Source organism: Bradyrhizobium erythrophlei (assembly GCF_900129425.1).
Taxonomy (GTDB): domain Bacteria; phylum Pseudomonadota; class Alphaproteobacteria; order Rhizobiales; family Xanthobacteraceae; genus Bradyrhizobium; species Bradyrhizobium erythrophlei_C.
In genome coordinates, this window is sequence record NZ_LT670817.1 from 8,311,766 (window position 1) to 8,369,436 (window position 57,671).

Annotated in this window: 48 protein-coding genes (2 of these 48 running past the window's edge); 18 read left to right on the forward strand and 30 right to left on the reverse strand. The window is 63.1% G+C overall.

What is annotated here, in order from left to right; all coding sequences use genetic code 11:
* The 3 genes from B5527_RS39530 to B5527_RS39540 all read left to right on the forward strand — a co-directional run.
* On the forward strand, positions 1–376 hold the 3' end of the coding sequence (locus B5527_RS39530) for a zinc-dependent alcohol dehydrogenase family protein (protein WP_079607859.1). The gene continues 674 nt to the left of window position 1, outside the view; 376 of the gene's 1,050 nt are visible here — the last part of the coding sequence; the start codon falls outside the window, past its left edge; it ends in the stop codon at positions 374–376.
* Between the two features lie 127 nt (positions 377–503).
* Positions 504–878 carry a nuclear transport factor 2 family protein gene (locus tag B5527_RS39535; RefSeq protein WP_079606318.1) on the forward strand — a complete coding sequence of 125 codons (375 nt, stop codon included), beginning with the start codon at positions 504–506 and terminating at the stop codon, positions 876–878.
* Positions 879–949: 71 nt separating this feature from the next.
* Positions 950–2,557, forward strand: coding sequence for a Na+/H+ antiporter (locus B5527_RS39540; protein WP_079606319.1), 1,608 nt, complete (start codon positions 950–952; stop codon positions 2,555–2,557).
* A 172-nt stretch (positions 2,558–2,729) separates the two neighbouring features.
* On the opposite strand, the gene B5527_RS39545 is transcribed toward B5527_RS39540, so the two are convergent.
* The 3 genes from B5527_RS39545 to ispG all read right to left on the reverse strand — a co-directional run bounded on the left by B5527_RS39545 (position 2,730) and on the right by ispG (position 6,711).
* On the reverse strand, positions 2,730–4,067 hold the full coding sequence (locus B5527_RS39545; RefSeq protein WP_079606320.1) for a Rieske 2Fe-2S domain-containing protein: 1,338 nt from the start codon (positions 4,065–4,067) through the stop codon (positions 2,730–2,732).
* Between the two features lie 163 nt (positions 4,068–4,230).
* A complete protein-coding gene (locus B5527_RS39550) occupies positions 4,231–5,127 on the reverse strand; it encodes a TauD/TfdA dioxygenase family protein (protein WP_079606321.1) in 897 nt (298 codons plus the stop codon).
* A 291-nt stretch (positions 5,128–5,418) separates the two neighbouring features.
* Positions 5,419–6,711: a flavodoxin-dependent (E)-4-hydroxy-3-methylbut-2-enyl-diphosphate synthase gene (gene ispG / locus B5527_RS39555; RefSeq protein ID WP_079606322.1), complete on the reverse strand. Its 1,293-nt coding sequence runs from the start codon at positions 6,709–6,711 to the stop codon at positions 5,419–5,421.
* Positions 6,712–7,018: 307 nt separating this feature from the next.
* On the opposite strand from ispG, the gene B5527_RS39560 reads away from it, so the two are divergent.
* Both B5527_RS39560 and B5527_RS39565 read left to right on the forward strand, forming a co-directional pair.
* The gene (locus tag B5527_RS39560; RefSeq protein ID WP_079607860.1) at positions 7,019–7,276 is read left to right on the forward strand and encodes a hypothetical protein; all 258 of its coding nucleotides are present in this window, start codon (positions 7,019–7,021) and stop codon (positions 7,274–7,276) included.
* Positions 7,273–7,935, forward strand: a complete 663-nt coding sequence (locus B5527_RS39565; protein WP_079606323.1) for a nucleotidyl transferase AbiEii/AbiGii toxin family protein — start codon at positions 7,273–7,275, stop codon at positions 7,933–7,935. The genes B5527_RS39560 and B5527_RS39565 overlap by 4 nt, the downstream gene beginning before the upstream one ends.
* Positions 7,936–7,958: 23 nt before the next feature.
* Here B5527_RS39565 and B5527_RS39570 read toward each other — a convergent pair whose 3' ends face one another.
* Entirely contained in the window at positions 7,959–8,909 is a 951-nt protein-coding gene (locus tag B5527_RS39570) for a DMT family transporter (protein WP_079606324.1), read from the reverse strand.
* A 31-nt stretch (positions 8,910–8,940) separates the two neighbouring features.
* Positions 8,941–9,426, reverse strand: coding sequence for a Fur family transcriptional regulator (locus B5527_RS39575; protein ID WP_079606325.1), 486 nt, complete (start codon positions 9,424–9,426; stop codon positions 8,941–8,943).
* A 154-nt stretch (positions 9,427–9,580) separates the two neighbouring features.
* On the opposite strand from B5527_RS39575, the gene B5527_RS39580 reads away from it, so the two are divergent.
* The 3 genes from B5527_RS39580 to B5527_RS39590 are packed head-to-tail and all read left to right on the forward strand — an operon-like array spanning position 9,581 to position 12,797.
* Positions 9,581–10,075 (forward strand): MarR family winged helix-turn-helix transcriptional regulator, encoded by a 495-nt coding sequence (locus B5527_RS39580; protein WP_079606326.1) that lies wholly within the window; start codon positions 9,581–9,583, stop codon positions 10,073–10,075.
* A complete protein-coding gene (locus B5527_RS39585; RefSeq protein ID WP_079606327.1) occupies positions 10,068–11,231 on the forward strand; it encodes an HlyD family secretion protein in 1,164 nt (387 codons plus the stop codon). Before B5527_RS39580 ends, B5527_RS39585 begins: the two co-directional genes overlap by 8 nt.
* A 6-nt stretch (positions 11,232–11,237) precedes the next feature.
* Positions 11,238–12,797, forward strand: coding sequence for an MDR family MFS transporter (locus B5527_RS39590; RefSeq protein ID WP_079606328.1), 1,560 nt, complete (start codon positions 11,238–11,240; stop codon positions 12,795–12,797).
* 136 nt (positions 12,798–12,933) lie between these two features.
* Here the strand turns inward: B5527_RS39590 and B5527_RS39595 are convergent, their stop codons facing one another.
* The 4 genes from B5527_RS39595 to pcaF form a co-directional block, all read right to left on the reverse strand.
* Entirely contained in the window at positions 12,934–13,995 is a 1,062-nt protein-coding gene (locus B5527_RS39595) for an aminoglycoside phosphotransferase (protein WP_079606329.1), read from the reverse strand.
* A gap of 151 nt (positions 13,996–14,146) precedes the next feature.
* On the reverse strand, positions 14,147–14,752 hold the full coding sequence (gene pcaG / locus B5527_RS39600; RefSeq protein WP_245332429.1) for a protocatechuate 3,4-dioxygenase subunit alpha: 606 nt from the start codon (positions 14,750–14,752) through the stop codon (positions 14,147–14,149).
* Positions 14,752–15,453, reverse strand: coding sequence for a protocatechuate 3,4-dioxygenase subunit beta (gene pcaH, locus B5527_RS39605; protein ID WP_079606331.1), 702 nt, complete (start codon positions 15,451–15,453; stop codon positions 14,752–14,754). Before pcaH ends, pcaG begins: the two co-directional genes overlap by 1 nt.
* 130 nt (positions 15,454–15,583) lie before the next feature.
* Positions 15,584–16,792 (reverse strand): 3-oxoadipyl-CoA thiolase, encoded by a 1,209-nt coding sequence (gene pcaF / locus B5527_RS39610; RefSeq protein ID WP_079606332.1) that lies wholly within the window; start codon positions 16,790–16,792, stop codon positions 15,584–15,586.
* 213 nt (positions 16,793–17,005) lie between these two features.
* Here pcaF and mutS point away from each other — a divergent pair, with 213 nt between their 5' ends.
* Positions 17,006–19,768, forward strand: a complete 2,763-nt coding sequence (gene mutS, locus B5527_RS39615; RefSeq protein ID WP_079606333.1) for a DNA mismatch repair protein MutS — start codon at positions 17,006–17,008, stop codon at positions 19,766–19,768.
* A 140-nt stretch (positions 19,769–19,908) separates the two neighbouring features.
* Here the strand turns inward: mutS and B5527_RS39620 are convergent, their stop codons facing one another.
* The 5 genes from B5527_RS39620 to B5527_RS39640 all read right to left on the reverse strand — a co-directional run bounded on the left by B5527_RS39620 (position 19,909) and on the right by B5527_RS39640 (position 24,286).
* Positions 19,909–20,706, reverse strand: coding sequence for a hypothetical protein (locus B5527_RS39620; RefSeq protein ID WP_079607861.1), 798 nt, complete (start codon positions 20,704–20,706; stop codon positions 19,909–19,911).
* Between the two features lie 144 nt (positions 20,707–20,850).
* Positions 20,851–21,360: an OsmC family protein gene (locus tag B5527_RS39625; protein ID WP_079606334.1), complete on the reverse strand. Its 510-nt coding sequence runs from the start codon at positions 21,358–21,360 to the stop codon at positions 20,851–20,853.
* A gap of 56 nt (positions 21,361–21,416) precedes the next feature.
* Positions 21,417–22,202, reverse strand: a complete 786-nt coding sequence (locus tag B5527_RS39630; protein ID WP_079606335.1) for an ABC transporter ATP-binding protein — start codon at positions 22,200–22,202, stop codon at positions 21,417–21,419.
* Complete coding sequence (locus B5527_RS39635) at positions 22,202–23,053, reverse strand: ABC transporter permease (RefSeq protein WP_079606336.1); 852 nt, start codon at positions 23,051–23,053, stop codon at positions 22,202–22,204. The genes B5527_RS39630 and B5527_RS39635 overlap by 1 nt, the downstream gene beginning before the upstream one ends.
* Before the next feature lie 258 nt (positions 23,054–23,311).
* The gene (locus B5527_RS39640; protein WP_079606337.1) at positions 23,312–24,286 is read right to left on the reverse strand and encodes an aliphatic sulfonate ABC transporter substrate-binding protein; all 975 of its coding nucleotides are present in this window, start codon (positions 24,284–24,286) and stop codon (positions 23,312–23,314) included.
* A gap of 277 nt (positions 24,287–24,563) precedes the next feature.
* Here B5527_RS39640 and B5527_RS39645 point away from each other — a divergent pair, with 277 nt between their 5' ends.
* Complete coding sequence (locus B5527_RS39645) at positions 24,564–27,359, forward strand: [protein-PII] uridylyltransferase (RefSeq protein ID WP_079606338.1); 2,796 nt, start codon at positions 24,564–24,566, stop codon at positions 27,357–27,359.
* A 23-nt stretch (positions 27,360–27,382) separates the two neighbouring features.
* On the opposite strand, the gene B5527_RS39650 is transcribed toward B5527_RS39645, so the two are convergent.
* From B5527_RS39650 to B5527_RS39665, 4 genes are all read right to left on the reverse strand, one after another.
* A complete protein-coding gene (locus B5527_RS39650; RefSeq protein WP_079606339.1) occupies positions 27,383–27,787 on the reverse strand; it encodes a nuclear transport factor 2 family protein in 405 nt (134 codons plus the stop codon).
* A 95-nt stretch (positions 27,788–27,882) separates the two neighbouring features.
* Positions 27,883–28,437, reverse strand: a complete 555-nt coding sequence (locus B5527_RS39655) for a methylated-DNA--[protein]-cysteine S-methyltransferase (protein ID WP_079606340.1) — start codon at positions 28,435–28,437, stop codon at positions 27,883–27,885.
* Positions 28,418–29,932 (reverse strand): AlkA N-terminal domain-containing protein, encoded by a 1,515-nt coding sequence (locus tag B5527_RS47470; protein WP_338065072.1) that lies wholly within the window; start codon positions 29,930–29,932, stop codon positions 28,418–28,420. Before B5527_RS47470 ends, B5527_RS39655 begins: the two co-directional genes overlap by 20 nt.
* A gap of 113 nt (positions 29,933–30,045) precedes the next feature.
* Positions 30,046–30,522: a PaaI family thioesterase gene (locus tag B5527_RS39665; protein WP_079606341.1), complete on the reverse strand. Its 477-nt coding sequence runs from the start codon at positions 30,520–30,522 to the stop codon at positions 30,046–30,048.
* Between the two features lie 334 nt (positions 30,523–30,856).
* Between B5527_RS39665 and B5527_RS39670 the strand changes: the two genes are divergently transcribed.
* Both B5527_RS39670 and B5527_RS39680 read left to right on the forward strand, forming a co-directional pair.
* Entirely contained in the window at positions 30,857–32,083 is a 1,227-nt protein-coding gene (locus B5527_RS39670; RefSeq protein ID WP_079606342.1) for an ABC transporter substrate-binding protein, read from the forward strand.
* A gap of 298 nt (positions 32,084–32,381) precedes the next feature.
* Positions 32,382–34,568 carry a transglycosylase domain-containing protein gene (locus B5527_RS39680; protein WP_079606344.1) on the forward strand — a complete coding sequence of 729 codons (2,187 nt, stop codon included), beginning with the start codon at positions 32,382–32,384 and terminating at the stop codon, positions 34,566–34,568.
* Between the two features lie 29 nt (positions 34,569–34,597).
* On the opposite strand, the gene B5527_RS39685 is transcribed toward B5527_RS39680, so the two are convergent.
* The 6 genes from B5527_RS39685 to B5527_RS39710 all read right to left on the reverse strand — a co-directional run bounded on the left by B5527_RS39685 (position 34,598) and on the right by B5527_RS39710 (position 42,307).
* Positions 34,598–35,758, reverse strand: coding sequence for a 2OG-Fe(II) oxygenase (locus tag B5527_RS39685; RefSeq protein ID WP_079606345.1), 1,161 nt, complete (start codon positions 35,756–35,758; stop codon positions 34,598–34,600).
* Between the two features lie 98 nt (positions 35,759–35,856).
* Positions 35,857–38,010, reverse strand: coding sequence for an HAD-IIIC family phosphatase (locus tag B5527_RS39690; protein WP_210199308.1), 2,154 nt, complete (start codon positions 38,008–38,010; stop codon positions 35,857–35,859).
* A 148-nt stretch (positions 38,011–38,158) separates the two neighbouring features.
* A complete protein-coding gene (locus B5527_RS39695; protein WP_079606347.1) occupies positions 38,159–38,998 on the reverse strand; it encodes a M48 family metallopeptidase in 840 nt (279 codons plus the stop codon).
* 240 nt (positions 38,999–39,238) lie between these two features.
* Positions 39,239–40,567 (reverse strand): polyhydroxyalkanoate depolymerase, encoded by a 1,329-nt coding sequence (locus tag B5527_RS39700; RefSeq protein WP_079606348.1) that lies wholly within the window; start codon positions 40,565–40,567, stop codon positions 39,239–39,241.
* 127 nt (positions 40,568–40,694) lie between these two features.
* Complete coding sequence (locus tag B5527_RS39705; protein ID WP_079607863.1) at positions 40,695–41,462, reverse strand: ABC transporter permease; 768 nt, start codon at positions 41,460–41,462, stop codon at positions 40,695–40,697.
* A gap of 50 nt (positions 41,463–41,512) precedes the next feature.
* Positions 41,513–42,307, reverse strand: coding sequence for an ABC transporter ATP-binding protein (locus tag B5527_RS39710; RefSeq protein ID WP_079606349.1), 795 nt, complete (start codon positions 42,305–42,307; stop codon positions 41,513–41,515).
* 113 nt (positions 42,308–42,420) lie between these two features.
* On the opposite strand from B5527_RS39710, the gene B5527_RS39715 reads away from it, so the two are divergent.
* Positions 42,421–43,749 carry an ActS/PrrB/RegB family redox-sensitive histidine kinase gene (locus B5527_RS39715; RefSeq protein ID WP_079606350.1) on the forward strand — a complete coding sequence of 443 codons (1,329 nt, stop codon included), beginning with the start codon at positions 42,421–42,423 and terminating at the stop codon, positions 43,747–43,749.
* Positions 43,750–43,909: 160 nt separating this feature from the next.
* Complete coding sequence (locus B5527_RS39720; RefSeq protein ID WP_079607864.1) at positions 43,910–44,464, forward strand: ActR/PrrA/RegA family redox response regulator transcription factor; 555 nt, start codon at positions 43,910–43,912, stop codon at positions 44,462–44,464.
* Positions 44,465–45,347: 883 nt separating this feature from the next.
* Here the strand turns inward: B5527_RS39720 and B5527_RS39730 are convergent.
* On the reverse strand, positions 45,348–45,833 hold the full coding sequence (locus tag B5527_RS39730; protein ID WP_079606352.1) for an MmcB family DNA repair protein: 486 nt from the start codon (positions 45,831–45,833) through the stop codon (positions 45,348–45,350).
* A 139-nt stretch (positions 45,834–45,972) separates the two neighbouring features.
* Between B5527_RS39730 and B5527_RS39735 the strand changes: the two genes are divergently transcribed.
* Entirely contained in the window at positions 45,973–47,673 is a 1,701-nt protein-coding gene (locus tag B5527_RS39735; protein ID WP_079606353.1) for an alpha-amylase family protein, read from the forward strand.
* Positions 47,674–47,808: 135 nt separating this feature from the next.
* On the opposite strand, the gene B5527_RS39740 is transcribed toward B5527_RS39735, so the two are convergent.
* The gene (locus B5527_RS39740; RefSeq protein WP_079606354.1) at positions 47,809–49,404 is read right to left on the reverse strand and encodes an alpha-amylase family glycosyl hydrolase; all 1,596 of its coding nucleotides are present in this window, start codon (positions 49,402–49,404) and stop codon (positions 47,809–47,811) included.
* Between the two features lie 228 nt (positions 49,405–49,632).
* Here B5527_RS39740 and lpxD point away from each other — a divergent pair, with 228 nt between their 5' ends.
* Both lpxD and B5527_RS39750 read left to right on the forward strand, forming a co-directional pair.
* Positions 49,633–50,700 (forward strand): UDP-3-O-(3-hydroxymyristoyl)glucosamine N-acyltransferase, encoded by a 1,068-nt coding sequence (gene lpxD, locus B5527_RS39745; protein ID WP_079606355.1) that lies wholly within the window; start codon positions 49,633–49,635, stop codon positions 50,698–50,700.
* 70 nt (positions 50,701–50,770) lie between these two features.
* On the forward strand, positions 50,771–51,439 hold the full coding sequence (locus B5527_RS39750; protein ID WP_079606356.1) for an MBL fold metallo-hydrolase: 669 nt from the start codon (positions 50,771–50,773) through the stop codon (positions 51,437–51,439).
* 261 nt (positions 51,440–51,700) lie between these two features.
* On the opposite strand, the gene B5527_RS39755 is transcribed toward B5527_RS39750, so the two are convergent.
* Positions 51,701–52,078, reverse strand: a complete 378-nt coding sequence (locus B5527_RS39755) for a winged helix-turn-helix transcriptional regulator (protein WP_079606357.1) — start codon at positions 52,076–52,078, stop codon at positions 51,701–51,703.
* 153 nt (positions 52,079–52,231) lie between these two features.
* On the opposite strand from B5527_RS39755, the gene B5527_RS39760 reads away from it, so the two are divergent.
* Positions 52,232–52,543, forward strand: a complete 312-nt coding sequence (locus tag B5527_RS39760) for a hypothetical protein (RefSeq protein ID WP_079606358.1) — start codon at positions 52,232–52,234, stop codon at positions 52,541–52,543.
* Between the two features lie 9 nt (positions 52,544–52,552).
* Here B5527_RS39760 and B5527_RS39765 read toward each other — a convergent pair whose 3' ends face one another.
* The 3 genes from B5527_RS39765 to B5527_RS39780 all read right to left on the reverse strand — a co-directional run.
* Entirely contained in the window at positions 52,553–55,042 is a 2,490-nt protein-coding gene (locus tag B5527_RS39765) for a PAS domain-containing hybrid sensor histidine kinase/response regulator (RefSeq protein WP_079606359.1), read from the reverse strand.
* Positions 55,043–55,219: 177 nt separating this feature from the next.
* Positions 55,220–56,443: an extracellular catalytic domain type 1 short-chain-length polyhydroxyalkanoate depolymerase gene (locus B5527_RS39770; RefSeq protein ID WP_079607865.1), complete on the reverse strand. Its 1,224-nt coding sequence runs from the start codon at positions 56,441–56,443 to the stop codon at positions 55,220–55,222.
* 558 nt (positions 56,444–57,001) lie between these two features.
* A protein-coding gene (locus B5527_RS39780) for a bifunctional class I SAM-dependent methyltransferase/glycosyltransferase family 2 protein (protein WP_079606361.1) crosses the window boundary here: on the reverse strand, positions 57,002–57,671 show its 3' end. It continues 800 nt past the right edge of the window; 670 of the gene's 1,470 nt are visible here — the last part of the coding sequence; its start codon lies off the right edge, out of view; the stop codon is at positions 57,002–57,004.

Consider the following 57,671-nt stretch of genomic DNA (forward strand, 5'->3'; position numbering starts at 1 on the left):
CTCGAACGATCCGGTCGCCGCGATTAGGGATATCACCCACGGGCGTTATGCGGACCTGACGCTGGACACCTCGAGCAATCCGGATGCGCGGCTGAATGCGATCCGCTCCACCAAGGTGTGGGGCACGATGTGCTTCGTCGGCGAGGGCGGCGACGTCCATATCGACGTCAGCCCGCATTTGCTGCGCCGGCAATTGACGCTGGTGGCGTCGTGGACGTTCTCCAACATCATCCAGGCCGACTGCGCCCGATTCTCGGTCGAGCGCGGGATCGACGTCGACAAGCTCTTTACCCATCGCTGGAGCATCGATCAGGCGGAGGAAGCCTACAAACTGTTCGACAGGCAGGTCGACGGCAAGGGCGTGTTTTTGATGTGACGACGCCAGTCGTCATTCCGGGGCGCGAGTAAAACGAGCGAACCCGGAATCCAGAAGTCACTAGCGCGAGATTCCGGGTTCGCGCTTCGCGCGCCCCGGAATGACAGGAAACAGGGAGCACCAACCAATGAGTCATGACCGATCGACCGTCGAAGCCGTGGTCCAGCATTATTTCGACGGGCTCTACGAGGGCGATGCCGACAAATTGGGCGCCATTTTCCATCCCTCTGCCGACCTGCGGTGGGTGGAAAAGGGCGAGCTGAAGGTCCTCACGGTACCGAACTGGATGGGCTGGGTCAGAAAACGGCCCTCCGCCAAATCCGAGGGCAAGCCGCGCGAGGACTTCATCGTCACCATCGACCGCTCCGACGAATCCACCGCCTTCATCAAGGTGCGCTGCCAGTTGCCGCCGCGCTACTTCACCGACTATCTGGTGGCGATGAAACTCAAAGACGGCTGGCAAATCGTCTCGAAGTCATACCGCTACGATCTTAGGGAATAGCCACGGCAATTCCGCGGCATTGACGTTGCCGCCGGTCCGGGCAAATTGGCCCGGCACAGGAATTCGACATCGTGGAAGCCACGTTCCAGATCTTTCTGATTTTGCTGGCGGTGCTGGCGGGAACCGCCCTGCTGGCGCGGCGGATCAGCGTCGCCCCGGCGATCCTGTTGCTGCTGACCGGCATCGTCCTCGCCTTCGTGCCGGGAATGCCGTCGCTGGAATTGCCGCCGGAACTGGTGCTGCTGCTGGTTTTGCCGCCGCTGATCTATTCGGCCAGCGTCGCCATGAGCTGGCGCGAATTCAAAAAGAACCTGCGCCCGATCATCCTGCTGGCGGTCGGCTGCGTGATTTTTACGGCGTTCGCGGTCGCCGCCGCGACACATTACCTGATCGGGCTGCCGTGGACCGTCGGCTTTTTGCTCGGCGCCATTGTCGCGCCTCCGGACGTGGTGGCGCCGCTGGCGATTGCGCGCAAGCTCGGCCTGCCGCGTCGTATCCTCGTCGTGCTCGAGGGCGAGGGACTGGCGAACGACGCCACCGCGCTGATTCTTTATCGCTTCGCGTTGGTGGCGATTTCGACCGGCATGCTCTCGCTGCCGAAGGCGGCGGGCACGTTCGTCGCCATCGTCGCCGGCGAGATGCTGTTCGGCGCGGCCGTCGGCTGGCTCAGCTTGCGGGCGCGCCACCGCGCGCGGGATCCGCAGATCGAGATCACGCTGTCGCTGATTACGCCCTACATCGCCTACTGGATCCCCCAGCATTTCGGCGGCTCCGGGGTGATCGCGACCGTCGCCTGCGGGCTCTATATGAGTTGGAACGGGCCGCTGCTGATTTCTTCGGCGACGCGGCTGCAGGGCATCTTCTTCTGGGACCTCGTGATCTTTCTGATCGAGGGCCTGCTGTTCCTGCTGACCGGCTTCCAGATTCGCTCGCTATTCGAGGCATCGAAGGCGTTTCCGCTGCACAACATCCTGTTCGCGATCGCGCTGGTCACCGTGATCATCATCGTGGCGCGCTTCGCCTGGGCGTTTCCCGCCACCTACCTGCCGCGGCTGTTGAGCAAGCGGCTGCGCGAACGCGATCCGGCGCCGCCGTGGCAGTGGACCTTCGTGCTCGCCTTCACCGGCGTGCGCGGCGCGGTTTCGCTGGCCGCGGCGCTGGCGCTGCCGTTCGCGCTGCCGGACGGCGAGGCCTTTCCATACCGCGACCTGATTCTGTTCGTCAGCTTCGGCGTCATTTTCATCACCCTGGTCGGACTCGGGCTCGGTCTGCCGTCGGTGGTCCGCGCGCTCGGCATGGCGCAAGCCGGCCGCGCCGAACATCTGGCGGAACACGAGTCGGAAATCGCGGCGCGGCGCGAGGCGCTCGGCGTGGCGCTGAAGTCGCTCGATGCCATCACCAGCGACCGCGAATTGTCCGACGAAGTGGTCAGGCTGCTGCGGGCGCGGCATGAGACCCGGATCAACCAGCTACCGGATTCGCTTAATCCGTATGCGGACGATGTCTCCGCGGCGGGCATTGACCTGACGCGGGAACTGATCGCGTCGGAGCGGAAATTCATTCACATGCTGCTGCGCGACGGCAAGATCACCGACGAGGTCAGGCGGCGGATCGAACGCGACCTCGATCTGGAGGAAGCAAGCCTCGCCAACCGCGAATATCGCAAGGTGCCGCTGTAAAGAAAGACTTGCGAGCGCGAATGCACCCACACGGGTCGTCCCGGCGAACGCCGGGACCCATATGCCGTGCCCTCTCGATCAAGCATGGAGGCAGACGCCTTCGGTAACAACTCACGCCGGTGGTTATGGGTTCCTGCGTTCGCAGGGACGACCCGCGATAAAAATAAGGCCCCTACTCCGCCGCCGCATTCCGCCGCCGCCCGACGAACCCCGTCGCGTCGCCGAACCGCTCCACCATGACCGCCGGTAAATCCTTTTCCCGGTGCGTCACGCAGGCGCCGGAGCGCACGGTGTAGCGGTCCTGATGTGCCAAGTGCGAAGGCGCGTGGCCCTGCTGCAGCGCGCGGGCGCAGTCCATCACCAGTTTGCGGAAGTGCATGATGCCGAGATCGGTCGGCCCGAGATGTTCGCGGCTGCGGTCGGCGATCGGCCCCTGGCTGTCCTGCACCGCGGCGTCCTGTTCGGACACGCCCTTGATGCCGGTATAGCTTTTGGTCTTCTGCAGCTTTCGGTCGATCAGATAGTCGTTGGCCTTGTTTCGCAGCGGTACGTAATTTTCGTCGACCTCCGAGATCACGCCGTTGCCGCGGTCGTACGCATCGCGCTCGGCTTGCGTCAGCGGCCGCTCCGGATTCCAGGCATAGGTGTAGATCCAGCATTTGGTATCCGTGACCGGAATGAAACTCTGGCCGAAAATGCTCTCGCCCGGCATCGCGCTCGGCGCATAGGCATGCACCGGCATCAGGTATTGGGCGATGCGCCAATAGATGTTGTCGCTGTCGGTGAGCCGGCCGCCCGCGATGGTCAGGCCAGCGTCATGCGGATTGATTTTGATCACCGGACGCGGGTCCTCGGCGATCCAGCGCATGTGATCGACGTTCATGCGCGCGATCGGATTGACGAAGTGCTTTTTGATATCGAGCACCTCGTCCTCGTCCTTGTCGAAGCTCAGGTGCGCGAAGGTGAAATGCGCGGTGTCGATGGAGCCTTCCAGCGCCTGCACCCAGTTGCAGTCCTGCCACTTCTTGGAGACGTAGCGGTGCGAGGCCGGCACCAGCGCCATCTCCAGGTCAGGCAATTCCGGTACTGCTTCAGCGGGACCCATATAGGCCCAGATCATGTCGCCCCATTCGCGCACCGGATAGGATTTGATCCGGATCAGGTCCTTGGCATTGAGGTCGGGATAGGAGGTCGGCATGTCGACGCAAGCGCCGTCGGTGTCGAATTTCCAGCCGTGATAGACGCAGCGGATGCCGCATTCCTCAACGCGGCCGAGCCAGAGATTGGCGCCGCGGTGCGGACAATATTGATCGATCACGCCGACCACGCCGCGCGAATCGCGGAACGCCAGCAACTCCTCGCCCATCACGACGATCTTCTTCGGCGGCCCGTCGGCATCCGGCAGTTCCTCTGACAGCAAGACCGGCAGCCAGAACCGGCGCAGCAGTTCGCCCATCGGCGTGCCCGAACCGCTTTCGGTCAGGAACTTGTTGTCCTCGGCGCGGAGCATGGGTTTCCTCCGGGATTCGTTATTGCTTTGGCCCAAGCTTGGCGCAGGCGGAGAGGGCCGTCAACGCGGGCTGTAGGGTGGGTTAGGCGAAGCCCTAACCCGCCGATTTCACGGGGCGCGGTGGGTTACGCCTTCGGCTAACCCACCCTACACTTTACGCCCTTCACACCGGCCGCTCGCCCTTTACCGTCACGCGGGTGCCGGCGCGGGTGTGCGGCCAGTAATCCCACAGCGCGCGGTGCTGGGCGCAGCGATTGTCCCAGAACGCAATCGCGTTCTCGCTCCAGCGGAAGCGGCACTGGAACAGTGGATTTTCCATGTGCTGGTAAAGATATTTCAGGATCGCGGCGCTCTCGTCCTGGGGTACGCCGACGATGTGGCGGGTGAAGCCGCTATTGACATAGAGCGCCTTTTTGCCGGTCACGGGGTGCGTGCGCACCACGGGATGTTCGGCGCGCGGATAGGCCGGCCGGTCGGCCACGCCATAATTGGCGTAGAGCCCGCGGTAGATCGGCTCGCCATCATGCAGCGCGGTGAGCCCGTCGAGATAGGCCTTCATCCGCTCCGACAGCGATTCGTAAGCCGCATACATGTTGGCAAACAGCGTATCGCCGCCGCTCGGCGGGCACTGCTTGATGTGGAGAATCGAGCCCATCGGCGGCTCGACGTCGCAGGAGACGTCGGTATGCCAGCCCTCGCCGTTGACGCGCGGTGAATCCTTGTCGGCATAGATCTTCATCAGCGCCGGATCGTCGCCCTCGTGGGGCGCGGCGGGATGGATGTGCAGTTCGCCGAACTTGCGCCCGAAGGCGAGATGCTGCTGCGGCGTGATGTGCTGGTCGCGGAAGAAGATCACGAGATTTTCGGCGAGCGCGCGATGGATCTCGTCGATCTGACGGTTCGAGCGCGCCTCGTCCGAAACCAGCCTGCCGATATCGACGCCCGAGATCTCCGCGCCGATGATCGGGGTCAGCTTCTCGACGCCGATGGTTTCATAAGGCTCGGTGCTGTCGGCGGTGTGCCGATAGCGGGGGCCTTGCTTGCTGGCGAGCGAAGACATGCGCGTTCTCCCGATCATTCTTGATTGGGATCATCGTAGCCCGGATGGAGCGAAGCGCAATCCGGGAAAGATCGTTCGACGAGAGGGAAAGCCCGGATTTCGCTTGCGCTCCATCCGGACTACGACGGTGCCAGACCCTCATGGTGAGGAGCGCGTCGGAGTTTATCATCGGGCCGCGCTTCGCGCGGACCCGTTGGCGCGCTCTCGAACCATGAGAGCGCCGATGCATCCATCCTTCGAGGCGCGCGCGGGAGCGCGCTCCTCAGGATGAGGACCTGCGATTGCAGCGCCCTACTCCGCCGCCGTCACCGCTTCAGCAGGAACCGCCGCGCCCGCGCCGTAGCGCTGGTCGATATAGTCGATCACCATCGCCTTGAATTCGGTGGCGATGTTGGGGCCGCGCAAGGTGCGGAATTTCTTGCCGTCGACGAACACCGGCGCCGCCGGGGTTTCGCCGGTGCCGGGCAGGGAGATGCCGATATCGGCATGCTTGGATTCGCCGGGACCGTTGACGATGCAGCCCATGATCGCGACGTTGAGCTCCTCGACGCCGGGATAGCGCGTCTTCCACGCCGGCATCTCGTCGCGGATGAAATCCTGGATCGAGCGCGCCAGTTCCTGGAAGGTGGTCGAGGTGGTGCGGCCGCAGCCCGGACAGGCCGCGACCAGCGGCACGAAGGTGCGGAAGCCCATGGTCTGCAGCAGTTCCTGCGCGACCTGCACCTCCAGGGTGCGATCGCCGCCCGGCTCCGGCGTCAGTGAAATCCGGATGGTGTCGCCGATGCCGTCCTGCAGCAAAATGCCGAGCGCGGCGGATGAAGCGACGATGCCCTTCGATCCCATGCCGGCTTCGGTGAGGCCGAGATGGATGGCGTAATCCGAACGTTCGGCGAGGGTCTGGTAAACCGCGATCAGGTCCTGCACCGCAGAAACCTTGGCGGACAGGATCATCCTGTTCTTGGGCATGCCGAGTTCCTGGGCCCGCGCCGCCGACAGTAGCGCCGACTGCACCATCGCCTCGCGGGTCACCGCCCGTACATCCTTCGGTTCTGCAAGCTTCGCGTTTTCGTCCATCAGCCTGGTCAGCAGTTCCTGATCCAGCGAACCCCAATTGGCGCCGATCCGCACCGGCTTGTTGTTCTTGTTCGCGATCTCGATGATGTCGGCGAATTGCGTGTCGCGCTTGTTCTTGAAACCGACATTGCCGGGATTGATGCGATATTTGTCGAGCGCCTCGGCGCATGCCGGATACTCCGCCAGCAGCTTGTGGCCGATATAATGGAAATCGCCAATCAAGGGCGTGGTGATGCCGCGCTTGCGCAATTCGTCGCGGATATGCGGCACGGCGGCCGCCGCTTCGTCACGGTCGACCGTGATCCGCACCAACTCGGAGCCGGCGCGCGCCAAAGCTGCGACCTGCGCCACGGTTCCCGCGACATCGGCTGTGTCGGTGTTGGTCATCGACTGCACCACGATCGGCGCGCCCCCGCCGACGGCGACATTGCCGACCATGACCTGGGTGGTTTGATGCCGGGCCTTGGGACCGGCGACGTCGTTCTGGGGTGGTTTGACTGGCTTGTTCATGGGTCTCAAGTATCAGGTTTTTGTGACGTTCAGCAATGGATCAATCGGAACACGGAGCCGTGGTGCTGCGGCGTCCATGCATGATCAAATAGCTAGCCACCACGCCAAACAAAGGGTTGATAAGGATAAAAGCCGACAATTTGCTGGCGGAAACCGGCCATTGCCGAACGTTTCCGTTCTTTGTTAAGATACTGAGAAATAGACGATTTTTTCATTTGCCCGCAGGACTTCGAACATTCCGTTGACAGAGGGTCAAATGAACCCGATCTAAAAGAAACGAAGAGATCATCCGACGGTAGTGACGCAGATGAGTCCCGCACTTGTTTTAACAACGGTAAATGCGCCGTATAGCAAAAAGCTAACCGCGCCGGAGCTTGCTCATTGTTTGCTGGACGCGGCTGCCGCGAAGGCCGTGCCAGGCCATATGTCGTCGTTCTTCGGTGAGGTCAAACCGGCCCTGCAGGTCGGTTTTGCCGCCATGTTCAATATCACCGAACCCCAGCTTTCAGCCGCCGCGAAGGCCTTCGCGATGTATTCGGGGGAAAGCTACCCGCTCGCCGCTTGAGTTCCCCCGGCGGACAGGCGGATTGGGCGCGGCTATTCCGGATCGCGCGCGCACTCATTCGACAAGTTAATTCAGATCAACCCATTATTGATTATTGGACGCTTGGCGGGGGCACGGCGATGATGCTCCAGATCGATCATCGCGAGAGTCACGACGTCGACATTTTTCTGTCCGATCCACAGTTGCTTGCATTCCTTGATCCTCAAAAACGCGATTTCAAATTTGAGATTTGGCCGACCGCTTATGATGGCGACGGCGCAAGCTTTCAGAAATTGGCGTTCAAGGACGTCGGAGAGATCGATTTTATTGTCGGACACGCAATGACCTCATCTCCGCCGATACAGACCGTCATTGAAGGCGAAGCAACCCTGCTGGAAACCATTCCAGAGATCATTGCCAAAAAGATTTATTATCGGGGATCCAGCATAAAGCCGCGGGATATTTTCGATATCGCCGCGGCGGCCGAAAAGCACACAGACTCGGTCATCGCCGCGCTTCGATCCTATCGCGCCGAAGTTCAAACCACGCTTGACGTGATCGATAAACTTAATCCAGCGTTCGTGAACAGCGCGATTGCCCAATTGTCCATCAAGGACCAATTCCGTTCCTTGGCCAGAACAGCACTGCAGCAAGCCAAAGATCTTCTTCGAGCTGTCTGATTGTATGACAGGACGACCTGGGTCTAAAGGTTCGTTGGATTTGCAACGACCTTGAGTTCGGACACCACTGGACCAGGTCGGTTCACCAGATAAAGCCCCGCAATCACCAGCACGGCCGCGGCGCCGAACGCCAGCGTCAGGGTGTCATGCATGATCAAATAGCTAGCCACCACGCCAAACAAAGGGGTGATGAAGGTAAAAGCCGACAATTTGCTGGCGGAATAGGTCCTGACCAACATGAACCAGATCAAAAACGTCAATCCGACCACCCAGATCGCCTGATAGACCATCAGCGACAGCGCCAGCGGTCCGGGAACCCGGGTAATGGTTTCGCCGGAAAGCCACGCCGCCAGCCCGAGAATCGGGATCGACAACGCCACCTGGTAGCCCAGCGCCTTTTCGGGCGGGGCCCGCAGCAGCGGGGTCGCCTTCACGATCAGCGTGGTCGCGGCCCACATCGCGCCGCCGCCGACGATCAGGAGGTCGCCGAACAGCACATTGGCATCGACATTGGGCTGGGGGACGCCGATCGCCAGCGCCACGCCGGCGAAACTCAGGGCCAGCCCGCCCCATTGCGACGCACGCAGCCGTTCCCCGAGAAACTGGTAGGAGCCCAGCGCCACGAAAAACGGCGCGGTATAGAGAAACACCACCGCGCGCGACGCCGAGGTCAGCAACAACCCGCGAAAGATCAGCACGAATTCGATGCCGAACAGAAGGCCGGCGAACAGGCCGGCGCCGAGCGTGCCGTCGCGCTCAAAGATCTTCACGCCGCGAAACCGGGCAATCAACAGCAGCACCGGCAACGCGCCGACGGACCGGATCATCGCCTGCAGCATCGGCGGAATGTCGGGGAGAGCGAGCTTGACCGCGATCTGGTTGAAGCCCCAGCTCACGCACAGCATCAGCATCAGGGCGACGGCGCCCGGGCTGAGCGGACGCTCGGCCGATGGGTTCACTCGATTTGACGACATGTATCCTCGCGGCCGGCCTGGCGCCGTGTTGTTATTTTTGGCAGTGCGCGCAGGTTCCGGTGATTTCGACGACGGACAATTTCGGCGCGAAGCCGGTGGCCCGCGCGGCGGCGTTGAGGCTTTGCGCCACCGGGAGGGCTGGAATCTCGCCGACCGAACCGCAGCGCTCGCAGATCAAAAACGCCACCATCGCCGCCGCATCATGGTCATGCGCGCAGGCCAGGAAGGCGTTGCGGCTTTCGATGCGGTGGACCAGGCCGTTTTCCATCAGGAATTCGAGCGCGCGGTACACCGTGATCGGCGCCGGCCGCGGCATCGATTTCGCCAGTTCATCGATCACTTCATAGGCGCCGAGCGGACGGTGGCTGGACAGTAGCGCCAGCAACACCTGACGGCGGATCGGCGTGAATTTCTGCGCCCGCTGCTCGCAGACCCGCTCGGCATGATCGATCGCGTCCGCCGCGCAGCGGTTATGGTCGTGATCGGGCGCCGGAAATGTCGGTCTGGTCAGGGTCATCTACGGCGATCTGTAGCATTTTGGCGGACGTTCCCCAATCCCGTCCGGCAGGTTTCTCCAAAATTGCGATTCGAGCCATGTGCTCTCCGCGGGGCAGCCCTCCCATTAAGCTGCCATAATTAATTCATGAGCTAGCTTATTATATCGCAAGCTTATGGAGACGATCCGGATGCGCGGTTCTGTGGATATAAACTTTCTGTTTACGCTCGGCGAATTACAGCGGCTGGTGCGCGCTTATGCGGACAAGCAGGCCGCGCGCTACGGTATTACCCGCGCTCAATGGGCGGTTCTGGCCAAGGTGGAACGCACCGAGGGTCTCAAGCAGTCGGAACTCGCCGAACAGATGGAAATGCAGCCGATCACGGCGACGCGGCTGATCGATCGTCTCTGCGACAACGGCTGGATCGAACGCCGCGGCGACGAGAGCGACCGCCGCGTCAACCGACTTTATCTGCGCAAGGCCGCGCGCCCGTTGCTGGGCAAGCTGAGCGGGCTGCGTTCCGAACTCACGGCGACCGCGCTCGAGGGCATCAATCCCGCCGACGCCCACCGCCTGCTCACCCAACTCGAAGCCATCAAGGAAAACGTACGCAATGCGATTCAGAACCCGGCCGGAGAGCCTCCCAAGAAAGAGCAGCGCTATGGCTGAACCGGTCCTCAAATTTCCGCCCGAGCAGAAGGGCAATCCGGCAGCCACGCCGAGGACGAAAGTCGCCGCGGAGCCGCGCCGCCGGCTGCTGGCCGGCATGCGGCGTTACCGTCGTGTGCTGTTGCTCGTGGTGTTGCCGCTGGTCGCTGTGATCGCCGGGCTGATCTTCTATCTCAACGGCGGTCGTTACGTGACCACCGACGACGCCTATGTCGGCGCCCAGAAAGTGCTGATCACGCCCGATATTTCCGGCAAGATCGAAAAGGTCGTGGTGCGGGAAGGGCAGCGGGTCAACAAAGGCGACGTGCTGTTCGAGATTGACCCGATACCGTTCCGCCTCGCCGAGCAGCAGGCCAGGGCCACGCTCGACCAGGCCCGCACCACCTATGACAATCTGCGGGCCAACATCAAGATTTACGACCAGATGGCCGACCTCATGAAGCAGGGCGTCGACCTGAAACAGCGCGATGTCGATCGCAAATCAACGCTGGCCAAGAGCAGTTTCGGCTCGCAACTCGACCTCGACAACGCCTCCACGGCCCTGGTTACCGCGAATGCAGAGCTCGCATTCGTCAAGCAGCAGACTTCCAGTGCCAAAACCCAGTTGCTCGGCAATGTTGACCTGCCGCTTGAGCAATTTCCACCCTACGTGCTGGCCAAGGCTGCACTGGGCCAGGCCGAACGCAATCTCGATCACACCGAGATGCGCGCGCCAATCGATGGCATCGCGACCCAGGTCGACCAGATACAACTCGGCCGCTTCGTCGTTGCCGGCACGCCGGTGTTCAGCGTCATCGACACCGCAAAGCCCTGGGTCGATGCCAACCTGAAGGAATCGGATTTCACCTATGTCACGGTGGGACAACAGGTCGACATCGACGTCGATGCCTTTCCCAATCATGACTTCAAGGGCACCATCGGTTCGCTGAGCCCCGGCACCGGAGCGCAATTCGCGATCCTGCCGCCGCAGAACGCTACCGGCAACTTCGTCAAGGTGGTGCAGCGGGTGCCGGTGCGAATCTATTTCGACAGCAATGACAAATATGTCCAGAAGCTGAAGGCCGGGATGAGCGCCTACACCACGATCGACACCGGCCATCGCCGTTCGCTCGCAGCCCTGCTCGGCCTGTCGCCGGCGGTGGCGGACCAGGACTAGCCGAGCATGACCACGACGGCCGCCGCGCCCATCGCCGTTCCCGGCCTGCGCCGGAACATGGTGACGATCTGCGCCATGACCGCGACCATCATGCAGGCGCTGGACACCACCATCGCCAATGTCGCGCTGCCCTATATGCAGGGCAGCCTCTCGGCGTCGCAGGACCAGATCAACTGGGTGCTGACCTCCTATATCGTCGCCGCCGCGATCATGACCGCGCCGGTGGGATGGATCGCCAACCGTTTCGGGCGCAAGCGGATCTTCGTGATCTGCTCGGCGGGCTTCACGATCGCATCCGTGATGTGCGGGGTGGCGCAGAACATCAACCAGATGGTGCTGTTCCGGCTGCTGCAAGGCGTGTTCGGCGCGGCGCTGGTGCCGCTGTCGCAGGCGGTGATGCTGGACTCCTACGCACTGCATGAGCGTGCCAAGGCGATGTCGATCTGGGGCATGGGCGTGATGATGGGCCCGATCATGGGGCCGTCGCTCGGCGCCTGGCTGACCGAGACCTATTCCTGGCACTGGGTGTTCTTCGTCAACATCCCGTTCGGCATCGTCACGGTGGCCGGGCTGCTCGTTTTCATGGACGAGACCAAGACCAATCGCGAGCTACGCTTCGACTGGTTCGGATTTGCCGCGCTCGCGGTCGCTATCGGTTCCATGCAGATCGCGCTCGACCGTGGCGAACAGCTCGGCTGGCTGGAATCCAATGAAATCATCGGCGAGTTCATCGTCTCGATCGCCGCCTTCTACTATTTCTTTGCGCATTCGTTCACGACCGACAAGCCGTTCATTCAGTTTGCGATTTTCAAAGATAGAAATTTCGTCAGCGGCTGCGTGTTCATGGCAGTCATGGGCCTCGTCCTGTTCTCGACCATGGCGCTGTCGTCGCCCTATCTGCAGAACGTGATCGGCTATCCGATCATCGCCGCGGGCCTGCTGCTGGCGAGCCGCGGCTGCGGCACCTTTGTGGCGATGATGCTGGTCGGCCGGATGATGCGATTTATCGAGGCGCGCACCCTGATCATCAGCGGCCTCAGCCTGACCTGCCTTTCGCTGTTCTACATGACCGCCTGGACCGACCAGACCGGCGTGTCCGAAATCGTAACCCTGAGCATCGTACAGGGGTTCGGATTCGGGCTGGTGTTCGTGCCGCTGAGCACGGTGGCATTCCTAACACTGCCCAACCATCTGCGCACCGACGGCACTTCAATGCTGACCCTGATGCGCAACGTCGCCAGTTCGATCGGCATTTCGGTGGTCATCGCACAACTGACGGAAGGCGGCCGCCGCGTCTACGCGGTATTGAACGAGCACGTCACCCCGTTCAACCATGCCATGCAGATGCCCAATGTACGCGGCATGATCAACATGGGCACCGATGCGGGGCGCGCCATGGCCGACGTCATGATCGGCCTGCAGGCGCAGATCATCGCCTTCTCGCAGGATTATCAGATGGTGATGCTGTTCACGCTGTGCGCCATTCCGCTGGCGATCATGATCGGCTCGACCAAGGCCGCCCTGCGCAGTCAGTCGGCGGCGCCGGAACATGCTGTGATCGAGTAGCTGCGGCCGCTGTTCCGCCGCACAGGCGACATCATGCCCAGACTTGATCCGGGCATCCATCGATCTTCGCGAGATGTCTTTTCCAAAGTGGAGGGATCGCCGGGTCAAGTCCGGCGATGACGGAAGCAACGTAATTTCAGGAAAGCAGTTCGCGGCAGTCGAGATCGTCGACCGCCATGAAAATCCGCTCCAGATTATTCCACCAGATCACCGGCGGGATGCCGTTGGCCTCCTGCCACACCGGCGTCGCGATGTTCCACAGCACCGACAAACGATAGTCGTCTTCCAGTTCGCGGCGGGTATAATCTTTGACGCCGCAGGCCTGAAGCGCCGCATGGTAGCAGTCCAGCAGCGGCCGTTCGACCAGTCGTCTGCGCTCCGGATACCAGTGGATCGCCATCATGTAGGCGAGATCGTCGGAAGCGGTGTCGACGTGCCAACTATCCCAGTCGAACAGCAGCACATCGTCCTTCGCGCCGTCGCGCGGCAGGAAGCAATTCCAGACATGCGAATCGCCCTGGACGATCGTCATGTTGCGATGGGAACGGTACCGCATCTGCAGCCGCGGCTCGCAGTCAATCAGCCGCGCATAGAGATCGCGGCGCCCCGGCGAAAGACGGTCGCCGTAGCGTTCGGTGAACCCTGCCAGATTTTCGGTAAACTGTTGCAGTTGCTGAGCCTGCGTTGTGACATCCTGCCATGAACCGATGGTGACGCCGAGACGCGGATCGTCCCACCACGCGGCATGAAAGCGCGCCCGCGCCCGCACGATGCTTTCGCATTGCTGCAGTGTCGGCGGCAACGGCCAGCGCGTGGCCGCGAGGTGCGAATCAGTAAGATCTTCCAGCAGCAGATGCCACGCGCTGGTTTCGGCGTCCCAATGGGCGTCGAAGCAGCGCGGGACCAGATGATCCGACATCGCGGCAGCAACCTGGCTATAGAACGCCACTTCCTGGCATCCCCCTTTCCACGGACCGCCCGGACGATCCGCCAGCCCCGCTTTGAGAATGAGGAATTCCGGCCCGCCGACCGGGCCCTCGTAACGGAGCTGAAGCCGGAAAATATGCGACAGCAGGGTATCGAACGAGCGCTCCACGACGACGTCGCGCACGCAGCCCTCGCCGAGCACGCCGGCCTTGGGAAGCGCAGCCGTGAGGTAGTCGGCATTCACTGTCGGCGGCAACGGGGCTGTTATCACCGATCCCCCATGAAGCGAGGCCGCGCGCTACGGCCAGATGGTGTCATACGCGGGCTTGACCCGCGTATCCATCAATCTTCGTACGAAATTTCTTCAAAAAAAGATCGATGGCCGGGTCAAGCCCGGCCATGACATTGATAGACGGCGAGCCTCACACGTCGAAAAACACCGTCTCGTTGTCGCCCTGCAGGTGAATGTCGAAACGATAGACCGCGTTGCCGTTGCCCGACTGTCGCGCGGCGATCAGCGTGGCGCGGCGATCGGCGGGTACCAGCGCCATCACGGGGTCGGCGGCGTTGGCCGCTTCGCCGTCGAGATAGATCCGGGTGTAGAGATGCAGCAGCATGCCGCGCGCGAAAACCGCCAGCAGGATATGCGGCGCCTGCGGCTTGCCGTCGGGGTCGGGCACCGAGCCCGGCTTGATGGTGTCGAAGGCGTAACCGCCGTTCGGGTCGGTGCCGCAGCGGCCGAAACCTCGGAACGTCGCATTCGGCAGCGCGCGTTTATCCTGCGGATCGGCGAAGCGGCCCTGTGCATCGGCCTGCCAGATCTCCAGCATGCAATCCGGAACCGGCTGGCCGTCGCCGTCGAACACCCTCCCCTCGATCCTGATGCGGTCACCCGACGCATCGGGGGTGACGAGATTATTGGTGAAGGCGTCGTTCCAGTCGTACTGGCCGTCCGGCGTCAGCCCATACTTGAAAAACGGACCGACGGTCTGCGACGGCGTAATCCCCTGCTTCGAAACTCCCTGCACTATTTCGTCTCCATTGGCGTGGCATTGCGCCCGCGCAGCACGATGTTGAAGCGGTAGCTCAGCGCCCATTCCGGCTGGGTGTTTTCCAGGTCGAAGGAGGAAACCATCCGCAACCGCGCCTTCTCATCCGGCACCGAGTTGAAGATCGGATCGAATTCGAACAGGGGATCGCCGGGAAAATACATCTGCGTCACCAGCCGCGAGATGAAGGCGTGGCCGAACACCGAGAAATGGATGTGGGCCGGCCGCCAGGCATTGTGATGGTTGCCCCACGGATAGGCGCCGGGTTTCACCGTGACGAATTTGTAGTAGCCGTCGGCATCGGACTTGACGCGACCGGCGCCGGTAAAATTTGGATCGAGCGGCGCGGGATGCTGATCGACTACATGGATATAGCGGCCGCAGGCATTGGCCTGCCAGATCTCGACCAGCGCGTTGGGCACGCCGCGGCCATCTTCATCCAGCACATGGCCGTGGACGATGATGCGCTCGCCGAGCGGCTCGCCTGCGTGCTGGGTGGTGAGATCGCCGTCGTTCTCGCGCACCGTCTCATGGCCGTAGACCGGCCCGGTCAGTTCCGACAGCGTATGGCGCATGATGATCAGCGGCTTTTGCGGCGAGCGTTTGATCGTGCTGCGGTAACCCGGGAACAGCCGCGGCGGATGCGCCGCGTTGCTTTCGGTGGGATAAGCTAGTGTCATAAGTAGCTCCTGCCTTCTCCCTCATGGTGAGGAGGCGCTTCTTCAGCGCCGTCTCGAACCATGAGGTTCACAACTTATCCTTCGAGACGCGGCCAAGGGGGCCGCTCCTCAGGATGAGGGGTCCGCAAATCTAGTTCAGCTTCTCGATCGCCATCGCGACGCCCTGCCCGACTCCGACGCACATCGTCGCCAGCGCGCGCTTGCCGCCGCGTTTTTCCATGCCATGCACCGCGGTCATCGCCAAGCGTGCACCGCTCATCCCCAGGGGATGACCGAGCGCGATGGCGCCGCCGTGCGGATTGACGAAATCGGCATCGTCCTTGACGCCGAGCTGGCGCAGGCAGGCGATGCCCTGGCTGGCGAAGGCTTCATTGAGCTCGATCAAATCGAAATCGCTGATCTTCAGTCCAAGCCGCTCCATCAGCTTGCGCGTCGCCGGCACCGGACCGATGCCCATGATGCGCGGCGGCACCGCGGCCGAAGCGAGGCCGAGAATCCGCGCCCGGGGGGTGAGGCCGTGCCTCTTTACCACGGCTTCCGAGGCCAGAATCATCGCTGCCGCGCCGTCATTGACACCAGAGGCGTTGCCGGCCGTCACGGTGCCGGGATTGCGCACGATCGGCTTCAATTTGGTCAGGCCTTCGAGCGTGGTTTCGGGGCGCGGATGTTCGTCCTTGTCGACCGTGACAGGTCCGGCCTTGCCGCCGGGTACCAAAACCGGCGTGATCTCCTCGGCGAAATAGCCCGATGCAATGGCCTGGCCGGCGCGCTGCTGCGAGCGGATCGCAAACGCGTCCTGGTCGGCGCGCGACACCTGGAATTCCTCGGCGACGTTCTCGCCGGTCTCGGGCATCGCATCGACGCCGTATTGCGCCTTCATCAGCGGATTGATGAAGCGCCAGCCGATGGTGGTATCGAAAATATCGGCGGAACGGGAAAAAGCTTCCGCCGCCTTGCCCATCACGAACGGCGCCCGCGTCATCGATTCGACGCCGCCGGCGATGGCGAAATCGATCTCGCCGGCGCGGATCGCGCGGCCCGCGGCGCCGACCGCATCCAGCCCCGAGGCGCAGAGCCGATTGAGCGTGAGGCCGGGAACCGTTTCCGGCAGGCCCGCCAGCAACAGCGCCATCCGCGCCACGTTGCGATTGTCCTCGCCGGCCTGGTTGGCGCAGCCGAAATAGACCTCATCGACTTGGGCCCAGTCGAGCTTGGGATGCCGCGCCATCAGGGCCTTGATCGGGGCGGCCGCCAGATCGTCGGCGCGGACCTTGGCCAGCGCCCCGCCGAAGCGGCCGATCGGGGTCCTCACGGCGTCGCAAACAAATACATCGCGCATTGAATCTCTCCCTGAATGCCGCGTTTTAGGCGCTGAACGGCTGGAATTGATGGCGAGTTTTAGGAGCGCCTTCGCGGAAGGTCAATTGATCGCTGCACGCCAGCGGTGCTTTCGCGCGAGGGCGGATATGCCGGTGCGGAGGAGGTGGAAAACGCACATTACAGCGGCAAACCGATAGGACCGGGCGATAAAATTTTGTAGTTTGCGCAGCCAATGACGATCCAGCAATCCATTCCCCTGCCATCGGATGACGCGCCGGCCGCCGAGGCCGCGGCGCGCGTCACGCCAATGATGGAACAATACCTCGAGATCAAGGCCGCCAATCCCGGGCTGTTGCTGTTCTACCGGATGGGCGATTTCTACGAGCTATTCTTCGAGGACGCCGAAATCGCCTCGCGCGCGCTCGGCATCATGCTCACCAAACGCGGCAAGCATCAGGGCATGGATATCCCGATGTGCGGCGTGCCGGTGGAGCGTTCCGACGATTATCTGCACCGCCTGATTGCCGCAGGCCACAGGGTCGCGGTCTGCGAGCAGATGGAGGATCCCGCCGCAGCCCGGGCGCGCGGCAACAAGAGCGTGGTCCGTCGCGACGTGGTGCGGCTGGTGACGCCGGGTACACTCACCGAAGACACGCTGCTGGACGCGCGGACCAATAATTATCTGGTGGCGATCGCGCGCGCGCGTGGATCGGCAGGTACCGACCGCATCGGGCTGGCCTGGATCGATATTTCCACGTCCGAATTCATCGTCACCGAATGCGCGACCGGCGAACTCGCGGCGACATTGGCCCGCATCAACCCGAACGAGGCCATCGTCACCGACGCGCTCTATGGCGATGCCGATCTGGGTCCCTTGCTGCGCGAATTGCCGGCGGTGACGCCGCTGACCCGCGATGTCTTCGACAGCGCCACCGCGGAACGGCGGCTGTGCGATTATTTCGCGGTCGCCACCATGGATGGCCTGAGCGCGATGTCGCGGCTGGAAGCGACCGCCGCCGCGGCGGCCGTCACCTATATCGACCGCACCCAGGTGGGCAAACGCCCGCCGCTGTCGCCGCCGTCGCGCGAAGCCGCCGGCACCACCATGGCGATCGACCCGGCGACCCGCGCCAATCTCGAGCTGACGCGGACGCTGGCGGGCGAGCGGCGCGGATCGTTGCTCGACGCCATCGATTGCACCGTGACATCAGCCGGATCGCGGCTGCTCGCGCAAAGGCTGGCAGCGCCGCTGACCGACAGCGCTGCCATTGCGCGGCGGCTCGACGCAATCGCGGCGTTCGTCGCGGATACCTCGGCGCGCGACGATATCCGCACCACGCTGCGCGCCGCACCCGACATGTCCCGCGCGCTGGCGCGATTATCGGTGGGACGCGGCGGTCCGCGCGACCTTGCCGGATTACGCGACGGCATCATTGCCGCCGACCAGGCGCTGGAGCGCCTCTCCACGCTTGACGATCCGCCGGCTGAGATCGCGGCTATCATGGAGGCCCTGCGCCGCCCGTCGCGCGAACTGGGGCGCGAATTCGCGCGCGCGCTCGCCGAACAACTACCCTTGATCAAACGCGACGGCGGTTTTGTCCGCGAGGGCTACGAGGCCGCGCTGGACGAGACCCGCAATCTGCGCGACGCCTCCCGCCTCGTCGTCGCCGCGATGCAGGCGCGCTACGCCGACGACACCGGCGTCAAGGGCCTCAAGATCCGCCACAACAACGTGCTCGGCTATTTCGTCGAGGTCACGGCGCAGCACGGCGACAAACTGATGACGCCGCCGTTGAAAGCGACCTTCATCCATCGGCAGACGCTGGCCGGGCAGACCCGCTTTACCACGGCGGAGCTCGGCCAGATCGAAGCCAAGATCGCCAATGCCGGCGACCGCGCCCTTGGGCTGGAACTGGAAATCTTCGAGCGGCTGTGCGCGCTGGTCATGGCCGCCAGCGAGGACCTGCGCGCCGCCGCGCACGCCTTCGCGCTGCTTGATGTGGCAACCGCACTGGCAAAGCTCGCGATCGATGACAATTACGTGCGGCCTGAAGTCGACACCTCGCTCGGTTTTGCGATCGAGGGCGGCCGCCATCCCGTGGTCGAGCAAGCCTTGAAGCGCGACGGCCAGCCGTTCATTGCCAACGCCTGCGATCTGTCGCCGGTACCCACACCTTACCCTTCCCCGCAAGCGGGGGAGCGTAGGGAGGGGGCCGGCCAGATCTGGCTGATCACCGGCCCGAACATGGCGGGCAAATCGACCTTCCTGCGCCAGAACGCGCTGATCGCGCTGATGGCGCAGATCGGCAGCTTCGTGCCGGCGACGCGGGCGCGAATAGGAATCGTCGACCGGCTGTTCTCGCGGGTCGGTGCCGCCGACGATCTGGCGCGCGGGCGCTCTACCTTCATGGTGGAGATGGTGGAGACCGCGGTCATTCTCAATCAGGCCAGCGAGCGCTCGCTGGTCATTCTCGACGAAATCGGCAGGGGCACCGCAACTTTCGACGGGCTGTCGATCGCCTGGGCGGCGATCGAACATCTGCATGAGAGCAACCGCTGCCGCGCGCTGTTCGCCACGCACTATCACGAACTCACCGCGCTCTCCGCCAAACTGCCGCGGATGTTCAACGCCACCGTGCGGGTCAAGGAATGGCAGGGCGACGTGGTGTTCCTGCACGAAGTGCTGCCGGGTTCGGCCGACCGCTCTTATGGCATCCAGGTGGCAAAACTCGCAGGATTACCTCCAGCGGTGATCGCCCGCGCCAAATCGGTATTGGCAAAGCTGGAGGCGCAGGACCGTGGCCAAACCACGCGCGCGCTGGCCGACGACCTGCCGCTGTTCGCGGTCCCCTCGCGCGCCGCCGCCGAGCCGGCGCCGCCGAGCGAGGCGGAAAGGCTGATTGAGGCCGTGAAGGCGCTACACCCGGACGAGATGTCGCCGCGCGAGGCGCTGGAGGCGCTGTATGCGCTGAAGGCGAAATTGCCGAAGCAGTGAGTGGTCCTCATCCTGAGGAGCCGCGAAGCGGCGTCTCGAAGGATGGATGCATCGCGGCTCTCATGGTTCGAGACGCGCCAACGGGTCCGCGCGAAGCGCGGCCCGATGATAAACTCCGACGCGCTCCTCACCATGAGGGCTTACAAGCGCTTGAGCTTTCTCCGCCCGTTCCACCACAGCGCGAGATTCCAGCTGAGGCAAGTTGCCAGCGCGAGGCTGAGCGCAATCACTGAGCCAAACCGCGACGCCGCAACATGCAGCACCGCAATCGCGACGCCGAGCCCCATCATTCCCCAGCCGCTGTTGGCGATCACCGCCGCGGTCGGCGGCCCACCGATGCGCGGGTGCAGGATCAGTATCATGCTGCTGAACACCACCGGAAAAAGCGCGATGACGCCGCTCAGGTCAGGGCCGACCCAGCCCGACAACGTCGTAACCGTTGCAGCCAACGTTGAGACCAATAGCGCGCGCAGCGGAACATCGTACCAGCGCCGCGTGATCAGCGGCATCCTGACATGGCGGAAGCGCCGCATCAGCGGCAGGCAGATCGCGAAGGTTATGACATTCGCCATGATACCGCCGGCGAGCGACCAGTGGATGGTGCGCGACAGTATTGCAAGCGCAATCCAGACCGCCGCCGCGCCGGCAAAACTCACCAACGCACTCCGGCGCTGCGCCAGCACGACATAGGTCAGCCCCAGAAACGTCGTCGCGGCATTGATCGGCAGGCTCGCCAGCGCACCCTCGGCGATGAACGCGGCACCGTGATCGAGCGCGAGAAACACATAGGATGGGCCGGCCGAAATCGGCAAGGTCGCGACCAGCGCGCCGATCACCGGACCCGAACGCTCGGTGATGAAAGACGCCGATACCACGAACGCAGCGGTGATCGCCATGCGCAGAACGAGCGTCAAGATGAAGGCGAGATCGGGGGACATTTTAAGGATGTCGTCCCGGCGAACGCCGGGACCCATAACCACAGCTGTTCGTGTTGCGCGAGAGCCGTCGAACAGCGATTTCTGGAACGAGAGGACACGGCGCATGGGTCCCGGCGTTCGCCGGAACGACAATGAGTTGTGCACTCACACCCGTTGCATCGTTACCGACACCTTGGGCCCGTTCTTGATGGTCTGGTAGACCACGCAATAGCGCTCGGTGAGTTTGAGCAACAGATCGAGCTTGTCCTGCGGCGCCGCCGTGTCGACGTCGAAGCGCAGGCGAATTTCCGCAAAACCAACCGGCGCCTCCTTGTCGACGCCGAGCGTACCGCGGAAATCGAGATCACCCTCGGCGGTAACCAGACCGGTCTTCAACGGCACTTCGATCGCGGTCGCCACCGATTTCAGGGTCACGCCGGCGCAGGCGACCAGCGCTTCCAGCAGCATGTCGCCGGAACACAATTCGAGGCCGGAACCGCCAGTGGCGGGATGCAGGCCCGCCACCGCCAGCGCCCGGCCGGTCTCGACCTTGCAGGCGATGCCTTCGTTATCGATCGACCCCTTGGCCTTCAGCGTGATGAAAGCGGCTTTCGGGTCCGATTTGTAGCGGTCCTTGATCGGGGCCTGCGTGGCGCGGAGTTCGGCGGCGTCCATTTCTTCTCTCCCGAATTTCAACTGAGTGTCGGATTTAATCGCTCGGGGCGCCGATGTCACCACCACATCGCTTCGCCGGCGTTCGATTTCGGCTCGGCATCGGGCACGTTGCGGTCGAGCGAGCGGTCCAGCGCGGTCAGCACGCGGCGCTTGAAGTTGTCGAAGTGCGGCGATTGGCGGTCGCGCGGCCGTGCCAGATTGATCCTGATTTCCTCGAACAAGCGGCCCGGACGCGGCCGCATCACCAGAACGCGGTCGGCCAGCACCACGGCCTCGTCGACATCATGGGTCACCAGCACCAGAGTCGGCCGGGTATCGGCCCAGAGGTCGAGCAGATGGTCCTGCAAATCCCGCCGGGTAAAGGCATCCAGCGCGGAGAAAGGCTCGTCCAGCAGCAGCACTTCCGGTTGCGGCACCAGCGCACGCGCGATCGCGACCCGCTGCGCCTGTCCACCGGACAATTCACGCGGCCACGCACCGGCCTTGTCGGCGAGGCCGACCCGCGCCAGCGCGCGGGCGACTTTCTCACGGCGGGTATCGGCGGGCAGTTCCGAGAGGCCGAAACCGATATTTTCGGCCACGCTGAGCCACGGAAGCAGCCGCGGCTCCTGAAAGATGATGCCGATTTTCGCATGCGGCGCCGAGATAGCGATATCATCGAGCGTCACAGTGCCTGACGTGGCGCGGTCGAGGCCGGCGATGGCGCGCAGCAGCGTCGACTTTCCGCAGCCGGAGCCGCCGATGATGGCGACGATCTCGCCGAGTTCGATTTCCGCGGAAAACCGCTCCAGCGCGTGGACGCCGTTGGGATAGGTTTTGCCGACGCGATCCAGCACCAGCATCAGGCCGCTCCACTCTGGCGGCCAAAGGCATCCTGCCAGCGCAGCAGCGGCGCCGAGCCGATCTCGATCAGCCAGTCGGTGGTCTTGCCGAGAATGGCGAAGATCACGATCGCGGCCAGGATCTGCGCCGGCTTGCCGAGCTGCTGGCCGTCAATCAGGAGATAGCCGAGCCCCTCGGACGCGCCCATGAACTCGGCGGCGACCACGAACATCCAGCCCAGCCCGAGGCCGACCCGCAGCGCGACCACATAGGCCGGCAACACCGCTGGCAACAAAATGCGCCGGATCATCGCCGGCCCGGAAAGGCGGAAGGTGCGGCCGACCTCGACGATCTTGCGATCGACCGACAGGATCGCGCCCATCACGCCGAGATAAACCGGGAAAAACACCCCGACCGCGATCAGCACGATTTTCGAGGTTTCGAAAATGCCGAGCCAGAGGATGAACAGCGGCACCCAGGCGATCGACGGAATCGCGCGGAGCGCCTGCACCGTAGGATCGAGCAGCCGGCGCGCCAGGCCCCAGTAGCCCGAGACAGCGCCGAGCACCGTGCCCGCGATCACGCCGAGGCCGAAGCCCAGGACCACGCGGGTCAGCGTCGCCACGATATGACGCGCAAGTTCGCCGCTGCGCGCCAGTTCGACAATGGCGGCGAAAATCCTGGTCGGCGGCGGCACCAGCCGTCCGTTGGACAGGCCGAGCCAGACCACGATCTCCCAGACCAGCGCGAGGCCAACCGGCAGCAACAGCCCCAGCGCCGGCCGCGCCCAGCGCCGCAGCCGGCCGGTGGGTGCGGGCGTCGCGATCGGATCGGTTCGTTCGGGCGCGGAAAGTTCAACCGTCATGGCCATAGCAAGAACGCGTCTGGTGAGGGAATGCAAGGCGGCGAACGGGGCGATGCTGCGTCCAATGTTCGCCACGAGCGAGGCCTTCTTCCCCTTCTCCCCCTGTGGGAGAAGGTGGCGCGCTTTGGAGCGCACTTGCGCTCCTGAGCGCGCCGGATGAGGGGTCTCTATCCGCGGAAACAGACCCCTCACCCGTCTCGCATCTGACGATGCGAGCCACCCTCTCCCACAAGGGGAGAGGGGAAAGAAGCGTCCGTGCCAGTCTCAATTCGTCGGCAGCGGGACCTGATCGTCGATCAGCGCGTCGAGCGTTGCCTTGACGTCGACCTTGGCATCGATGACGCCGGCCTGCTGCAGCGCCAGGCCCGCGGCCAGAATCGAGTCGCGCTGCGGCGCGCCGATCCGGCTGTGGGTCAGTTCGGTGCGCTCCTTGAGCTGCTTGTCGACCACCGCTTCCGGCAGTTTTGTCACCGCGATGAATGTCTTCTTCAGATCGTCGTAGTTGGCCAGCGAATATTTGCGCGCCTCTTCATAGACCGCGAGCACGCGGCGAACGACGTCAGGGTGATCCTGCAGAAACTGTTCGCGCACATTGAGTATGCCCCAGGTGTTGGCGGCCGGATTGCGGAAGAACAGCCTGGCGCCGTCTTCGATTTCCGCCTGCGCCATCATCGGATCGAGACCCGCCCAGGCATCGACGTCGCCGCGGATCAGCGCGGTCTTGCCGTCGGCATGCTGCAGCAGCACCGGAGTGATGTCCTTTTCGCTCAGGCCGGCATCGAGCAGCGCCCGCACCAGGAAGATGTGCGGATCGGTGCCGCGCGTCACCGCGACGCGTTTGCCTTTGAGGTCGGCGACCGTCGTGATCTTGGAGTCCTTGGCCGTGACCAGCGCGGTCCATTCCGGGCGCGAAAAGACGTAGATCGACTTGATCGGATTGCCGTTGATCCTGGCCACCAGCGCCGCGGAGCCCGCGGTCGAGCCGAAATCGATCGACCCGGCGTTGAGGAACTCGAGCGCCTTGTTGGAGCCGGCCGACTGCACCCAGACGATGCTGATGCCGTCCTTGGCGAATTCCTTTTCCAGCAACCCCTTTTGCTTCAGGATCATCGACACCGGATTGTAGGTCGCCCAATCGATATGAATTTCCTTGAGCGCCTCGGCCGCGGTGGCCCCGCCGGGCATCAGCGTCGCGACGGCGATCATCGCAGCCAGGGCGCGCCGTGAAATCTTGAGCATCGTCGATTTCTCCTCGGAGTGGGAAGGATTGAAACGGATTGCGGGCAAGCGCCACCGCGACCGCCGCGTGCGCCCGCGCCGCACTGCGCGCCTCCAAAAAACACCGTTTTATTTCAATTAGTTAAGCGGGCACGTCAACGAGAAAATACATTCGCTCCAGGCAGCCGCAACGAGAACAGCCTTTCTCAAAGCCGCAAGAATTCAGCATGGACCTGCTGTCGTCCCCTTGCGGAATGTCCCGTGACAGCGTCGGCGCCGTCCGATATCGGGTTAGGCCATGGATAGTATCGTGACAGAAGGCCGCCCCGAGGCCGACGAACGCTTCGATACCGCGCGGGTCACCGCCGCGGTGGATGAACTCGCCGCAAAACACGCCGGGCGAGAGGATGTTTTTCGCGCCGCCACCGCGCAACTGTTGAAGGCTGAACTGATCGCGGCGCGCGCCACCGCGCAGGCGGTGCTGCTGAAGGATCGTCACGGACGGCGCTGCGCCGAACGGCTGTGTTACGTCCAGGACGAAATCATCCGCATCCTGTTCGCCGCCGCCACCCGCCATCTCTATCACTCGCCGATCCCCTCCGGCGCCGAGCGCATGGCCGTTGTCGCCACCGGCGGCTATGGCCGCGGCCTGATGGCGCCGGAATCCGATATCGATCTGTTGTTCATCCTGCCCTACAAACAGACCGCCTGGGGCGAGCAAGTCGCCGAGGCCATCCTGTATTGCCTGTGGGACATGGGCCTGAAGGTCGGCCACGCCACCCGATCGGTTGACGAGTCGATCCGGCAGGCGCGGGGCGACATGACGATCCGCACCGCGATCCTCGAGACCCGGTTCCTGACCGGGGACCGGCCGCTCTACGATGAACTGGTCGCGCGGTTCGACAAGGAGGTGGTGCAGGGCACCGCCGCCGAATTCGTGACCGCCAAGCTGGCCGAGCGCGAAGAGCGCCACCGCCGCGCCGGGCAATCGCGCTACCTGGTCGAACCCAACGTCAAGGACGGCAAAGGCGGGTTGCGCGACTTGCATACGCTGTTCTGGATCGCGAAATATGTCTACCGCGTACGCGAGACCGACGAACTGCTCGAACGCGGCGTGTTCGACGCGCAGGAATACCGCACCTTCCGCCGCTGCGCCGATTTCCTGTGGTCGGTCCGTTGCAACATCCATTTCTTCACCGGCCGCGCCGAAGAACGGCTGTCTTTCGACATCCAGCGCGAGATCGCGATCCGGCTCGGCTATACCTCGCATCCCGGCATGCAGGATGTCGAACGCTTCATGAAGCACTATTTCCTGGTCGCCAAGGACGTCGGCGATCTCACCGCGTTCCTGTGCGCCAAGCTGGAAGACCAGCAGGCCAAGCCCGCGCCAGTGTTGAGCCGCATGATGGCGCGGCTGCGGCCGAGCACCAATCGGCGGCGGTTAGCCGACAGCGACGATTTCATCGTCGACAACAACCGCATCAATCTCGCGGCGCCCGATGTCTTCCGGCATGACCCGGTCAACCTGATCCGGATTTTCCGGCTGGCGCAGAAAAACAATCTCGCGTTTCACCCCGACGCCATGCGCACCGTGACGCGGTCGCTCAAGCTCATCAACACGCAACTGCGCGACGATCCGGAAGCCAACCGGCTGTTCATGGAAATCCTGACATCGAACGATGCGGAAATCGTGCTGCGGCGCATGAACGAGACCGGTGTGCTCGGCCATTTCATTCGCGCCTTCGGCAAGATCGTGTCGATGATGCAGTTCAACATGTACCATCACTACACGGTCGACGAGCATCTGTTGCGCTGCGTCGGCTTCCTGCAGGAGATCGAACGCGGCGGCAACGACGAATTCACCGTCGCCAGCGACCTGATGCGCAAAATTCGCCCCGAGCACCGCGCGGTGATCTACATCACCACGCTGCTGCACGATATCGCCAAGGGCCGGCCGGAGGATCACTCGATCGCCGGGGCGAAGGTGGCGCGGCGGCTGTGCCCGCGGCTCGGCTTCAACGCCGCCGACACCGAGCTGATCGTATGGCTGATCGAACAACATCTGACCATGTCCACGGTGGCGCAGTCGCGCGACCTCTCCGACCGCAAGACCATCGAGAATTTCGCGGCGGTGGTGCAATCGGTCGAACAGATGAAGCTTTTGACGATCCTGACCACCGCCGATATCAGGGGCGTCGGTCCCGGCGTCTGGAACGGCTGGAAGGCGCAACTGCTGCGCACGCTGTATTACGAAACCGAGCCGGTGCTCACGGGGGGGTTTTCCGAAGTCAACCGCGCGCAGCGCATCGCGGTGGCGCAGTCGGAATTCCGCGCCGCTTTCACCGAGTGGCCGGAGCCGGAACTCGACGCCTATGTCGCGCGGCACTATCCCGCCTACTGGCTCAAGGTCGAACTGCCGCGCAAGATCCGCCATGCCCGCTTCCTGCGCGCCAGCGAACAGGCCGGCCACAAGCTGGCGATCAATGTCGGCTTCGACGAGGCGCGCGCCGTCACCGAATTGACCATCTTCGCAACCGATCATCCCTGGCTGCTGTCGATCATCGCCGGTGCCTGCGCTTCGGCGGGCGCCAACATCGTCGACGCGCAGATTTACACCACCACCGACGGGCGCGCGCTCGACACCATCGCGATATCGAGGGAATACGACCGCGACGAGGACGAGGGACGGCGCGCGACGCGGATCGGCGAAATGATCGAGGACGTGCTCGAGGGTAAATTGCGCCTGCCCGAAGTGGTGGCGCGCCGCGCGGCGGCCCGCGGCAAGGCCCGTCCGTTCGTGGTCGAGCCGGAAGTCATCATCAACAATCAGTGGTCGGACCGCTACACGGTGATCGAGGTATCCGGCCTCGACCGGCCGGGTCTGTTGTATCAGCTGACCACCGCGATATCGAAGCTCAACCTCAATATCGCCTCCGCCCATGTCGCGACCTTCGGCGAGCGCGCCCGCGACGTGTTTTACGTCACCGACCTGCTCGGCGCGCAGATCACGGCGCCGACGCGGCAGGCCGCGATCAAGAGCGCGCTGATCCATCTGCTCGCCAGCGACGAGGCCGCGGTGCAGCCGGCGGCGTGACCGACGTCGATCGTCCCCGGCCTTCAGAATTTGGTGATCGGCTCCAGCGCCTCGCCGGTGCGGAGCGCGCGCAAAGGCGCGGTGTCGCAGTAGACCCGTTCCTCGATGATCTTGCCGTTCCTGATGCGGAACTTGTCGACGCCGCGCCAGTCGAACCTGGTACCGTTGACGATGCGGGTGGTCTGCCATTCGATGATCACCACCTCGCCGCGCGAGGTCCAGTCCAGCAATTGCCAGACGAAGTCCGGCGCAGCTGAGGTCTGCACCTGCATCAGACGATCGAGTTCGCTTCCCTTGATCGTTCGGTTCACCATCGGGGTGTGCAGCAACCCTTCCGCATGCCAGAAATCGAGAAAGGCATTGCCGTCGCGCGCCGCCCACGCCGCCGCAAACCGCGTTACAAATTCCTGAACCTCTGCGTCCGTCATCAATCCCTCTCATTGCTGAATGAGACGATGACGCTAGCGGCGTTGCCCGCTCCGGTCTGGCGGTTTACGGACCTGACAGTTTCGCTGACCGAAAATCAGGCCGCGATCGCGCGGCCTCTCGGCGCCGGTTTCAGCACCGCGCCTTCATGCGCCAGCAGCCATCGCTTGCGTGGTAGCCCGCCGCCATAGCCGGTCAGCGAACCGCTGGCGCCGATGACGCGATGGCAGGGGATCACGACGCTGATCGGGTTCGAGCCATTGGCGAAGCCGACGGCACGCACCGCTTTCGGCATATCGAGCTGGGCGGCCAGTGCGCCATAGTTGATGGTGGTGCCGGCGGGAATCGTGCGCAGCGCGGTCCAGACCTTGCGCTGGAACACGGTGCCGGCGACGCGCCACCTGATCGCGTTCAGGGAAGCGAGGTCGCCGGCGAAATATTCTGTCAGCGCCGCCGTAATATCCCTGGGAGCCTGCGCGTCTTTCAGAGCCGCCGCGCCATATTGCAGCCGCAGCAGCTGGCGCAGTCGCGGCTCATGGTCCTCCCAATCCAGCGCGCGCAGCGCGCCGTCGGCGTCGGTGACCAGCAACGCAGTGCCGATCGGCGTTGCCATACGATCGAGCGCAAATGTTTCAGGCGGCCTCGCGTTCATGGATTTTCCCGGATGCTATTGGCTGGATGGAGGCGGCCCACAGATGCAAGGCCGCGTAGGCGCGCCAAGGCCGCCATCGCTCGGCGCGCGACAGCAATTGCGAGGGCGAAGGCCGCCGGCCATCGGCCGCTGCCATCGCGCGCATCAATCCGATTTCGGCGGCGGGGAATGCATCGGGTTCGCGCAGCTCGCGCATCGCGATGTATTGCGCGGTCCATTCACCGATCCCGGGCAACGACCGCAACTTCGCGATCGCATCCTCGAGGCTTGCCCCGCGGCTGAAGATCGCCGGATCGGCGGCAATGGCCTGCGCCAGCGACGTCACTGCCATAGCGCGCGCGTTGGGCATGCCAAGAGCGAGGATATCGGCGCTGGCGAGGCGCGCGGGCGATGGAAACAGGTGGCCGAGACCCTCGACGTCCCTGACCGCCGCGGGAATCGGCGCGCCATGGGCCTGCACCAGTTTGCCGAGCAGTTTGGTCGCGGCGGGAACGGTGATCTGTTGACCGAAGATCGCGCGCACCGCGAGTTCGAAGCCGTCCCAGGCGCCGGGCACGCGCAGGCCCGGCCGCGCCGCAACCAGCGGCGCCAGCACCGGGTCGAGGGAAAGATGCTCGCCGATCATGTCGGGGTCGGCGGCGAGATCGAATACCCGCCGCACCCGCGCGATGATCTGTGGCAGCGCCGCCATGTCAGGAAATCGCACGGAGACGTCGACCCGGTTCCTGTCGGCCGGCGCGACGCTGATCATGCCGCAAGCGCCGCCGATCGCAATCGTGCGCCGGTAGATGCTTCCCGAAACCGCTTCGACGCCGGGAATGGCGCGCGCGGCGAGAAATGACACCATTGCGTCCCAGTCATAGGGCGGCCGATAGGCGAGGCGGACCGACAGCGCGCCGGCCTCGCGCCGGGTCTTGTCGCGGATCCGCCGCAGCGTCGCCGGCGCGCGTCCGAACAGATCCAGGAAGGTTTCATTGAACCGCCGCACGCTGTTGAAGCCCGCGGCAAGCGCAACCTCGGCCATCGGCAGCGAGGTCTCGTGGATCAATTGCTTGGCCAGCAGCACCCGCCGGGTCTGCGCCACCGCGATCGGCGAGGCCCCGACATGCTGGGAAAACAGCCGCCGCAGCTGGCGGGCGCCGACGCCGAGCCGGTTGGCGAGGCCTTCGACATCGGCCTCGTCGAGGCCGCCTGATTCGATCAAGGCGAGCGCGCGCGATACGGTATTGGTGGTGCCGCGCCAGAATGCCAGATCGGGCGAGGTTTCCGGGCGGCAGCGCAGGCACGGACGAAAGCCGGCCTGCTGGGCCGCCGCCGCGGAGGGATAGAACGAGACGTTCTCGAATTTCGGCGTCCGCGCCGGGCAGATCGGCCGGCAGTAGATGCCGGTGGTCTTGACGCCCACGAACAGCCGGCCGTCGAAACGGGCGTCGCGGGTCGAGATCGCGCGGTAGCAGGCGATGCGGTCCATATCCATCACGAAATCATCGTCCATCGCGGCAGGCTTGTCTCGCGGTTTTCGGACATCATCATTCCAGGCTGAAGGCGGCATACACCGGCGCGACCTGGATAATGCATCCTCGGGAACGGAGCCCCGATGCGCGACCTTCAGTTCGGAAAAATCATGCACGTCGTCGTGCCATGCGCCAGCAAGCGCCCCTTGCCGTCGGTGAGCCGTCCTTCGGCCGTGCCGATCCGCCGGCCCCGGCTCAACACGATACCCTCCGCCTCGATCAACCCCGTCTCGGGGGTGATAGGCCGCAGCAGTGAAATCTTGAATTCCAGCGTGGTCTGTCCGGCGCCCTTCTCCAGCGTGGTCTGGAGCGCCAGTCCCATACAGCTGTCGAGCAGCGTGGCCGCGAGACCGCCGTGCACCGTGCCAGCGGGATTGAGGTGGATGCCACCCGGTTCTGCGGTCACGACGACGCGCCCGCTCACCGCCTCGGTTACATCATAACCCAGGGTCTGGGCCATCGTGTTGAGGGGCACCGTCCCGTCGACGAGGCCCTGGACAAATTCAAGGCCGTTCATCTCGGTTCGCCTGATGGCGCTGAGGGTCCCGTAGGTCTTGCCGGTAGCGTTCATGACGGGATCATGCTCGATCGCGTCAAGCCTGTCTCGCGATTTCCGGACCTCATCATTTCCCGCGTAACACTTCCAGCTCAAGGCAAGGCTGGAACATCGCGTTGCGTATCCGGAGCGTGCTAGCCCGACGGCGAAGACGCCCTGTCGGGGGGGCTCGCCGCATCGCGCTGATCCTGCTCTGGTTGGCGTAAGGTCGTTCAGCTTTCCGCTCCTCGTCGTCTTGCATTGCCACTTTCGTTCCTCCAGTATCTTGCCAACGATGGCGCCCGCCATGGCCTGAACAGGACCGCGGGACAAGACCGTCGGCAATCACACAGATGAGGGAACGAGCGACATGAGGAACGGTATTTTTTATCTGGCCACTGCGACCGCGGTTGCCGTCGCGCTGTCGGCATCGCCGGCATCAGCGCAAAAGAAATACGACACCGGCGCGACCGATACCGAGATCAAGATCGGCCAGACGGTGCCGTTCAGCGGACCGGCTTCCGCCTATGCGACCATCGGCAAGGCCCAGGCGGCCTACATCAAGATGGTCAATGACGAGGGCGGCGTAAACGGCCGCAAGATCAATTTCATCCAATATGACGACGCCTACAGCCCGCCGAAAACGGTCGAACAAGTCCGCAAGCTGGTCGAAAGCGATGAGGTGCTGCTGACGTTCCAGCTGATCGGAACCCCGCCCAATGCGGCGGTTCAGAAGTATCTCAATGTGAAGAAGGTGCCGCAGCTGTTCGCCGCGACCGGCGCGTCGCGCTTCACCGATCCGAAGAACTTTCCCTGGACCATCGGGTTCAATCCCAACTACCAGACCGAGGGACGCATCTACGCCCAATATATTCTGAAGAACTATCCGAACGCCAAGATCGGGATCCTCTATCAGAACGACGATCTTGGCCATGACTACCTGACCGGTATGAAAGACGGGCTCGGCGACAAGGCCAAGACGATGATCGTAGCCGAGACGTCCTACGAATTGTCGGACCCGACCATCGACTCGCAGATCGTCCGGTTGAAATCGGCCGGCGCCGACGTGTTCTTCGATGCCTCGACACCCAAATTTGCCGCCCAGGCGATCAAGAAGGCGGCCGATCTCGGCTGGAAGCCGGTGCATATCCTCGACATCAACGCGGTGTCGGTGGGCGCGGTATTGCAGCCGGCCGGCCTGGAGAACTCCAAGGGCGTCATCAGCACCATCTACGGCAAGGATCCGGCAGATCCGACCTGGAAGGACGACGCCGGAATGAAGAAATATCTGGCCTTCATGGCTAAATATTATCCGGACGGCGACAAGGACTCGCTGTTCAATACTTACGGCTACAGCACGACGCAGCTCTTGATCGAAGTGCTCAAGCGCTGCGGCGACGATCTGACCCGTCAGAATGTCATGAACCAGGCCACCAGCCTGAAGAACGTCAAGCTCGATCTGTCGCTGCCGGGAATGTCCGGCACGACCTCGCCGACCGACTACCGCGTCAACAAGCAGCTGCAGATGATGAGGTTCGATGGCGAGCGCTGGCAAGGATTCGGACCCATCATCGAGGACACCGGCGCCAGCGGGTGAGCGCTCCCTCGTCATCCGAGTCTGACTGAAAATTCCGTCATGGCCGGGCTTGTCCCGGCCATCCACGTCTTCGTCTCGAAAAGGGAGGACGTGGATGCCCGCGACAAGCGCGGGCATGACGAGCTCATGCGGAAGCCCCACTCCGGCGCTTTCGCACATGCGGTAGGGTTAAGACTCCTGAAATCGCGGGATATCAATGGCTTGCACGCCGGCCGGCTTGTCAGCCTTAATCATCGCTTAACGCCGCTTTAAACCCCGCCCGCTAGTCTTCCGTATCGGGTGGCGCGGGCGTTTGCGTATGGCGTGGGCACGGAAAAAGAGCGGCGGACGCCGGGAGCCGCAATTCGGGCTCGCCGCTGCGCTTTCGGACTTGCGTCTCAGCCCGCAGGATCGCATTGCGAACAACGACGACAAGCCGAAAAAGCCATCTTCCAAACGCGAGGAAAATGACAGCGACGACGATACGCCGCGCGAGCGCAAGCCGCGCGCGGCTAAAAACAGCAGCAGGCGCAAATCCAATGGTCGCGCACGCAGCGGCCTGTATCGGCTGGTCTATTGGGGCGCGGTGCTCGGCCTGTGGGCGGCGATCGCGCTGGTCGGCGTCATGGTCTGGGCCGGCGCGCATCTGCCGCCGATCCAGTCGCTTGAAATCCCGAAACGGCCGCCGACTATCCAGATCACAGGCCTCGACGGCAGCGTGCTGGCGACGCGCGGCGAAATGGCCGGCGCCAATGTTGCGCTGAAGGATCTGCCGCCCTATTTGCCGAAAGCATTCATCGCGATCGAGGATCGCCGCTTCTATTCGCATTACGGGGTCGATCCGCTCGGCATCCTGCGCGCGGCGATAGCTAACGTAATCCATCGCGGGGTTTCGCAGGGCGGTTCCACGCTGACCCAGCAGCTCGCCAAGAATTTGTTCCTGACCCAGGAGCGCACGCTGCAACGAAAATTGCAGGAAGCCGAACTCGCGATCTGGCTCGAGCGCAAGCATTCCAAGGCCGAGATTCTCGAACTTTACCTTAACCGGGTTTATTTCGGCTCCGGCGCCTATGGCGTCGAGGCCGCCGCGCAGCGCTATTTTGGAAAATCCGCCAAAAACGTCACGCTGCCGGAGGCCGCGATGCTGGCGGGCCTAGTGAAATCGCCGACGCGGCTGGCGCCGAACCGCAATCCCGAAGGCGCCGAAAAGCGGGCCCAGACGGTTCTCGCCGCCATGGCGGACGCCAAATTCATCACCGAAGCGCAGGCGCAGGCTTCGATCGGGCATCCCTCTTACAATGTGAAGGCGGCGGGCGCCGGCACCGTCAACTATGTCGCGGACTGGATCGGCGAAGTGCTCGACGATCTCGTCGGCCAGATCGACCAGAACATCGTGGTCGAAACCACGATCAATCCAAAACTGCAGAGCATCGCCGAAGCCGCTGTGATCGATGAACTCGCGGCCAAAAGCGTGAAGTTCAACGTCAGCCAGGGCGCGCTGGTGGCGATGACGCCGGATGGCGCCGTGCGCGCCATGGTGGGGGGACGCAATTATGCCGAGAGCCAGTATAACCGCGCGGTGACCGCCAAGCGCCAGCCGGGCTCGGCGTTCAAGCCCTTCGTCTATCTGACCGCGATCGAGTCCGGCCTGACGCCGGAAACGATCCGGCAGGATGCGCCGCTCGACGTCAAGGGCTGGAAGCCCGAGAATTTCAGCCGCGAATATTTCGGCGCGGTGACGCTGACGCAGGCGCTGGCGATGTCGCTCAACACCGTCGCGGTGCGGCTCGGACTGGAAGTCGGCGCCAAGAACGTCGTGCGTACCGCGCACCGGCTCGGCATTTCATCGAAACTCGACGCCAATGCGTCGATCGCGTTGGGCACATCCGAGGTTTCGGTGCTTGAAATGGTCGGCGCCTATGCCCCGTTCGCCAATGGCGGCCTCGGCGTCTCCCCGCATGTCGTGACCAGGATCCGCACCGCCGACGGCAAGGTGCTCTACGCACGGCCCGCCGACCAGCTTGGCCAGGTGATCGATCCGCGCAATGTCGCTGCCATGAACACCATGATGCAGGAGACCCTGCTCAGCGGCACCGCCCACAAGGCGGAACTGCCGGGCTGGATGGCCGCCGGCAAGACCGGCACCAGCCAGGATTTCCGCGACGCCTGGTTCATCGGCTACACCGCCAATCTCGTCACCGGCGTCTGGCTCGGCAATGATGACAATTCACCGACCAGGAAGGCCACCGGCGGCGGATTGCCGGTCGAGGTCTGGACCCGCTTCATGCGCGCCGCCCATCAGGGCGTCGCGCCGGTGCCATTGCCGGACTCGCAAGCGGGCGGGTTCTTCTCCAACATCACGCAGGTGTCTTCGCAATCGCCGGCGGCCAACACCTCATTGCCCGCGAGCAACGCCGGGCGGCCAGCGCCGGCGCGAGCGTCGGTACGTCCGGAAGCGGCGAGCGGTCTCGACGGCTGGCTGATGGATCGGCTGTTCGGACGGTAAACTTCCGCCCCGCGGAAGTTCAGTTGCCCTTACGGCTGCGCGACTCCCGTCGCTTCCCGGGACTGAGCATCCTCGGGAAACAACCGGTCCTGAGTCCCGTCATATTGCATCTCGCTGACATGCAGCCTTGAATTATTGGCTTCCCGCCTTTTTGCGTCTTCCTCTCCATACAGGAACGCCAAAAAGGCATAGCGTTTCCCGCGGGTGACGGGCGTCACCTGATGGAGCGCGCCGCATGAAAACACCAGGGCGCCGCCATCCGGGGGCCGGTAGACTTTCCGTCCGAACTCCGGAAACATCAGATCGCACCCTTCGAAGTTGCTGTTGAGATTGATCGAGACGGCAAAACGCCGATGTTGCGCTCCGGCATTGACGTTGTCGCGATGGCGATGGAAGTGCCCGCCGACCTCGCTGTCATAACGAGCGACGATGTAGCGGTCCATTCGGGTGGCCTGAAACTGAAAATACTGCTCTATTTCGGGAAGCAATCGACGGACGATCTGACCACGTATGAGATCGCGAACCTCGGGCGCCGCCACGATAAGATCGCTGCGGCGCTTGAGCCTCCAATCCGACAGCGTCGCGGTCTTGCCGGCAGTGTCAAATTGAAAGCCGGAGTCTTCGCCACCTTGCTGTTCGTAGAATTGCATCAGAAAATCGCAGAGTTCGAAGCTAAAGATGCGTGGCACGATCAGCGCCGGCGCCGACATCGGGACACCCGCGGAGCCGTCGACCGTCGGAAGATTGCGAAGAACGCCGCGTACCGCTTCGGCGTGCCCCTGTGGGAAATCCCACGCAATGTCGGCGACTGCCCGCAACATCGGGTCAAGCACGATGGTGCGGGGCATCGCACGCGCGCCGAATGAGCGGCTGATCGCGCCATCGTAGTCGGCCAGAAAGAACAGCGCATTGCCGCTGATCTCGGCAATTTTTGCGATATCGCCAGGCGGCTCGGTGAATACGCACCCCACAACAAGGTGATCCTCCCGAAACAGGTCTGCCTCGCGCAACAGGTTGGCGAGCTCCACATTCGCCTGCGGATTTGAGGGAGAACCAAGGAAGCTCAGCACGACCCAGCGCCCGGCACTCACATGGAGATCGAACGAACCACCCGTGATCAGTGGCGCACTGAACCGCGGTACACGATCGCCCAAAACGATACGATTTTTGATTGCTGCCTTTTCCGTCATGACGACCCTACGAAGAGAGGCGCCCCCTGCAACGGACTAGGAAATCATGGTTAACATTTGCTGAATCGATGCCGCGGCCGGGGAATCAAGCCAGCGATTTAGCTCGCCGCCGACATCTGGCTTGCCGACTTGGCGAATTCCCACAGTCCTGATTCGCCTTCCGTGAAGCCGTTGTCACGGTAGATGTTGCGCGCCGGGATATTGCGCGGCGTCGGGATGATCCGTCCGCTCAGGGAAAACGGGCAATCCTTCATTTCATCCAGAATATGGCGCAGGAAGGTATGCTCGACACCCATGCCCAGTGCGCGGCAACTGATCGCGAGCCCGACGATCTCGCCGTCGGCAACGACCGCGGCGCCGACCATACCGTGATCGCCCAGGCGGTCCGACACGTCCATCGCAAACAGGCGGGTGTCCGGGTTCGCGGCCAGCGCCGCCAATTCGCTCGCGGAGAATTTTCGGCCCGTCGTGTTGAACTGTGTGGTGCGCTGAAATAGCTCTTCGACCCTTGCCAGTTTCGGCGATGCAGCGGTCAGGTGTTCGATCGAACATTTAATCCGCAAGGATTCGATATACTGCGCCTCCCCTACAGTCTCGGCCCGCAGATGCTGCCGTGCGATCTGGGCCTTGACGAGTGCGCTGCGCGCCGCCGCCTCCGCGGTAACGACGGGTATTTGCAAACGCGGATCGTTGAGCAGACGCCGGCGCAGGCTGAAGGGATCCTCTCCCCAGACCTCCACCTCGGGCAATCGCTGCCGCACGCGGTCGCGTTCAACGGGGCTGTCATCGATGAACAGAAAAGAGTCGAGCCCGAAGCCCAGTTCCTCCGCTATCGAACGGATATTGCCGACCTTGTCGTCCCAGTTGATGCGCCACGTCACGAAATCATCGGGTTTGAGCAGCCGCTGCTGAGGGTAGTGATCGGAATATTTCCAGAGCTCGCGCACGGTGGCTTCATCATTCTTGCTGACGCAGGCGAGCACCACGCCGCGCTTCTTGAGGCACAGCAGCGCTTCGTGCAGGCCGAAATAGAGCCCGATAAAGGAGAAGGCGCCGCTGATTTCCGGCGTCCACGCAAACGGACTGCCGGTCTCCGCCAGCACCCCCGGCCACAACGTGCCGTCGAGATCGAGAATGATGCACTTCTTGCGCCCAATTCCCGTCACGGTGACCAGCGCGTCGATGTGCTTGCCGGCGATAACCACCTCGCGGCCGTAAGGGTCGCCGCCCAGCGCATGAGCCAGCGGCGCTGTATCCGGGAAGATGCCGTGGACAGCGGCTTTTTCGCTTTCCGGCCGCTGCAGCATCCATCCCGGCGAGCCGAAATGGGTGAACCCCACCTGTCCGTCGTCGAGCAGCCGTTCGGAACCGACCGCGGCCAGGGCGGCCGCGATATCGATCACATAGACGTCGGAGAAGGCGTTCGCGAGTTCGGCGAGGGCGACGTTCGTCAGCCGGAACCGGGTGCGGTGACCCTTCACCCCTCGTTCCGCAAGTCCCAGCGGCTGCACGGTCGGTTCGGGCAGATTGTCGATCAGGATGGGCGCGGATGTGACCTCCCGTAATTTACCCAGAAGCTCGGTCGTGTGCGCAACGTAGGCAGCGTGAGGGTTGAAGCCGTCGATGTCCTCGGCGACCAGATGTCGGGCTCGCAATGCGCCGATGAAAACGGCATCGTGCTTGCGCTCGCCGGCAAATCGAATGTCGTCAGGGAATGTCGCCGACACGTGCAGGTCGATGCCGCGGCGCGCCGCCTCCCGGCGCAGGAAATCCGCTTCCATCTGGATATCGCAGTCGCCGAACAGCAGGACGTCGACCCGCTGGCGGGCGGCGTTGAAATCATCAAGGCCGTAAGCGGCGCCGACCGCCCAATAGGCCTCCGCTCCCTCCTTCAATTCACGCCGGTACCGTTCAAGCAATTCGGCGGGGTCGCGGCCATGCTTGGGAGCAAGTTCCGCGCCGACCGCAGCCAGTTCCTCCTCCGGTGTCATTTCGGTGAGGATCTGGCGCGACAGCAATTCCATGACCGTGCGCTCGACGACATCGCGCAACCCTGCCGGCGTATCCTCCGCGTTCGGAAACAGGGCCGTCATGGCATCGCAATCCTCGGGAATGCGGCGAGGCTCGGCAAAATGATCCACAAGCGTGCTGATATCGCTATCGGCGGGCATCCGCATATGGCTGATCGCGTGGACGATCAGCGTGCGATCCTTGCCAACAGGCAATTGATGAACGAAGCGGGAGCGACGCAAGATCATGCTTGCCTATAGGCTCGCCCGATCTGTTTGTGGAACGGGAAAATGGATCAATGCATACGGATGCAACTGTTTTCCACATGGTTCCAGCTGGACCGCCGCCACATCCGGAAATGAGGTTCCGAGCGCGTGCCTGTGCTTCGCGCTAGTCGCTGATCCCATAGCGATGCAGGTCGTTGCCGTGGGTATCGAGCCAGGTCTTGGCGCGCTCGACATGGCCGCAGACCCTGGCGACCACCCGCCAGAACCGCGCCGAATGATTCATCTCGACCAGATGCGCCACCTCATGGGCGGCGAGATAGTCCATCACATAGGGCGGCGCGAGGATCAGCCGCCACGAGAACGACAGCGAACCCGCCGAGGTGCAGGACCCCCAGCGGCTCGATTGGTCGCGGATCGACAGCCGCTTGACCCTGACGCCGAGCGCTTGCGCGTAAGCCTGCGCCGCCTTCTGCAGGTCGCGGCGGGCTTCGCGCTTGAGGTAATCGTGGATCCGCCGCTCGATATGCTCGGGCTCGCCGGCGACGCAGAGAATCCGCTCGCCGCTGTCGCGGATTTCCGTCCACACCGTGCCGCGCTGGCCTGCCCGGTGCACGATCCTGTGGGCGACGCCGCGCAGCGGCACCACGGTGCCCGGAAGAAACGGTGCCGCCTTCGGCAAACGGCCGAGACGCGCGGCGATCCAGCCGCCATGACGCTGCGCAAAATCCTTGGCATCGACCAGCGTGCCGCGCGGCGGCATGGTGAGGATCGCTTCACGGTCGCTGGGATGAATTCGCAAGGTGTAGCGCCGCGCGCGGCGATGCCGGCGCAGCCTGATCGAGTAGATTTGCGAGCCGTGCTTGACCAGTAGAATCGAGGGTTCGGCGGGCCGCCGATAAAGGAGGGCGCGAGTGGCCATGTCTGTAAGTCCGGGGAGCAGGAGTGCGCCCGGATTCTGCCATATCTGCCGCCAGTGAAATCGCTCGGCGCAAAAACAAATCATTTGCCCAATATACAGGGGCTGACCGGCTATCCGGCCCTACAGAATGGGCCCCGGAACAAAATATTTCGGCCGAACGCGCGTGTCCCGAGGCTGCTTAAGGATTGAGGTGAAACTCATTCCTTCGAGAAGCCGTGAATCTGAATTACTGAGGTCAATTCAGAGGGTTACCGGCAGCCGATTCGGTGCCGGCATCTCGCTTCGAACAGTCGGTCGCGCGTCATACTTTATCGGGATCGGCGGCTATTCGGCCGCCGCGGCCAACGAAAGCTTCGGATTCGCCGCCGACATCATGAAATCGGAGATTCGCGGCACGATTTCCGATTTGAAGCGGGAGCCGTTGAAGACGCCGTAATGCCCGACGCCCTTTTGCACATAATGCACCCGGCGGTGATCCGGAATTGAAGTGCACAGCCCGTGCGTCGCTTCGGTCTGCCCAAGTCCGGAAATGTCGTCGTTCTCGCCTTCCACCGTCATCAGCGCCACGCGCTTGATCTTCGAGGGGTCCACCGGCTTGCCGCGATGGGTCATCTCGCCCTTCGGCAGCGCGTGCTTGACGAAGACCAGATCGACGGTTTGCAGATAATACTCCGCGGCCAGATCCATGACCGCCAGATATTCGTCATAGAAATCGCGGTGCTTGTCGACCAGATCGCCGTCGCCCTTTACCAGATTCTTGAACAGGTTCTTGTGGGCATCCATGTGACGGTCGAGATTCATGCTGATGAAGCCGTTGAGCTGCAGGAAGCCCGGATAGACGTCGCGCATGACCCCTGGATGCGGAAACGGCACCTTGGTGATGACGTGGCTGCGAAACCAGTCGATGCCGCGCTCGGCGGCGAGATTATTGACCGCGGTCGGATTGCGGCGGGTATCGATCGGACCGCCCATCAGCGTCATCGAGAGCGGAACGTAGGGATCCCGGTTGGCTTCCATGATGGAAACCGCGGCCACCACCGGCACCGATGGCTGGCACACCGCGATGATGTGCATGTTGCCGCCGAGTGTGTGCAGCATCTCGATGACGTAATCGACATAGTCCTCGAGATCGAAGCGGCCTGCGGTCAGCGGGACCATCCGGGCATCGGCCCAGTCGGTGATGTAGACCTCGTGGCTCGGCAAAAAGGCTTCGACCGTGCCGCGCAGCAGCGTCGCGTAATGGCCCGACATCGGCGCCACGATCAAAACCCGCGGCTGCGGCGCGCGCAACGGCCGCGTCAGCTTGCGATCGAAATACAACAGCCGGCAGAACGGCTTTTCCCAGATCGAGCGGATTTCGATCGGCGTGCGCACGCCGCTGACTTCGGTGTCGTTGAGGCCCCATTCGGGCTTGCCGTAGCGGCGCGTCGCGCGCTCGAACAGTTCGCAGCCGGCGGCGATGGATTTGCCGAACTTGGTGTGCGACCACGGGTTAAGCGGATTTTGAAACAGAATTTTGGTCGCATCGGTAACGGCCCGCGCCGGATTGAGCGAGGCGTGACCCAGTTCGTACATCCAATACATCGGCGTCGTCAGCGCCGGACTGCCTTCGGCCACCAGTGGCGGTGCACCGCCAAATTCACCAATCGGCATTTATTCCTCAGTTCCTCTTTTGCATCGCAGCATAGTGCCGAAAGCGTAAGAAAGCGTCAATGCACAGATCGGTACATCCAGCGTTGCGCACAAGCCGAATGACCGTCAAATCCTTGGGATAAGTGAGTTATTCACCGCCCTGGAGCAGCGAGCCGTGACGGCGGGCGCTGCGCAAAAGCCCAAGAAATATTGCAAATGACGCAATAAGGAGGGCGACGTTGATCAGTAGCGCGTCGATCATCAGATCGGCCCGAAACACGTGGTCGATCAGCAGCGCGCGCATTCCCTCGAACACATAGGTCGGCGGCAGCGTCCAGGCCACGTATTGCAGCCAGTGCGGCAGCACCGTCACCGGGTAGTAGATGCAGGCCAGCGGCATCAATCCGAACATCAGTGTCCAGACGATGCTCTCCGCGCCGAGGCCGTTGCGCAGCACCAGCCCCGAGACGAAAATCCCGATCGACCAGCTGGTGAAAATCAGGTTGCAGAAGAAGGCGATCAGCGGCAGCCCGATGCTGTAAAAATTGAAATTGAAGAAAACCAGCGCCAGCAACGTCATCGGGATGACCCCGATCGCGAGCCGGATCAGGCTCATGATCATCAGCGAGATCAGGAACTCGATCGGCTTCAGCGGGCTCATCATCAGGTTGCCGAGATTGCGCGCCCACATCTCCTCGAGAAACGAGATCGAGAAGCCGAGCTGGCCGCGGAACAGGATGTCCCACAGGATCACGGCGCCGATCAGGCTGCCGCCGGCACGCGCGAAAAACCCGGAAGTCTGCGAAATGTAATTCTGCAGAAACCCCCAGGTGATGATCTGCAGCGCCGGCCAGTACAGCAATTCCAGCAGGCGCGGCCACGACGACATCAGCAGATACCAGTAGCGCAGGATCATCGCGTTGATGCGATGCGGCGCGATACCCCAGTGGTGGCTGACGAGCTTGCTCACGGCGCGCCTTCCTGAACCCGGCCGCGGGCGACGTCGAGGAACACTTCCTCCAGCGTCGCCCGGTTGTAGCGCGCCATGATCTTGTCGGGGCTGTCATCGTCCTCGATGCGGCCGCGCTTCATGATGATGACCCGGTCGCACAGTCGCTCGACTTCGAGCATGTTGTGCGACGCCAACAGGATGGTCGCGCCATGGGTCTTGCGGTAGGTCTCGAGATGCTGCCTGATCCAGTCGGCGGTATCGGGATCGAGCGAGGCGGTCGGCTCATCCAGCAACAACAGTTCGGGCTGGTTGACCAGCGCCTTGGCCAGCGCCACGCGGGTCTTCTGGCCGGCGGAAAGCTTGCCGTTGGCGCGGTCGAGGAATTCGCCGAGATCGAGATCGGCGGCGAGTTGCTCGATGCGCTCGCGTAGATTTTCCACGGCATAGAGGCGGCCGAATATCGAAAGGTTCTGCCGCACCGTGAGCCGCATCGGCATGTCGACATAGGGACTTTCGAAATTGATCCGGCCCAGCACGTCGTCGCTCTGCTCGGGCATCGAGCAGCCCAGCACCCGGATGCGGCCCGACGTCGGCAGCACCAGCCCCATGATCATGGCAATGGTCGTGGTCTTGCCGGCGCCGTTGCCGCCGAGCAGCCCGGTCACGCTGCCGCGTGCGATACGAAACGACAGATCGTCGACGGCGCGGGTGGTCTTGTAGAACTTGACGAGGTGGGCGACCTCGATCGCCGCCGATCCCTTCGGATCGGTCGCGGGCAGACCGGGCGTGACTGAGTCCTTCTCCATCATGCGGGCCGTTCATTGGGCCATCGCGGCGGCAAGCGCAAGACTTTGAACGAGCCCGATGTCGGCCTTGATCGAGCGAATTTGTGGTTGAGGCCCGGCACGGCTAAACTCTTGGGATGACCGACGTCGCAGCCTCCGATTTTCGCCATCCGCGCCGCTATGTCCGTCTGGATACGATCCTGCGGCTGCGCTGGCTCGCCGCGCTCGGGCAACTTGCCGCCATTTTCGTCGTGGTGCAGGGGCTCGAATTCGACCTCCCGGTGGTCCCCTGCTTGGCCATCGTCGGGCTGTCGGCCCTGCTCAACCTCGCGCTGCAGATCGCCTTCAATCCGATGCAGCGGCTGGAACCTGCCTACGCCGCGGCGCTGCTCGCGTTGAACATCGTCGAACTGGCGGGACTGTTGTTTTTCACCGGTGGCCTGCAAAATCCATTTTCGTTTCTGTTCCTCGCCCCGGTTCTGATCTCCGCGACAGCGTTGCCGATCCGGTTCACGATCGCGCTCGGCGTCCTCGCGGTCGCCTGCGCTTCCGTGCTGGTGTTCTTTTATCTGCCGCTGCCGTGGGACAGCGACGAGCCTCTGGTGCTGCCGCCGATTTACCTGTTCGGCGTCTGGCTCTCGATCGTGCTGGCGATCGGGGTCACCAGTCTGTATGCGTTCCAGGTCACCGAGGAAGCTCGAGAACTCTCCGACGCGCTGGCCGCCACCGAACTGGTGCTGACCCGCGAACAGCATCTCACGCAGCTGGACGGTCTCGCCGCCGCGGCCGCGCACGAACTGGGCACGCCGCTGTCGACGATCTTTCTGATTTCGCGGGAACTGGAGCGGACCTTGCAGGATAACAGCCCGCTGGCCGGCGATGTCAAAACCCTGCGGGAACAGGCGCAGCGCTGCCGCGATATTCTGGCCAAGATCACCCAGCTGTCGTCGACGGGGGCACCGTTCGACCGCATGCCCTTGTCGACACTGATCGAGGAATCGGTGGCGCCGCATCGCAATTTCGGCGTCGCGATCAAGGTCCGCATCGCCGTGGCAGGCACCAGCGAGCCGGTCGGCACCCGCAATCCGGCGATCCTCTATGGTGTCGGCAACATCCTTGAAAACGCCGTCGATTTCGCCCGCCAGGCCGTCGAGGTCAACGCGTGGTGGAATACCGAAACCGTCGAGATCGTCATTTCCGACGATGGACCGGGCTTCGCGCCCGACATATTGAAGCGAATCGGCGAGCCCTATTTGTCGCGGCGGCGCAGCGCCGACGAGGGCCAAAACGGGCACCGGGGGGGCCTCGGTCTCGGGGTCTTTATCGCCCGAACCCTGCTGGAGCGCACCGGCGCCAAAGTCTCCTTCACCAACCGGGTCTTTCCCGATCATGGCGCCGTGGTTCAGATCGCCTGGCCGCGCCACCGTTTCGAGGCCGGCGAAATTGCTGCCGAACCAGCATCTTAGGACAGTCTTGTTAGGACAGTCTTGGCGTCGTCCCGGCCTTGCGCCGGGACCCGTACGGCGTGATCCCGCCGGGGCGACAGGTGATCGACTTTGGGCGGCCTTGGCAGCGCCGGATTGCCACTCCATATGTTGGGTGTCGCAGATCAAGGATACCCGAATCGTGAGCGCCAACGTCGAACTGACCGAGCACACCGATCGCTCCCTGCTGATCGTGGAGGACGATAAGCCGTTTCTGGAGCGCCTCTCGCGCGCCATGGAAACCCGTGGCTTCTCCGTGACCTCCTGTGACAGCGTCACCGATGGTCTGGCGCAGATCGGCCGGGCCGCGCCGGCCTTCGCGGTGGTGGATTTGCGGCTCGGCGACGGCAACGGCCTCGACGTGGTGTCGGCGTTAAAGCGCAAGCGCCCCGACGCCCGCGCGATCGTGCTGACCGGCTATGGCAACATCGCCACGGCCGTGACTGCGGTGAAGATGGGCGCGGTGGATTATCTCTCAAAACCCGCCGACGCCGACGACGTCGTCGCCGCATTGCTCGCCAGCGGCACCGAGAAGTCCGAGCCGCCGCAAAATCCGATGTCGGCGGATCGCGTGCGCTGGGAGCACATCCAGCGCATCTACGAGATGTGCAACCGCAACGTCTCCGAAACCGCGCGGCGCCTGAACATGCATCGCCGCACCCTGCAGCGCATCCTCGCCAAGCGCGCGCCGCGGTAATCCGTCGGCCTGTCAAAATCGTTAGCTGCCGGATCCCTGACCGAGAGGGCGACCGCGGCGCGTTTGCACGCGATGAACCGTCATTGCGAGCGCAGCGAAGCAATCCATCGAGCAACAAGGAAGCAAGAGTGGATTGCTTCGCTTCGCTCGCAATGACGGCAGGACACAGCTTCGCGATCTCGCCGCATGTTGTGCGCGAGGTTTGGCCTGCTTGTTCCGCCCTCTGCAATCAGAGGGCGCAGGGAATGCCGGATGCCCGATGCACCCGCAGCCTCGTGTGCGCTATGGGTAGTAAGTATGCACACGAGTATTCACAGCGAGTCACCGGAATCACCCGGCATTCCCCGCGCAATGGTTTACGGCTTATACCGTGCTCTCCCCGGTGATCGGCTTTCTTGCCACCGTCGCCAGCGGAGTTGCCTCCACCGACTTGACACCAGCGTCGGGGTGTCAGGACCACACGTCTTCGCCGTCCGCCTCAAGCACCCTCGTCAGGAGCACCATCCGCGTCCACCGCACCCCGCCCCGCGCTGGTGACGTTGCGCAACGCCCCTCTGAGTGGGACAGGATGGCGGTGAATATAGAAGTGATTTGGGTCGGGCGGCAAGAATAATTTCTGAAAATCAGAAACCGGGTCGAAGCGCCTTTTCCGTCATGGCCGGGCAAAAGCGCGAAGCGCGTCTTGGCGCCAGACGTCCCGGCCATCCACGTCGTTTGCGTCGCCGCAAGGGAAGACGTGGATGCCCGGCACAAGGACGGGCATGACGAGCCTGAATATCACGCGCTGCGTCTGTTGCTGCGCTGGGCAGGTGGCCGGCACCGGGAAGGCGTTTATCCCGAAGGCGGGGCTGGTTCGAACGTGCTGCTTCGAACTCATTATATTCTAGAATTCGCCATGCCCCTGCGGATCGACCAGGCGGTTGATCCGCTGCGCTGCCGCGATGCCGAACCGGATTGTCATGAGCTTGCGGGTCGGCGCCGGCAGCCGATGCTCCGGCGCCTCGCAATGCAGATGCGCGCCATAGGCGTCCGCGACGATCAGGCCGGTTTCTTGCGGAAAAATCTCGCACGGCAGATCCTGGGTGAAGGCGAAGAACAGCCGGTCGCAATGCGCCCGGTAGTCCTGCCACTTCTGGTCGGCGCGCAAATCTTCGATCGATGACTTGATCTCGACGATCCATATCTCGCCGCGCTCGTTCAGCGCCACCAGATCGGCGCGCCGTCCCGACGGCAGCGGCAATTCGCTGACGCAGGAAAATCCCAGCGACCGTAACAGCCGCGCGGTGCCGCGCGCGATCGCCAGCGCCGTCTCGGACTGACGGCGATCCGGCGCCGGCACGAGATTGATCTGGCGGGCGGGCGATTCCATCGCGCGAGCATAAAGCGCGAAAGAACAAAATGGAAACAGGATTTGCGTCAGGCTCCGCCGAGCGGGGAACCCGCGGAAACCTCACGGCTTATCAACCTGCCGCTGAGAGTCGAGGCGGACCGATGGGGGCTGCCCGCGCATGATCGACGATCTCTGGTACAAGAATGCCGTGTTCTATTGTCTTTCCGTCGGCACCTATATGGACGCCAATGGCGACGGGATCGGCGATTTCACGGGGTTGTTGCGCCGGCTGGATTATTTGCAAGGCCTCGGCATCACCGCGATCTGGCTGATGCCGTTCCAGCCGTCCCCGGGCAAGGACGACGGTTACGACATTGCGGACTATTACGGCGTCGATCCGCGCTATGGCACGCTTGGCGACTTTGTCCAGTTCACCCATGGCTGCGCGCAGCGCGGCATCCGCGTCATCATCGATCTCGTCGTCAATCACACTTCTGATGCGCATCCCTGGTTTCGCGACGCGCGAAGCTCGAAGGATTCGCCCTACCGCGACTGGTACGTCTGGGCCGACAAGAAACCCGCCAACGCCGGCAAGGGCATGGTGTTTCCCGGCGTGCAAAAATCCACATGGACGCGCGACAAGGAAGCCGGCGCCTGGTACTTTCACCGTTTCTACGATTTCCAGCCCGACCTCAACACCTCGAACCCGCGCGTGCAGGCCGAGATCCTCAAGATCATGGGCTTCTGGATTCAGCTCGGGGTATCCGGTTTCCGCATGGATGCGGTGCCGTTCGTGATCGCGACCAAGGGCGCCAAGGTCCGCACCCCGGTCGAGCAATACGACATGCTCAGGAGTTTTCGCGAGTTCCTGCAATGGCGGCAAGGCAACGCCATCATCCTGGCGGAAGCCAATGTGCCGCCCGAAACCGACATGGAGTATTTCGGCGACGACGGCGACCGCATGCACATGATGTTCAACTTTCACGTCAACCAGCATCTGTTCTATGCGCTGGCCTCGGCCGATACACGTCCGCTGGCCAAGGCGCTCAAGGCGACGAAACCGCGGCCGGCTTCGGCGCAATGGGGGTTATTCCTGCGCAATCATGATGAACTCGACCTCGGCCGCTTAACCAAGGCGCAGCGCGATGTCGTGTTCAGGGAATTCGGTCCCGACAAGAACATGCAACTCTACGATCGCGGCATTCGCCGCCGGCTGGCACCGATGCTGGGCGGTGACCGGCGACGTCTCGAATTGGCCTACAGCCTGATGGGCACGCTGCCGGGAACGCCGGTCATCCGTTACGGCGACGAGATCGGAATGGGCGACAACCTCGATCTGCCCGAGCGCAACTGCGCCCGCACGCCGATGCAATGGTCGACCGAACCGCATGGCGGATTTACCGAAAGCGACAGACCGTGCTCGCCCCCCATCGATCAAGGCCCGTACGGCTACGAGCATGTCAATGTCGCCAAACAGCGCCGCGATCCCAACTCGATGCTGAACTGGACCGAGCGCATCATCCGGATGCGCAAGGAAGTCCCGGAGATCGGCTGGGGCGATTTCACGGTGATCGCGACGCCCGATCCGGCCGTGCTGGTCATGCGCTACGACTGGCGCAACAATTCGGTGTTGTTCGTGCACAATCTCGACGAGGAGCCGCGCGAGATCGCCTTCGCGACAGGGCTTCCCGGCGATGCCGGCAAGCTTCTGATCAACCTGTTGTCGGAAGACCACAGCGAGGCCAACGAACGCGGCAAGCACACGCTTGTCATCGAAGGCTACGGATACCGCTGGTATCGCGTCGGTGGGCTGGATTATCTATTGAAGCGCAGCGACATCGACACCGACGCGGCCGGCAACGCCCGTCATCCGGCCTGAGAGGTTTCTCTCCGAGTCGTCCCCGCGAAAGCGGGACCCATAACCGCCGGCGCTAGCGGTGAAGTAAGCCGTCTAACACCGCGCGTAACCGAGAAGCCGCGGCGTACTGGTTCCCCGCTTTCGCGGGGACGACGCTCATTTTGCTATGATCGCGCCTTCGTTGCCGCGCAGATCGAGCACGCCCTCGATCTTTTCGCCCTGCCTGTCCAAAAACGTTGAAAGCAGGATTTCGCCGTCAAGGCCCGCGGCGTCCGACGCCATCGAAACCGGCTCCGCGCCGAGATTCAGCGCGATCACGACCGCCTTTCCTTCGCTCTGCCGCCGATAGAGCAACAGATCTCCTTCCGCCGCGATCGGCAGGTAATCTCCCGACACCAGTTGCGGCAATTCTTTTCTCAGCTTGATAAGCGCCCTGTAGAGGCTGAGGATCGACCGGGCGTCGGCCTCGAGATTGACCACGTTTTCGTGGATGAAATCATCCGGCACCGGCAGCCACGGCGTCGCTGTCGAGAAACCGGCGTTGTCAGCCGCACTCCACTGCATCGGCGTCCGGCAGCCGTCCCGGCCGACGCCTAGTCCCGGCACGTTCTTCTCGAAGGGATCGCGCACCTGGTCTGGTGCGATCGCGACCTGATGCATGCCGATTTCGTCGCCGTAGTACAGCGTCGGCGTTCCCCGCAGCGTCAACAGCAGCATCGCGGCGACCCGCGCCTGGTCGGGCCCTACCCGGCTTGCCACCCGCGGACGATCGTGATTGCCCAGCACCCAGTTTGGCCACGCGCCGGCGGGCAAGGCGCGTTCGTAGTCGGCAATGATCGTCTCGATCGACCGCGCGCTCCACAACGTCGACAGCAGCGCGAAGTTGAACGGCATCTGCGCGCCGCCGAGATCGTTGCCGTAATAGGCGACGAGGCGGTGCAGCGGCAGATAGATCTCCCCGATCAGGATGCGCGCCTCGAACTCATCGGTCACACGCCGCATCTGCGCAATCACGTCGTGAACTTCGGGCTGATCGGTGGAGTATTGCGTCAGAATCCTCTCGTGCGGCGGCCGGCCTTCGCGAAAATGCGGATTCGGCGGGTTGTCGCGAAACTCCGCATCCTTGATCAGGTGCCAGATCACGTCGACGCGGAAGCCATCGACGCCCTTGCGAAGCCAGAACCGCATCACGTCGTAGATCGCCTCGCGTACCGCGGGATTGCGCCAGTTCAGATCCGGCTGCTGGGCAAGGAAGGCGTGATAATAATATTGCCCCGTCGTGGCGTCGTGCTCCCAGGCACTGCCGCCGAATTCCGACAGCCAGTTGTTCGGGACGCCGCCGTCGGGCAGCGGATCCCGCCAGATGTACCAGTCGCGCTTCGGATTGTCGCGCGAGCTTCGGCTTTCGGCGAACCAGGGGTGCTGGTCGGAGGTGTGGTTCGGCACCAGATCGAGGATCACTTTCAGGCCGCTCGCATGCGCGGCCGAGATCAGCGCGTCGAAATCCTCCATGGTGCCGAACAGCGGATCGATGCCGGTGTAATCGGCGATATCGTAACCGAAATCAGCCATCGGGGACGGAAAGATCGGCGACAGCCAGAGCGCGTCGACGCCGAGTTGCAGCAAATAAGGCAGGCGGTCGATGATCCCCCTGATATCGCCGACCCCGTCGGCATCGGAATCCTGAAACGAAGGTGGATAGACCTGATAGAAAATGCCGTGCCGCCACCAGAATTCGTCGCGCTGATCCATCTTTTAAATCATTCTCCAAAATCGCGTTGCGCGGGCCAACGCCGCAACCGCCGACAAGTTCAGGCCGGCGAATTCCCCAAAAGCATCGGGAAAGACGACGGAGGTATGACGGAAGAGCCGAAATCCGCGGTTCGGCGGCCAGGCGCACGGAATCCACCTGCACCCCTTTTTGGATTCGGCTTGGGAATACCGGCCGATCGGGCTATCGTGGATGCCGGGGGCAGGGACGTGACCGAGTTCAGTTTTTTCTCAGGCGCAGCAGGTCTGAGCGTGGCGGAGATCGCCTCGCTGACGGGCGCCGAGCCCTGTGAGGGCGCGGATCTCAACCGTCGCCTGACAGGGATTGCGCCGGTGGACGGCGCGGACTCGGATGACCTGACCTTTGTCGACAATCCCAAATTCGCCGTTGCGATGGCATCGACGGCGGCCGGCGCGGTACTGACCAGCGAGCGTTATGCCCGGCATGCACCTGACGGCGTCGCGATATTGCGCATACGCAGGCCGTACGAAGCCTTTGTCGCCGTCGCGCGCAAGATATACGGCGGTGCGCTGTGTCCGACTTCCGTATTCGACACCGACGGCGTCGCACCGGGCGCCATGGTGCATCCCTCCGCAGAGTTGGCACGCGGCGTCACGGTAGATCCATTTGCCGTGATCGGACCATCTGCCAGAATCGGGGCCGGCACATTGATCGGCGCTCATGCCGTCATCGGTCAGGGCGTTCGGGTCGGCAGCGATTGCGCCATCGGGGCCGGCTGCACGGTCACCCATGCCCATCTGGGCGACCGTGTCGTGATCCATCCCGGCTGCCATATCGGCCAGGACGGGTTCGGCTTTGTGTCGAGCGCCAAAGGGCATATCAAAATTCCGCAGGTCGGCCGCGTCGTCATTCATGACGACGTCGAGATCGGGTCCGGCACGCGAATAGATCGCGGCGGCATGCGCGACACCGTGATCGGCGAGGGAACCAAGATCGATAACCTCTGCCAGATCGGGCATAATTGCGTGGTCGGCCGCCATTGCATCATCGTCGCCCAGTCGGGGCTCAGCGGCAGCGTGACATTGGAGGATTTCGTCGTGCTCGGACCGCGCACCGGCATCATTCCGCATGTTACCGTCGGCAAAGGCGCGATGCTGGCTTCGCGATCGACCGTCTACGAAGACGTTCCCGCGGGCGCGGTCTGGGGCGGCTTTCCGGCCAGGCCGAAGCGGCAATGGATGCGCGAAGTGGTGGCGCTGCAGAACCTCGCAGGCCGCGGCCGCAAGCAACCCAAGGGGCGCCCGGTCAAGACATAGTGGCCATGTTCCCGGGCCAATGCGCGAATCTTTGACTTGGCGAGCCGCGAAAAATCGGCATTGTCCTGGGATGGCAAATGAAACCGAAACCAAGGCGAAAGCCGGCGCAATCATCGTCCCGGTGACGCTGTTTGAGCAGAACTGCACCCTGATCTGGTGCGAAGCCACCAAAAAGGCTGTCGTGATCGACCCCGGCGGCGACGTCGCGAAAATCCAGGCCGCGATCAAGCAGGCCAACGTCACGGTGGAAAAGATCTGGCTGACCCATGGCCACATCGACCATGTCGGGGGCGCCGCCGAGCTGCGCGACGCGCTGAAGGTGCCGATCGAAGGCCCGCATCTCGCCGACAAATTCCTGCTCGACAATGTCGTGACCAGCGGCGCGCGGTTCGGCATCACCGGGGTGCGCGATTTTGCGCCGGATCGCTGGCTCGAGGAGGGCGAGCAGGTGTCGATCGGCGAGTTGACCTTCGACATCCTGCATTGCCCCGGCCATTCGCCCGGCAGCGTGGTGTTTTTCAACAAGGACATGCGCTTTGCGCATGTCGGCGACGTGCTTTTCAACGGCTCGGTCGGGCGCAGCGACATTCCCGGCGGCGATCACGCCACGCTAATCAAGTCGATCACCGACAAGCTGCTGCCGCTCGGCGACGACGTCGGCTTCATCTGCGGCCACGGCCCGGGCTCCAGCATCGGCCAGGAGCGGATGACCAATCCGTTTCTCACCGGCGCGATGTAATCGCCGAATTCATTTCCAGTTCGGTGGCTTTCATCCTTCGAGACGCGGCGAAGACGCTGCTCCTCCAGCAACAACGGCGAAGCCGTTGCGCGGGGATGAGGGTCTGGGCCCTCGTGGTGAGGAGCGCGGCATCGCCGCGCGTCTCGAACCACGAAGCCTCGGGATGCGCCGTCAAGATGCCAATCAAGTGGAATACGTTTTAGCCGGCGGCAGCCGGCCATCAGCGATTCGAGGCGACGTTTTCGATCGGCGCCGTCGCGACTATTCGGCCGCGATCATTTCCATCGCGTTTGCCGGCGCGAGGTGGCGCGCGCCCCAGTTGCGAATGGCGGCAATGACCGGGACAAAGCTCTTGCCCTTGCGGGTCAGGCGATATTCGACCTTGGGGGGAACGACGCCGTAATCCTTGCGGTCGATCAGCCCGCTCTCGGTGAGCGCCTTCAATTCGCGGCTGAGCACGCGGGGCGCGATTTCCGACGTGCCGCTTGCGCCGCGCAGCAGACCGGTCCGGATCTCGCCATAGCGGCGGGGACCATCCTTCAGATCCCAGACGATCCGCAGCTTGTATTTGCCGCTGATCATTTTCTGGAACGCCGCCACCGGACACCCGCACGTCTGTGCTGATTTTGCGCTTGTCATATCGCCATCTCCCACAAACACGTCCTTCGCGGCTCTTCAGATTACGGACAAGCGCAAGAAAGTCCATAGTATCATTTTTGTCCATACTTGCATTATCGCTCCTTGCAGCGCCAGATAGCGCTGTGCCGACCGCAGTCAACGAAGGAGCCTTCGATGAAACATTTCATGATCAAATATCGGTTTGCCAACGGCACCACGGAGCAATGGCATCGGGAAATCGAACGGTTCATTGCCGCGCTGAACAACGATCCCGAATTGCAGGGGAAGATCAGCTACCGCTGCATGAAGAACCGCGACGATTCCAGCTATTTTCATCTCGCCGCGGCCGCCGATGAGCAGGCCGTCAAGACGCTGCAGCAGCGGGATTTCTTCAAGCACTACACGGAAAAGACCCGGCAGGTCGCCGGCGGCGAGGTCGTGGTCACGCCGATCGAACTGATCGCGGAAACCGCGTATCGGCCATGAGCGTGTACGCTATCCCGAGATCATCGCGCGGATTCGCTGCGACAGATGCTCGAGGTCGAACGGCTTGGTGATCATCTCCATGCCGGGCTGCAGGAAGCCGTCCGCCATCGCGACGCTCTCGGCGTAGCCGGTGATGAAAAGAATTTTCAGGCCGGGCCGGGTTTCGCGGGCCTGATCGGCCAACTGGCGACCGTTCATGCCGGGCAGACCGACGTCGGTGACCAGCAAATCGATCCGCTCATGGTCGCGCAGGATTTGCAGGCCCGACGGTCCATCGACGGCCTCCAGCGTCCGGAACCCTTGTTCCCCCAGCATCTCCAGGATGACCCCGCGCACGACCGGCTCGTCCTCGACCACCAGCACGGTCTCGCCGGTGGCGGCGTGTTCGGCCGCCCTGACCGCCGATGCATGCGCGGCGGCGCCGTCGCCGTGATGCCGCGGCAAATAGAGCCTGACCGAGGTCCCCCGCCCTATCTTGCTGTCGAGCGTGACATGGCCGTTCGACTGCCGCGCAAAGCCGTAGATCATCGAAAGTCCAAGTCCTGTGCCTTGTCCGATCGGCTTGGTGGTGAAGAACGGATCGAAGGCGCGTGCCGCGACCTCCACGCTCATGCCGACGCCGGTGTCGGTAACAGTGATGCAGATATAATCGCCGGGCGAGAGCGCCGGCGTGTCCGCGGTCACACTGTCGAGCCGCGCATTGGCGGTCGAGATGGTGAGCTTGCCGCCATCCGGCATGGCATCGCGCGCGTTGATGGCGAGATTGAGCAGCGCGCTTTCCAGCTGATTGGGATCGCACAGTGTCCCCCACAGATCGTCCGGCGCCACGATCGCCAGATCGATGGTCTCGCCGATGGTCCGGCGCAACAGGTCCTCCAGCGACACCACGAGCTGATTGGCATCGACGCTTTTCGGGATCAGCGGCTGCCGCCGCGCGAATGCCAGCAGGCGATGCGTGAGCGCTGCGGCGCGGTTCGCCGAGGTCATCGCCGCATTGATGTAACGCGCGACGTTGTCGGTGCGTCCCTGATTGAGACGGGTCTGCAGCAGATCAAGAGAGCCCACAATGCCGGTCAGGAGGTTGTTGAAGTCGTGCGCGATGCCGCCGGTGAGCTGCCCCACCGCTTCCATCTTCTGGGACTGCAGCAATGCCTCCTCGGTTGCTTTCAGCCGCTCGGCGGCAGCCCTCTCCGCGGTCACGTCGCGGGCAACCGCATAGATGTGATCGCGGTCCGCCACGCCGGTCCACGACAGCCAGCGGTAGGAACCGTCCTTGTGCCGAAACCGGCTTTCGAACCGGACGGTGGTCTCGCGGGCACCGAGCTTTTCGACCTCCGCGCGTGTGACGCCGTTGTCGTCAGGATGCTCCAGCCATTGCGAGGTGCGGTTCAACAATTCGGCCTCGCTCCAGCCGAGCGTCCGGGTCCAGGCCGGGTTGACCGTGCGCCAGATGCCGCTGCGATCGGCGACCACCAAAAGATCCTGCGACACGTTCCAGATCCGGTCGCGCTCACGGGTCTTTTCCTCGACGCGCTGCGCCAGCGTCGCGTTCAGCTCGGCGAGTTGGTCGGCAAGCCTGCGGAAACGCTCTTCGCTTTGCCGCAGCGCGAGGTCGGCCTCGACCTGTTCGGTGACATCGCTGTGCGCCCCGACCAGGCGTATCGCTCTGCCCTGCGCATCGCGCTCGATGGTGGATTTGACTGAAATCCAGCGGGTCTCGCCGTCACTGGGACGAATAATCCGATATTGCACGCTGTATTCACGCACGCCACCTGCGACGGCGTCGCGGAATTTCTGTTCCGTGGTCTCGCGGTCGTCGGGATGGATGCGTCGCACCCAGTCTTCGTGGGACTCGTTGGCCGCGTCCGGCGGCAGCCCGTGAATCAGCAAATACTCGGGCGACCGGCGATTGCGGAAACCGGTCGTGAGGTCGACCTCGAGGCCGCCGATCCGGCCGATCTGCTGCACGCGCGCCAGTTCGGCCTCGCGTTCCCGTAACGCCGCGGCAGCGAGGTAGTCCCTGGTCACATCGCTGCAAACCACGAGCACGCCGCCGACGCTATCGTCTTCATCGATCGGGCTGTAGCCGTAGGTCCAGTAGACCTGCTCGAGCCGGCCATAACGCGTCACCGGAATGAGCTGCTTTTCATGCCAGGTGGCGCCGCCGCCGCTCATCACCTGCTCGATCTGCGGACCGATAACGTCCCAGATTTCAGCCCAGCACTCCCGTCCCCGCTGGCCCAGCGCGCTTGGGTGGCGCTCGGGTCCCATGGTCTGACGATAGGCGTCGTTATAAAACTGAATGAGTTCCGGGCCCCACCAGATGAACATCGGGTGGTTGGTATTGAGCACAATCCGCAGCGCGGTCCGCAAACTTTGCGGCCAGCTGTCAGGCTTGCCCAACGGGGTAGCCGACCAGTCGTAGGCCCGCGTCAATGCGCCCATCTCGCCGCCGCCGGCGAGGAAATCCGCGGAAATCGGTCGGGTGATCTTCAACATCGGGGGATGATCGGTGGCCAAGTTCAGCCCAATTAGCAGCGGGAACCTAACCGCCGGTCACACCCCATGCAAACTCACGGCACCGCCCGTTGGTTCCAATATTTCTTCCGATGGGCGGAACAAATGAGCTGCTGCCTGCGCGGCAGGCGGCATTAACCACTCGCGCCGCAACCTCCGTTATTTCATCAGGCCCGCGGCCGTCAGCGCGCGGGTGATGACGCTGCCGACGTCGATGCCGCGGGATCGCGGTTGGCGGGGCGACTCGGGACGGCGGTGCAGCGTCGTCCGCGGCCACAACACCGCGCCGAGATCCGGTACCGGCGTGGGCGCCGGGGCCATCACCGGAATTGTCTTTGTAACTTCCCTGGAAGCAGCCGTTGCTGCCGGCTTCGCTGCTTCGCTGGGCTGATGAACCCATTCGGTTAGCCCGAAGAAATTCGCAATGTGGTACGACGACGAAATCCCCGCCTCGATCAGGAAAGCGCCTTGCGCGCCGTATCGCTCGTCGTTGTCGGCAACACCCAGCGGGGTGCCATGGGCCATATCGGTGATGGTGTAGGATTCGACGATGGTTTCGCCGTCCGCGTTCCACCAGACCTGGTGCGGGTAGCCGTCGACGATCGACTCCGACATTGGCGCCGCGGGCAGCTGATGCACGTCGAGCCATTGCTTGACGATCTCATCGGCATTCGCGGGATTGACCGTGCGATCGGCGCTACCGTGCCACACCGACAGTTTCGGCCAGGGGCCTTTGTGATTCGAAGCGTTGCGCACCAGATCTCCCAGCTCGGCGGCCGGGCGGGACGGCGACTGCGACATGCCGGTCAACGCTTCCCGCACATTGGTCGCAACCCCGAACGGCAGGCCGGCGATAACGGCGCCGCCGGCAAATATGTCGGGATAGGTCGCGAGCATCACCGACGTCATGGCGCCGCCGGCGGAAAGCCCGGTGACGAAGATCCGTTGCGGATCGACATCGGCTTCGTCCACCATCCGCGCGATCATCTGGCGGATCGAACAGGCCTCGCCGCTGTCGCGCGCGGTATCTTCCGGATTGAACCAGTTGAAACAGCCCTGGCCGTTGTTCGACGATTGCTGCTGGGGCATCAGCAACGCAAAGCCGTAATGCTTGGCGAGCGTCGACCAGCCGGCGCCGAGATCGTAGCCGGCGGCGGTCTGGCCGCAGCCGTGCAAAACCACGACAAGGGCGGGCGCCTCCTGGCGATGGTCCGAGACGAAAGAAAACATCCTCAGACCGCCCGGATTGGAACCGAAGCCTGTGGTTTCCACCAGGGGGCTGCGGCTGTCCGGTGTCAGGTTTCGTGCAAACTGCCCAAAACCGTTGATTCCATTTACCTTTTGGAGACGCCGCAGAAATTCGATATTTTTTGCGAGGGACACCAGCAGCTCCTTGGCGAGAGATCTTGTTTCTAACCGCACCAAGACAAGATAGTTGCTGCACTGCAAAATAAAAAGGACGTGTGCTGTCAATTCCGGACGGTTGCCTCCGCCTTAATTGCGTTCAGGTGGCGACACCGACCGCATTCACGACAGAAATGCGGCAGCGGCGAGAATCGACAGCGCAAACATGGCCAGCGCGGCGAGCAACGCCGATGGCGCGGAGAAAACAGCTTCGATAGCAAAAAATACCGCGCCGATCGCGGCGACGCCGGCGGCGTTGGCGACTTGCGCCGTGGTGCCGTAAATCCCGGCGCCCGAAAAGGATGCCGCCGCCGCACTGGAAGATGCGCTAAAGCGTGATGAGATGAGGTTAGATTGAGCTGCGACGCAGCGGAAACTTTACCTCTCCCATAGGGAGAGGTCGGCGCGTAGCGCCGGGTGAGGGGTCACGGCCTATCGGTGGTGCAGCACCCCCTCACCCGATTTGCTACGCAAATCGACCTCTCCCCGCTGGGGAGAGGTGAAGGGCACACCGATTCAAATTAAACCCATCTTGCGCTAGATCGCCTTCAATTTGCGATAGGCGAACCACACCATTTTCAACAGCAGCCAGCCGTCGCGGAAGCGGGAGATCTGGGTCTCGCCGAAGGTGCGCGCCTTATAATGGATCGGCGTCTCGATGATCTTGAGATTCTGTTTGGCGGCGCCGAAGATCAGGTCGAAGTCGCCGAACGGATCGAAGTTGCCGAAATAGCCGCGCTCCCGCGCCAGCATTTCGTAATCTTTTCGCAGCAGCACCTTGGTGCCGCACAGCGTGTCGGTCAGCCGGGTATTGACGAGATAGCTGAACAGATAGGCAAAGCAGCGATTGGCGATCAGGTTGAGCGGACGCATCGCCTCGTTCTCCATGGGATAGATCAGGCGGGTGCCGTTGACGAATTCGGCCTTCCCCGTCTCGATCACCGCATGATATTTCGGCAGCGCTTCCGGCGGCATCGTCAGGTCGGCATCCAGGATCATCAGCACGTCTCCGGTCGCCGCGGCAAAACCCTTGCGGACCGCATCTCCCTTGCCCTTGCCGTCCTGCTTCAGCACCTTGATATCCCAGCTATCCCGGTAGGCATCGCGAACGCGCTCGCATTCCTCGAAGGTGCCGTCGCTGGAATTACCCTCGACGAACAGGATTTCCTGGGCGGAGCCGAATCGGGGCATGCGCAGGATGGCATTT

Excerpts from the sequence above, each read along its gene's own strand:
- B5527_RS39535 (WP_079606318.1), top strand. The coding sequence starts at position 504 with ATGAGTCATGACCGATCGACCGTCGAAGCCGTGGTCCAGCATTATTTC.
- B5527_RS39545 (WP_079606320.1), bottom strand. The coding sequence starts at position 4,067 with ATGCTCCGCGCCGAGGACAACAAGTTCCTGACCGAAAGCGGTTCGGGC.
- B5527_RS39550 (WP_079606321.1), bottom strand. The coding sequence starts at position 5,127 with ATGTCTTCGCTCGCCAGCAAGCAAGGCCCCCGCTATCGGCACACCGCC.
- ispG (WP_079606322.1), bottom strand. The coding sequence starts at position 6,711 with ATGAACAAGCCAGTCAAACCACCCCAGAACGACGTCGCCGGTCCCAAG.
- B5527_RS39560 (WP_079607860.1), top strand. The coding sequence starts at position 7,019 with ATGAGTCCCGCACTTGTTTTAACAACGGTAAATGCGCCGTATAGCAAA.
- B5527_RS39570 (WP_079606324.1), bottom strand. The coding sequence starts at position 8,909 with ATGTCGTCAAATCGAGTGAACCCATCGGCCGAGCGTCCGCTCAGCCCG.
- B5527_RS39575 (WP_079606325.1), bottom strand. The coding sequence starts at position 9,426 with ATGACCCTGACCAGACCGACATTTCCGGCGCCCGATCACGACCATAAC.
- B5527_RS39580 (WP_079606326.1), top strand. The coding sequence starts at position 9,581 with ATGGAGACGATCCGGATGCGCGGTTCTGTGGATATAAACTTTCTGTTT.
- B5527_RS39585 (WP_079606327.1), top strand. The coding sequence starts at position 10,068 with ATGGCTGAACCGGTCCTCAAATTTCCGCCCGAGCAGAAGGGCAATCCG.
- B5527_RS39590 (WP_079606328.1), top strand. The coding sequence starts at position 11,238 with ATGACCACGACGGCCGCCGCGCCCATCGCCGTTCCCGGCCTGCGCCGG.
- pcaH (WP_079606331.1), bottom strand. The coding sequence starts at position 15,453 with ATGACACTAGCTTATCCCACCGAAAGCAACGCGGCGCATCCGCCGCGG.
- pcaF (WP_079606332.1), bottom strand. The coding sequence starts at position 16,792 with ATGCGCGATGTATTTGTTTGCGACGCCGTGAGGACCCCGATCGGCCGC.
- mutS (WP_079606333.1), top strand. The coding sequence starts at position 17,006 with ATGACGATCCAGCAATCCATTCCCCTGCCATCGGATGACGCGCCGGCC.
- B5527_RS39620 (WP_079607861.1), bottom strand. The coding sequence starts at position 20,706 with ATGTCCCCCGATCTCGCCTTCATCTTGACGCTCGTTCTGCGCATGGCG.
- B5527_RS39625 (WP_079606334.1), bottom strand. The coding sequence starts at position 21,360 with ATGGACGCCGCCGAACTCCGCGCCACGCAGGCCCCGATCAAGGACCGC.
- B5527_RS39630 (WP_079606335.1), bottom strand. The coding sequence starts at position 22,202 with ATGCTGGTGCTGGATCGCGTCGGCAAAACCTATCCCAACGGCGTCCAC.
- B5527_RS39635 (WP_079606336.1), bottom strand. The coding sequence starts at position 23,053 with ATGGCCATGACGGTTGAACTTTCCGCGCCCGAACGAACCGATCCGATC.
- B5527_RS39640 (WP_079606337.1), bottom strand. The coding sequence starts at position 24,286 with ATGCTCAAGATTTCACGGCGCGCCCTGGCTGCGATGATCGCCGTCGCG.
- B5527_RS39645 (WP_079606338.1), top strand. The coding sequence starts at position 24,564 with ATGGATAGTATCGTGACAGAAGGCCGCCCCGAGGCCGACGAACGCTTC.
- B5527_RS39650 (WP_079606339.1), bottom strand. The coding sequence starts at position 27,787 with ATGACGGACGCAGAGGTTCAGGAATTTGTAACGCGGTTTGCGGCGGCG.
- B5527_RS39655 (WP_079606340.1), bottom strand. The coding sequence starts at position 28,437 with ATGAACGCGAGGCCGCCTGAAACATTTGCGCTCGATCGTATGGCAACG.
- B5527_RS47470 (WP_338065072.1), bottom strand. The coding sequence starts at position 29,932 with ATGGACGATGATTTCGTGATGGATATGGACCGCATCGCCTGCTACCGC.
- B5527_RS39665 (WP_079606341.1), bottom strand. The coding sequence starts at position 30,522 with ATGAACGCTACCGGCAAGACCTACGGGACCCTCAGCGCCATCAGGCGA.
- B5527_RS39670 (WP_079606342.1), top strand. The coding sequence starts at position 30,857 with ATGAGGAACGGTATTTTTTATCTGGCCACTGCGACCGCGGTTGCCGTC.
- B5527_RS39680 (WP_079606344.1), top strand. The coding sequence starts at position 32,382 with ATGGCGTGGGCACGGAAAAAGAGCGGCGGACGCCGGGAGCCGCAATTC.
- B5527_RS39685 (WP_079606345.1), bottom strand. The coding sequence starts at position 35,758 with ATGACGGAAAAGGCAGCAATCAAAAATCGTATCGTTTTGGGCGATCGT.
- B5527_RS39695 (WP_079606347.1), bottom strand. The coding sequence starts at position 38,998 with ATGATTTGTTTTTGCGCCGAGCGATTTCACTGGCGGCAGATATGGCAG.
- B5527_RS39700 (WP_079606348.1), bottom strand. The coding sequence starts at position 40,567 with ATGCCGATTGGTGAATTTGGCGGTGCACCGCCACTGGTGGCCGAAGGC.
- B5527_RS39705 (WP_079607863.1), bottom strand. The coding sequence starts at position 41,462 with ATGATCCTGCGCTACTGGTATCTGCTGATGTCGTCGTGGCCGCGCCTG.
- B5527_RS39710 (WP_079606349.1), bottom strand. The coding sequence starts at position 42,307 with ATGATGGAGAAGGACTCAGTCACGCCCGGTCTGCCCGCGACCGATCCG.
- B5527_RS39715 (WP_079606350.1), top strand. The coding sequence starts at position 42,421 with ATGACCGACGTCGCAGCCTCCGATTTTCGCCATCCGCGCCGCTATGTC.
- B5527_RS39730 (WP_079606352.1), bottom strand. The coding sequence starts at position 45,833 with ATGGAATCGCCCGCCCGCCAGATCAATCTCGTGCCGGCGCCGGATCGC.
- B5527_RS39735 (WP_079606353.1), top strand. The coding sequence starts at position 45,973 with ATGATCGACGATCTCTGGTACAAGAATGCCGTGTTCTATTGTCTTTCC.
- B5527_RS39740 (WP_079606354.1), bottom strand. The coding sequence starts at position 49,404 with ATGGATCAGCGCGACGAATTCTGGTGGCGGCACGGCATTTTCTATCAG.
- B5527_RS39750 (WP_079606356.1), top strand. The coding sequence starts at position 50,771 with ATGGCAAATGAAACCGAAACCAAGGCGAAAGCCGGCGCAATCATCGTC.
- B5527_RS39755 (WP_079606357.1), bottom strand. The coding sequence starts at position 52,078 with ATGACAAGCGCAAAATCAGCACAGACGTGCGGGTGTCCGGTGGCGGCG.
- B5527_RS39760 (WP_079606358.1), top strand. The coding sequence starts at position 52,232 with ATGAAACATTTCATGATCAAATATCGGTTTGCCAACGGCACCACGGAG.
- B5527_RS39765 (WP_079606359.1), bottom strand. The coding sequence starts at position 55,042 with ATGTTGAAGATCACCCGACCGATTTCCGCGGATTTCCTCGCCGGCGGC.